Consider the following 57,671-nt stretch of genomic DNA (forward strand, 5'->3'; position numbering starts at 1 on the left):
AAACGGCGAAACCGGGGCCAATGGCGGGCTCTGCCAAGCCTTTTTCCGCAGCCTGGTAAGCCGCTCTCTGCCGGTCCCGGCGATCCCAGCATGCAGTTTGCCGGTGCGCCCTCCATGCCGAATATGCCGTCAGCGTCATATACTGCGCCCGTATCAGCCGCACTGGATCGCATTGCGCCTTCCGATCACGTCGCGCCGTCCAGTCCCATGACTGCCATTGCCGATGAACCGCCGCAGACGGTCGCAATTGTCGAGCCGGCGCACCTTTCACCGGTCGATCTGGCGGACATTCTCCGTTCGGTGCTCCCCGGTCTGTCGATGGCCGTCCGTGAGAACAGCGCGCCGCAGTCGCAAAAGATCGTGGATCGCCTCGCGCCCTCGGTCCTCGTGCTGTCGGGATCAAAGCGCGATGTTTCAATGGCGGCCCAGCTCGTGCGCTCGGTCGACAAGCCCCGGCCATCCGTCTCGATCCGCGCTGTGCTGTTCGAGGTCCGTACCAGCAAGGCCCGTGGCTCTGCGCTCTCTGTTCTCTCGGACGTACTGGGAGGGCGTCTAGGGCTCGGCATCAACTCCACTGGTGGAGGCGGCGACCACTTCGTGAAAATCGCTACAGGGGGCGTTTCCGCCGTCCTCTCGGCCGTTCGAACCGATGGACGCTTTCAGGTGGTGGCCGAACCGTCGCTTTCCGCTCTCTCTGGCGCCACCGCCTCGATCAACTCCGGGTCACAGGTCCCGACCATCGGCGAGGTCACCTATACCGAGAATGGGGCACCCATCCGCTCGGTCGTCTACCGTGACAGCGGCGTCTCCCTCACCGTCTCGCCCACCGTGCGCCGAGGTGAAATCGAACTGTCCGTGCTTCAGGAGCGCTCCACGTTCTCGCGCACCGAAACCGGCGTGAACGACACTCCGACGCTCAACAAGTCGTCGGCTTCGTCCACTGTCGCCATCGCTCCCGGCGAAACCATCGCTATCGCCGGTCTGGACGAACGATCCGACAACAGCACGCGCGACGGCTTCCTAGGCGGGCTTCTCGGATCTCGGCAGCGGGACACCGGAACCTCACAACTACTCCTGCTTGTCCAAGCCGATTTGACAGAGGGCGCAAGAAACGGTGAAGCGGCCATAAAAATCTTGGAAACTGAGGAGACTAGCCCTGACGAGGCGTAAACGTGGGTCGTCCCGATTTTTTGCCGTTTGCGGCGCAGCACCGAATACCGATGAACCAGCATCAAAGCCCAAGTGGCGCCAACATCAATACATCTGCGGTAATGGGAAGTGGGGGCGTAGGGCCAAGCCGAAGAAGTTTTTGACCGCCGAATCGGCTGAGGAATATATCGCCGTCAATGCCGCTCGTTGGGCTCGTGACGGGGTGACCCCATATGTTTCCCGCGTTCTCTGCCTCGTGCCTTATACCACATGGTGGCGACCGCTCATTGACCTTGAGTGGAATGCAGGGTTTCTCCGGGAGCATAAATGGCGGGAAATAGGGGAGTGATCGAGAAAAGCTGCCTTTCGGCACACGCCCCATTGCGGCCATTGTCTGCCGGACATAAGTTCGGGCCATGGCCGAACATGAAATAGCTTTGCAGACGCGTTTTTGGCGGCTTCAGCCTAGATGGCTCAAACTTACCATGATTTGCATCGGGCTTCCCGCGTGGTGCATTTTCGCAGTCTTTGGAATTTTTTGGGGCGAACTCAATTCGCCCGTAGTCCATGTGGCTATCGCTGTGTTCGTGAGCATCGGCTTGCTGGAATTGGCCTTCGTGGCGAAGGCACTTTGGCGTCAGGACCTGTAGGTCCGCTTTCCACCCCTTTTGGCCGCTCTTTCAGCCCGGAGCCGCGCCTGAAAGCCGACACTGCCCCCGCGTCTAGTTCGGGGGTGTTGGGGGCAGAGCCCCTGACGGATAGCCCCCTTCATACTTCTGTTCGTATTAGCCCCTCTCGGCCCTGCATCGGCCCTGAGGGGCTTTCTGCATAGCCGCCGCCCGCCAGCCGGTAGCCCATTTTGTTCTTTGTTGTTGTTCCTCGATCTATTCGGCCGAGGCGCGGCGCGTGCGCCTGGTCACGCCGCAGCGAGCGGAGCGAGCGAGGACGTGACCAAGCGCACAGAGGCGCAGCGCCCCATGTGCATGGTCCAATAACCATGCACATTTGTCTCAAAAATGAGACTCGCTCCACGCGCAACGCCCTTAAAACCGCCATTGCACCAATATGGTTCATAACGGGCAGGGCGGTCTGTACGGACAAGGGAAGGGGGCGTCTGTGCGAGCGGATAGGCGGGGGATGCGAATTTCCGCTCACGCCCCCTTGTGGTCATTCGCTAGATGTGAAATCCATCGGCATCGCCAAGCATTGCTGTGAAATGATGCGCTCCAATGTCGAGAACGGTTGCGACGATCATGACGATCGCTTTGATTGCCCAGACTGCCTGATCGACTATTCCGATCAAGGAGATAGTTACGGGTTGATCATTCACGACGGTGGAAGCTCAACGATCACAATTTCTTATTGCCCATGGTGTGGGGCTAAGTTGCCAAACGGATTGGATTAGGTCCGCAATCCACCCCTTTCGGACTCTCTCGCGGCAGGGATTGAGAAGGTTTAAAAATCTGAAACCCTCATTGTGACTCTTTCTCCCTCGTCTACACTGACGAAAGGGGATTGCGTCTGCACGGACTTTCAACCAACGTTGCTGCACAGACGGAGGGTTCGGTGCCGAGGCAGTCTAAGCTACCAATTGAGGCTTACATAGCCGAAACCGGTGGTGATCGCCGTGCGGTCTATGATCGCAAGATGCGCCGAGAGGGGAATACGCGCGTGGGAGTATGGGTGCCCGAGGGTTTGGCTTCAGAGGTTCGTAACCTTTGTTTGGGCCTTGTCCACTCGGACGATCCGCTTCGCTACCTGACTACGCTTCGCGACCTCGCGGCTTCAGTTCGCAGCGAAAATGCGCTAAAGACTGCTGCCGGTGAGAACGTTCAGCCATGATGGTAGACTTTCTCACGGTGGAAATGCCCGATCCGTTTGGTTTTAACATAAACGGCGGAGAAGTCCTTAAGGTCGGTGTGGACGGCGTCGTCGAATGGTCGACACTGTGTAAGAAAACCGTGAAGGGCTCATGGGATAGCAGCCTCACAATACGGAACGTTGCTGACTGCGGTTACGTAGGTGATGAGGATGATAATGTATCTTATGTAAAATAATAGTCGAGGTACATTGGCATATGTGCGCGCGCATCGACATGCCAAATTTCGCATAGGGAAACACGTGCCGCAGAGGAACTGCATCCGTTATCGACCTCGATAGCGCGCCAAACTTTCCCTAAGTCTCGAAGGCATTTGGTTCCCGACCAACTCCCTCGAAATCGGAGGGAAACGCAATTGGCGAATCCCGACACGCCTTTATGCCGAACTTCGTCCGGACAGCCGGCACGCTCTTCGCGGGAGGTGAACAATGCCTATTGAGGCCAAGATCTCGTCGGACCTGTCCGGCATTCGCTTCGCCCCTATCCAGACCGTAGAGAGTTCGATTTCAGTAGCCGCCGGCAGCAACGTCGCCCTGAACCTCGCGCCTGAGACAGTTGCGGGCTACAGCCGTGAAGGCACAGACTTGCTGGTGCACTTGCGAACCGGCGAAGTGCTCAGGATCGCCAACTTCTACGTGGACCCGTCGAAACTCTCGCAGCTCATGCTGGTCCAGGAAAATCATCTGGTCACTGCTGACGTAGCGCAAATATCCGGAGGTGCGCTCGCATCGCCTGCCTATGTGCCGATGGACGCCATGGCCGGGTTCACCACTTCCGCAGGGACCGAAGCCACCGGCGCGGCGGCTGCGGGCATGGCCTCCGGCGGAGGGTTGGGCGCGGGCATTATAATTCCCCTCGCGGCCCTCGGCGGAGGTGGGCTCATGGCCGTTGCCGCCGGAAGTGGAGGAGGAGGCGGCGGCGACAACGACGATGGTGGTGGTGTACCGACGACACCGCCCGACACGACGGCACCAAATGCGCCGACCAATCTGGCGATTTCCCCGGAAGGGGATAGCCTTGCAGGCCGTGCCGAGGCTGGCGCTACGGTTCTCGTCGATACCGATGGCAATGGTACTGCCAACTACACCACAACCGTGGCAACAGACGGCACCTTCACGGTTGCCCTATCACCGGCGCTCGTCAATGCGGAGATCATCAGCGTAACCGTCCGGGATGGCGTTGGAAATACCGGCCCTGCGGCAGTTGCAGTCGCTCCGGACCTAACGCCGCCAGAAGCGGCCACCCAGCTGAGCATCGCGACTGACGGCACCGGCATGACGGGCACTGGTGAGGCTGGCGCAACCGTGTCGGTCGATGTCGATGCCGACGGCAACCCCGATTACACCACAACGGTCGCGGTCGATGGAACGTTCTCGATCCTTTTCGCCAATCCCCTAAACGATGGCCAGTCTATAGCGGTCACGATCTCAGATGCCGCCGGCAACGAAAGTATCGTGGCGACCGCTCAAGCACCAGACCTGAGCCCTCCCCCGGCGACCGCTCCCAGCGTCGATCCCACCAACGGGAGCGCCCTGACAGGCGCCGCCGAGAGTGGCGTTGCCGTTATCCTGACGAATGCTGCAGGCCAAACCATAGGCCAGAGCACCATCGCGCCAGATGGAACATGGTCGTTCACTCCGCAGCCAGCCCTCCCCGACGGCACGGTAATAAATGTTTCGGCCATCAATGCGCAGGGGCAGGCAGGTCCCGCAGCAAATGTCACGGTCGATGCCGTCGCACCCGATGCTCCAACCGTGTTCCCGAGCAGCGGCGCCGGGATCGATGGCACCGCGGAAGCTGGCGCCACGGTTCTCGTCGTGGATAACAACGGTGCGCCGCTCGGCCAGACAGTTGCAGACCCGACCGGGAGCTGGTCCATCACACCTGACAGCCCGATCGCCGATGGAACCATGATCAAGGTCATCGCGCGGGACGCCTCGGGAAATGACAGCCTGCCATCCTTTATCACAGTGGATGCAGTAGCGCCTTCGCCTCCCACCGTGGCGCCGCCCAGTGCGACTGCCGTATCCGGCAATGCGGAGCCCAATTCGATCGTGACCCTCTCCGACAACCTCGGAAATCTGATCGGCGAGGTCGATGTGGATGCCAACGGCGTCTGGACCTTCGCGCCGTCGTCTCCGCTGGCGGATGGAACTACCATAGTCGCAGTCGCCAAAGATGCTGCAGGCAATATCAGCCCATCGACCAGTGCCACGGTCGATGCCACCGTTCCTGAGGCTCCCGGCATGGCGCCTTCCAGCGGCGCAATCATCTTCGGCACCGGTGAAGCCGATGCTACGGTGATCCTGACCGATGGGAATGGCAACGCAATCGGTCAGACGGTCGTGAGTCCCGATGGAACCTGGGACTTCGTACCGGCATCTCCACTGGCAGACGGCACGGTCGTCAATGCCGTGGTTCGCGATGCAGCCGGAAACCTCAGTGCCTCCGATACCATCGTCATCGACGCTTCCTCGCCCGGAGCACCTGAAATCGCGCCGACCAGCGGCGTTGAAATAACCGGCACTTCGGAAGCTGGCGCCATCATCTTCCTGGTCAACGGCAATGGCGATCCGATCGGCCAGACCGTCGCCGACGGCAATGGTGGCTGGAGCTTCACCCCCGAAATGCCTCTACCTGACGGCACGGCCGTCAGCGCCGTTGCCCAGGACGCTGCAGGCAATGCCAGCCCTCCTGCCACCACCACGGTTGACGGCATTGCGCCTAACGCACCAGACATCGACGTGACTAACGGAAACGAAGTCACCGGCACGGCGGAACCGAACTCGAGCCTCATGCTCGTCGATGGCAACGGCAATTCCATCGGTGAAACTACCGTCGATGGTGACGGGAACTGGAGCTTCACACCCGACATGCCCTTGCCTGACGGCACTGTCGTCCTCGCAACGGCCCGGGACGCGGCGGGCAACGTCAGTCCCCAATCGAATACTACGGTGGATTCCTCTGCCCCCGCGGCCCCGACCATCGATCCCACCAATGGTTCGGTGGTCACCGGTACGGCCGAGCCGAATTCGACCGTGGTGCTGATGGATGGCACCGGAAATACATTTGCCGCATTCACGCCGCAGTCGAGCGCCCGCAGCTTCACGGTATTCTCGGCCTCGTCAGCCGTTCCTGACCTTGGTTTGCCACTTGGCGAAGTCACGGCGGATGCGCAAGGGAACTGGACTTTCACTCCCCTGCTCCCCTTGCCTGACGGCACGGTGGTCGTCGCCGTATCGGTCGACGCGGCGGGTAACGTGAGTGGCCCGGTCAGCACCACCGTTGACGGCGTGCCTCCGGCCATCCCGACCATCGATCCCACGACCGGTCTGCTGCTGGAAGGCACCGCCGAACCGGGAGTGACGCTTTTCCTGAGTGACCCACTTGGCAACCCGATCGGCGAAACTTCGGCGGACGATGATGGCAACTGGGTTTTCGTACCCAACCTTGCCTTGCCGCACGATACCATCGTCGAAGTCGTTGCGGTCGATGCGGCGGGAAATACCAGCCTCCCGGCCAGCGCCACAGTCGATGCCATTGCGCCCATCGCACCGATCGTCGAGCCCAGCAGCGGCGGAATCCTCGCCGGAACAGCAGAGCCCGGAACGACCGTCATCCTCACGGACGGTTTCGGCATCCCCCTTGGTGAAGCCATAGTCGATGACAATGGTGTCTGGAGCTTCACGCCAACGATGCCCCTGCCTGACGCGACGGTAGTAGAAGCAATAGCTGTCGATGCGGCCGGCAATACAAGTCTGGCGGCCACGATCACGGTCGACGCGCTTTCCCCGGACAGCCCGGTTCTGACGCTGGTGTCAGGGGGCGAGTTGCTGCTCATATCAGCGGAGCCGGACAGCACGGTCCGGATCGTGATCGATGGCGACACCGCCAATCCGTTAGTCGTCACGGTCGATGGCAACGGCGAATTCAGCTTGCCCTTGCTCACGCCGCTGATCTCCAACGAGACGGTGAGCGCTGTCGCCATCGATGCCACAGGGAATGAAAGCGCGCCGACCATCCTGATCGCGCCGGACATAGCACCTTTGACGATTGCCGTGATCGAAGCGGACGACGGCTACATCAATGCGAACGAAGCTGCCGACGGGGTCCAGGTAGACGTGGCGCTCAGGCCTACGATGCAAGTCGGGCAACAAGTCACTGCCACGCTGAACGGCCCCGGCGGATATCAGGCCCAGACGACCCACGTTCTGTCTGCCGGTGATATATTGGCCGGCATCGTCGTTCTCACCATCGCACCCGGAGGCGGGTTCCCCGATGGTGCGTCAAGCGTGTCGGCCAGCATTGGAGGAGGAGATGAATCCTCTCCCGTCAACTTCGTGATCGATACCTCTCCTCCTGCTACACCGGTGCTGTCGCTGCTTGCCAGCGCCCTAACCATATCCGCAGATCCCGGCACGCAACTGACGGTCACGGCAATCGTGGGCGGGTTGACGACAGACACCGTCGTCACGGCGGGGAACAACGGCCTGACTTCGCTCAACCTGCTTACCGACCTTGGCGTTCGGCTCGACTGGGCGCAATTGCTGGACGCTCAGGTGTCGGTCACCGGCGTAGACCCCGCGGGTAACACAAGCAACGTCGCGACGATCGCTGTTGCACCCAACATCGAAGCTCCCCCGACTATCGGAGGCTTCGGTCTTGCCTTCAGCCTCAACCCCCTCAACCTGCAATTCGGCGTGAGCGGTACGACGGAACCGAATTCCACCGTGGTCATCCGGGTTGTCACTCCCGCTTTGAATGTCGAATTGCTGCCCCTGACGGCTGACAACAGCGGCCATTTCACACTCAATCTGCTCAGTCCCACCATCCTGACGCAGTTGGGTCTGAACGTTACCGATGTCCTCAATCTCGGCTCCCAGATATCGCTGGGGATGGTCGCGACTGACCCCCAGGGCCACGAGAGCGCCATTTACGGCCTCTCCCTCAGTCCCAATGGTCTGTCGCTCAACCTGGGGCAAGTCGATGTGAACGGTTCGCCGGGCGACGACATCATGTCTGGCACCACCGGGGCAGAGCACATCAACGGCAACAGCGGCAATGACCTTGTCCTCAATGTGGGCGCCGGTGATTCCGTGCTGACGGGGCCGGGCCATGATACCGTCGATGTGTTGGCAACCAACTTTTCGACCATCAATGGCGGTGCGGGCTTCGATACCATTCTGCTCGGCAACGGCATCGACCTCGATTACGGCGCGCCAGGCGTGGGAACCCTTGCCGGCATCGAGCGCATAGATCTCGGTTCAGGCGACAGCGGCAGTGTACTGACGCTCACGGCCTCCGAAGTCAGCGCGATTACCGATACAAGCCATGTCCTGCAGATCACCGGCGAGTCCAACGACGTTTTGAACATCACAGGCGCGGTCAATACCGGATCGACGCAGACAATCGATGGCCTCGTATATGATGTCTATGCGTTCGGGGTGAACACTGTTCTGGTCGAAGACAATACCATTCAGGTCATCGTGTGAGGGCAGCGTGGGGAAGCCGCGCGGATGTTCTGTTCATTATTGGCACGATCGCTTCATTGGTCCTCGGCTCTCCCCCCAAACCCGCGCGGGCCATGACCGTGGAGGAAGCTGTGGCCGCAGCGATTGCAAAGGACCCGACGATGTCTGCCGCCAAGTCGGAGGTAAAGGCCGCGCATACCGATGTGAGAGCGGCACGAGCGGGATATCTTCCTTCGATCTCCGCATCCGGTGGTCCGCAGGAATTGTCGCCAGACGAATGGGCCTATGAAGTGACCGCTGCGCAGATGGTCCATGACTGGGGACAGACGCGCAGCAGGATCGACAGCGCGCGTGCAACCGAGCGGCAGCGCCACGCGGAATGGTCGATCGCTCGCGACGAAGCAGCGCGCGACGTGATCGAAATCTATCTCGACGTTGTGCTGGCCCGACTGCAACGCGACGTCGATCTTGCCCAGATATCGACACTGGAAGACCTCTCGCACATGACGGCAATGCGGGCAGACAGCGGATACGCTGACCGCAGCGAGCCGGATCGGACACAGCTTGAACTGGCGCGGGCGCGTCAAAGGCTGGCCAGCGATGACGGTCAGGCCGGCAACGCCGAAGCCCAGTTCGAAACACTCGTCGGCGCACTGCCAGAACACCTGGAACAGCCCACCCCGGAGTCGATGGTCAAACGTCTTGAGGCGCAGGATATCGATGCGCTGATCGACGAGGCACCGGTCTATCTCAAGGCGCTGGAGGACACGCACTATGCCCGTGCCCAGTTCGACGATGCACGTTCTGCGATATTGCCGCGCGTGAACCTGGAAGCGACGGCCCTCAGCCGCGAGATCGGCGGCAGAATGGCCAGCGACGCGGTCGTCGCCCTGCGCCTGCGCATGACGCCGATGCAAGGGCTTTCTTCCTTCGATCGCGCCGATGCAGCACGGGAAAGAGTGAATGCCGCGCAGTTGAAAGAAGCTGCGGTGCGGCGTGATATCGCCCGCGAACTGCGAAACATGACGACGACCGCAGCTGCGCTCGAACAACAGGCGCAGGCGCTGCGCGCTCAGGTGGCCGACGCCGGCAACCTGAGCGGCCTCTATCGTGAACAATTCGAGGTCGGGCGGCGGGACATCGTCGATCTGGTCACGATACAGCGCGAACATTTCGATGCGCGGCGATCGCTCAATGAGGTCACACTACAGACGGTGAGGATCCAATACCGGATAGCCGCCCAGCTAGGGAGGCTTTCAGACCTCATCGCATTGCCCCGGGATCTGCCGTGACCAACGCGGCATCCCATCACTTCGGGCCATCAGTGCGTAGGCAGGACCCCTTGCGCGAAGGCCTCGTGCTCCTAGCGGCAATGCTGGGGCGGCACACCAGCGCGACCGAACTGGGAGACGGGATGCCGCTGGTCGACGGCGGATTGCCTCTGGACATGGTGCCTCGCGCCATGCGTCGGCTCGACATGGCCGCGCAAGTCCGGCGGTGCAATCTCGACCTGCCCGATTATCTGCTGCCGGCACTGCTGGTTCTCAATGACGGTAACAGCGTGGTCTTTTCGGCGCTGAAGGGCGACATGGCTGTGTTGCGGTTGCCCCATGCGGACGGTGGCACCCAGAGCATGCCGGTAGGCGAACTGGCGCGTCTGTATGCAGGCGTGGCGATCTTCGCCAAGCCCCGCTTCAAGTCCGAGCCCAAAGCCGGCGTTCTCACGACCACCGATGGCCGGCACTGGTTTTTCGGAGCCTTGAGGAAGTACCGCCGTGCCTATCTGGAAGTGGCGCTCGGCGCGATGATGGCCAACCTGCTTGCCATCGCAACGGCCCTTTTCGCCATGCAGGTCTATGACCGGGTCGTACCCAATTCGGCTTTCGACACCTTATGGATATTGGCGAGCGGCGTCGTCATTGCCATCGTCCTGGAGGCCGTGCTGCGGTACATGCGCGGGCACCTTCTCGACGCGATGGGCAAGAGCCTCGACCTCGGCCTGTCGACGCAGTTGTTCGCACGGGTGCTGCAGACACGGCTTTCGGCCCGGCCCGCATCGTTAGGCGCCTTCACCAGCCAAATCCGCGAGTTCGAAGGCGTTCGCGAATTTTTCACCTCGTCGAGCGCCGCTATCGTGAGCGACCTTCCCTTCACCCTCATATTTCTGGCTATCATCGCATTGATCGGCGGACCGGTCGTGCTGGTTCCGATCGCCGCGATCGTGCTGATGGTGTTCCCCAGCCTGCTCATGCAGCGTCGCCTTGCAGGCCTCTCGCGCCGAAACCTGCGCGAAGGCGCGATCAAGAACAGCATCCTGATCGAGGCAGTGGAAAACCTGGAGGCGATCAAGGCGGGGCACGGCGAAGGACGGGCCATGCAGCTTTGGGAAACGCTGACCGCACAACTGGCGGAAACCGCCCGGCACAGCCATTCCCTGTCGAGTGCGCTGACCTACGGTGCAGGGATGGTGCAACAGTTCTGTTATGTCGGCATCGTAGCGTTCGGCGTGTACCGCATCGGCGAAGGCGCGATGACCGTCGGCGCGCTGGTGGCATGCTCGCTCCTCGGGGCGAGAGCCGTTGCGCCGATGTCGCAGGCCGCGGGCATACTGGCGAGGTGGCAGCATACCCGTGTTGCCCTGGAGGGACTCGATCAACTCATGGCCGCACCGGTCGAACGGCCGAAGGATCGCGCATTCGTCCGCGTGGAACGGCTACGCGGACAGTTCGTGCTTGCTGACGCCACGGTTCGATACGACGATGGAGCCCCGGTGGTAAACGTCGGCACACTCACGATCGCCGCCGGAGAGAAGGTCGCGATACTGGGAGGGAATGGCGCCGGGAAATCCACTCTGCTGCGCCTGTTGTCCGGCCTTGGCGACGTCTCCTCGGGCACGATCATGCTCGACGGGGTGAACCTCACGCAAATCGACCCGTCCGATCGGCGATCTGCCGTCGGCTTCCTGCCACAAGACGTTGCCATAATGCAGGGAACCTTGCGCGAAAATCTCAATCTCGAAGGGCGGGCCATATCGGACGCCGAGATGTTCGCCGTACTGGATGACGTGGGGCTCGGCCGTTTCGTGCGAGCGAATGCGATGGGGCTGGACATGCCTCTGCTTGGCAGTCGCAGCCTGTCGGGCGGACAACGTCAGGCCGTGGGGCTAGCCCGGGTGATCCTGCAGGATCCGCAAATCGTACTGCTGGACGAAGCGACCGCTTCTTTCGATCAGGCGGCAGAGGACCACGTTGTCGCTCGGCTGCGGGCCTGGCTGGGCGATCGCACGCTTGTCCTGACGACGCACAAGCGCTCGATGCTGGCGCTGGTCGAACGTGTCATCGTCATGCGCGATGGCGCGGTTGTGATGGACGGACCGGTCGGCAACGTCGTCTCCGGCAATCAGGTAAAGGCGCCCGAACCTGGGGCGGCAGGGGCGGCACATGGCGGTTGATGGCTTCTCCGCGCAAGGGTTGCATCGCGAACTCGGCGATCCTTTCCGAACCGGCACGCATCCCCTGTTTCGTCCGCTTTTGTGGACGGTGATGGCGAGTATCGTCATTGCGATCCTCTGGGCGGCCTTCGCGCGCGTCGATGAAGTCACACGCGGCGAAGGGCGAGTGGTGCCAGTCAGTCGCATGCAGAAGATCCAGAGCCTGGAGGGTGGCATCCTGGCGGATCTTCTGGTCAGCGAGGGCGATATCGTCGTGCGCGGACAGCCTCTTGTCCGCCTCGATCCTACGCATTTCCGGACTTCCTACGAGGAATCCGCCAATCAGGCAGCCGTTCTGAAGGCCGCCTTAGCCCGACTGCAGGCAGAGGTCCTGGGCAGGAGTTCGATCAACTTTCCTCGCGAGATCGCCCCCGATAGCGCTCTGGCACGGTCAGAGCGCGAATTGTTCGGTTCCCGACGCGGCAAGATGGAGGAAGGGCGACGAACCTTGCAGCAGCAGATCAGCATAGCCCGAGGCCAACTGGCCATCGTGCAACCGCTGACCGCGCGAAAGGTCGTCAGCGAGATGGAAGCGCTCAAGCTGCGGCAGGATATCGCAACCTATACGGGCAAGCTGGTCGAACTTGAAAATACTTATGCTCAGGAGGCCTATACCGAACTGGCGAACAAACAGGCCGAACTGAGCGCCATCACTCCCATCGTCCAGCAGCGTGACGACCAGTTGCGGCGCACCGAAATTCGCTCACCCGTGCGCGGGCGCATCAATACCGTGCTCATCAATACGCGCGGAGGTGTCGTTCAACCCGGGGAGCCGATCATGGAGGTTACTCCCATCGAAGATCGGCTGCTCATCGAAGCGCGCGTGCGTCCGCGCGACGTGGCGTTTCTCGTCCCCGGCATGCCGGCGAAGGTCAAGATCACCGCTTATGACTATACCGTCTATGGCGACCTTAACGGGCGGGTCGAGCGGATCAGCGCCGATACGATCGAGGAGGAAACCATACGAGGTAAGGAGGCCTACTATCAGGTGTTCGTCCGAACCGATGGCGCCCATCTCATGCGGGACGGCAGGGCGCTGCCTATCATCCCCGGGATGGTGGCCGAGGTCGACATACTCAATGGAAAGCGCAGTGTTCTCAATTATCTGCTGCACCCTCTTCTGAAAGCGCGTTTGCATTGATCGTCAGGCGGCCGAGCGCTGTTCCTGCGATTCCCCCGCCTCTTCGGCGTGGCCGCTGATCTCCGCGCCCGCGTCACTGGCGAAACGCAGGTTCCAGAACGTAGCGGTAAGCGAGATCGCGGTAACGACCCAGAACGCCACCGAGAAATCCCGCAAGGTCGGTGCCGAATTGCCGTTAGCGAGCATGGCGAGGTGCAGCGCCATCGCCGCGACGCAGATGCCCAGAGACAACATCAGCTGCTGGAACGTCGAATAGAATGCGGTTGCCCGGCTCATGTGCTGCTTGTCGACGCCGTCGTAGGCAATCGTGTTGTATGCCGTGAACTGGAAGGACATGAAGAAGCCGCACAGAATCAGCACAGCGAACATGGCCCAGGTCGGCCAGGCAGGGCCGAACAGCCCGCAGATAGCATAGCCTCCGGTAGCGATGATGCCATTCCAGATCAGTGCGCGACGAAAGCCGAAACGGCGTAGCACCCGCTGCGCAAAGCTCTTCATGGCCAGTGAGCCGATGGCCGTGGCGACGGTGATCGTGCCGCTCTTGGCCGCCGTGAAGCCGAGCCCCACCTGCATCATCAGCGGCAACAGGAAGGGTTGAGCGCCTTGCGTGATGCGCGTGATCGACCCCGCGATGACGGACAGCCGAAACGTCGGATCCCGCAGCAGACCGAGATCGAGGATGGCGCCTTCACGGTTGCGGGCGTGGCGGACGTAGAGAATGCCTGAGATCAGTCCCACGCCGACCAGGGCTGCCGCCATCGCGCCCTCGCCCGGACGGCTGACCATCTCGAAACCGAACAACAGACAGCCCAGCGACAGGCCGCTCAGGATGAAGCCGGGCGTGTCGAAACGGCCGGGATCATCCTCGCGGATGTTGGCGATATAGCGGCCGACGAGCCAGAAGCCCAGGACGCCCATCGGCAGGTTGATGTAGAATATCCAGCGCCAGTCCAGATAGGTCACGATGAACCCGCCCAGCGGCGGCCCCAGTATCGGGCCGATCAGGGCGGGCACCAGCAGCCAGGACATCGCATTGACCATGTCGCGCTTGGCAACCGATCGCAGGAGCACCAATCGCCCGACCGGGATCATCATCGCCCCGCCCATGCCTTGCAGGAAGCGCGACGCGACAATCATCTCCAGCGAGCGCGATTGTCCGCAAGCCAGGCTGCCCAGCACGAACAGCAGGATGGCACTGCGAAAGATCGTCCGAGAGCCGAAGCGGTCCGCCAGCGATCCGGATGCCGGAATGAAGATCGCGAGTGCGAGCAGATAGGACGTCAGCGCGACGCTCATTTCCTGCGGACGAACGGCGAAGTCTTTCGCCATCGTCGGCAGCGCCGTGGCGAGCACGGTCGCATCGACGAATTCCATGAACAGTGCCGAAGCGATGATAAGCGCTATGAAACGGTAGTTTGCGCCCGACTCCGCAGGTCCTTCATCACGTGTCTTCACCAGCGCGCCCGCGGCGGGAACGATCCCGTCGCGCACTTCGGCATTGACCGAGGCGATACCGCGCCGCCGCGGCCTCAGCATGGGACCAGGGGGCAGCGGGCGAGAAGATACATGTTCAGCTTTCCGGGTTACGGACGAATGGGGCTCTCCCGTCCAAGGGCCGTCCATCGTAACGCGGGCGTACCGGAGTTGCCTATATAGGTGCGGCGCGGCATATTGGAACCCCCGGTGTTCCGGAATGAACCGCAGGCAGCCGTATCAGGACATCGTTGGCGGTTTCAGCGTCGGCTATTTCAGAAACGGGTCATCCGGCAGAGGAATGAACTCCTGATCGTCCGCGTCCGGAAGTTTCATGCGACCGGCCTTCCAATCCTCCGCCGCTTGCCGGAGGCGGTCTTTGGAAGATGAAACGAAGTTCCAGTAGAGGAAACGTTCGCCAAGCGGCTCGCCGCCCAGCACCATTACCGTCGATCCGGTCGCGGCGACGACGCTGGATACGTCGGCACCCAGGATCAGCATCTGGCCGGCCTCGTACCGGGTGCCATCGACTTCGACCGTTCCGGTGGCGACATAGACCGCCCGCTCGGCATGACCCGAAGGGACTTCCGCCCTCGCCCCGGCATCGAGATCGAGATGCGCGTAGAACAGTGGCGAATGCGTTCGAGCCGCCGCAGTCAGACCATAAGCGCTGCCGGCGATGAGCTGGCCGCGTACCCCCGCCTCGCTCCATTGCGGAAGGTCGTCACCGGCATGGTGCGAGAATGAGGGAGCGACCTCCTCGTCGCCTTCCGGCAAGGCCACCCATGCCTGGATGCCGTGCAGATGGTCGCCGATGGCGCGCGCCTTTTCGAAGCGTTCACTATGCGTGATCCCGCTGCCTGCGGTCATCCAGTTCACTTCCTGCGGGCGGATCGCCTGATGCGAACCGACGCTGTCGCGGTGAACGATCTCTCCGGAGAACAGGTACGTCACCGTCGACAGGCCGATATGCGGGTGCGGCCGCACGTCCAGGCTGCGGTCCGCGCCGGCCGCTACGTCGAGCGGACCCATATGGTCGAAGAACACGAACGGGCCGACCATGCGCCGCTTGGCGAAAGGCAGCACCCGTCCCACGTCCAGACCGCCGCCGAGGCTGCGCCGCCGTTGCTCGATCACCATCTCGATCATGTCGTCTCGCCCGTTCGTTTCCTTGCCCGGCCAGCTATGCGGGATTGCCCAAGGTCGTGCAACTTGCGAAGCGAAGCGCTAGGCAGCGGTCATGACTGTCACGTCCATCGCCGAGCGCATCGGCATCATCGGAACCGGGCGCGTCGCGCGCGCCTTTGCCCTGGGGCTGCGCGACCGTTCGCGCCAGCCCTTGCTGATATGGGGGCGCACGCCTGCCCGCGTCATCGATGTAGTGCGGGAAGTCGGGAGATGCGCTGCCGCCGAAGACCTGCAGGCTCTGGCCACGAGCTGCGACGCCATCGTCATCGCCGTTGCTGACGACGCGATCGCACCGCTGGCGGCCGAGCTGGTGCAATGCCCCCTGCCCGCAGCGTCTTTCATCTGCCACCTCAGCGGCGGCAGCGGGACGGCTCCCCTGTCCTGCCTGGAGACCATCGGCGCCCGGACTGCGGCGGTCCACCCCGCGATGACATTTACCGGCGACCCGCATACCGAGGTCGCGCGCATGGCACAGGCTCACTTCGCGGTGACGGGATCCATTCCGGCTGCCACTGCCGCCGGAATGGCCCTCGTCCGCGCTCTTGACGGGAATGGCATCGAGGTCGCCGAGGAGCACCGACCGCTGTACCATGCCGCCTTGTGCCATGCGGCCAACCATCTGGTCACTCTCGTCGCCGGCTCCGCCGATGCCCTGCGGCGGACCGGCATCGACGAGCCTGGTGCGTTTCTTGCTCCGCTTGCCCGTGCGGCGCTGGAGAACAGTCTGGGCAATGGCATGGCGGCGCTCTCCGGCCCCGTCCTGCGAGGCGATGCCGGAACCATCGCCAGCCATTTTCGCGCCATCGCCGCGGAGGATCCCGCGTTGATGGCGCCCTACCGAGCCATGGCTCTGGCAACGCTTGATGCCCTTGGCGAACGGCGCCCGCCTGCGAGCGAGGAACTGGAGAAGCTCCTCGCGCCCGGCAGGGTTAAGCCCCGCTAGAAAAACGGGCTTCGGACAAATCGAGTTCGCGCGTGAGTTTGCGAGCCGTCTCGCTGCTGATGCTTCTGGCGCGCAGCATCCGCGACAGCGCCGCCCGCTCTGCGCGGACCCCGACGAGGCGGAAATCGCGGAGCAGCTTGTCTCCGGTCTTCGCCTCGGCCGACTGGCGCTCGCTCAGGCCTTCGATACGTTCGCGGTAGAGGGTCATCACCTGGCCGCCGGCGTCGGCGAAGATATCGGCCTCGCCATGACTTTCGGCGAGAGCGTGCTGATGCCGCTCGATGGCCTGTATCGCGGCTTCTGCGACCGCGATCCTGGTGGAGTCCTCCTCCGTCTGACGGGCTGGTTCGGGGGGCATGGCAAGGCCCTTCAGCAGAAACGGCAGGGCAATGCTTGCCAGAACCAGCGAGACCACGATCACGCCGGCTGCGAGGAAGATCGCGAGATCGCGGGTCGGGAACGGCGTCCCGTCGTTCAGCGTCAGAGGCAGGGTCAACACGCCGGCGAGCGTGATGGCACCGCGCACGCCCGCTACCGAGGTCGCCGCGATCAGCCGCCAGTCGGGCGTCTGCACGCCGACGCCACGCTTGGCCTTGCGCAGGATCGTCAGCTTGAGCGATGCCCACACCCATACGAAGCGCAGGGTCGCAAGGCCTGCGACGATCGCAAGCGTGTAGATCGCAAGCCACCACGCCTCGCTATGCCCGGTCACCGCGACGGTCTGGCGGGCACCGGCGAGGATGCCCGGCATCTGCTCGCCCAGCAGCACGAAGATGATGCCGTTCAAAGTGAACTGGATCATGTCCCACACCGAATTGCGGCGCATGCGGGTCACCGCGAGTGCCTGCCGCGAAATCTCCGCATAGGTCATCGTCACGCCCGCGCTGACTGCCGCGAGAATGCCGGAAGCATGGAAATGCTCGGCCAGCAGGTAGGAGCCGAAGGGGATCAGCAGGCTGACGAGGATCTGGGAGCCCGTGTCCTCTCCCCAGCGCTTCGTCACCCAGGCCTTCACGCGGGTGACCACCAGCGTCACCACGACGCCGATGACAAGCCCGCCGCCTGCCACCCACAGGAAGTTCAGCGCCGCGCTGCCCGCCGAGAAGGTACCGGTCAGCGCCGCGGCTACCGCGAAGCGCAGGCACACGAGGCCGGAAGCGTCGTTGAGCAGGGATTCACCCTCAAGGATGTGCATCATGCGCTTGGGGATCGGCACGCGGGCAGCGATGGCCGAAACAGCGATAGGATCGGTCGGCGAGACGACGGCGGCGAGCGCAAAGGCCACCGCGAGCGGCATCGCCGGGATCATCCAGTGGATCAGGAAGCCCATCCCGATCACGGTCATGAGCACGAGGCCGAGCGCAAGCTCAACCACGGTCGAGGCGTCCTTGAACAGTTCGTCCTTGGGGATGCGCCAGCCGTCAAGGAACAACAGCGGAGGCAGAAACAGGAAAAGAAACAGTTCCGGATCAAGTTCGACCCGATGCGAAGTGGACATTCCGATCACGCCGCCCAGCACGATCTGCACCAGCGGCGTGGGTATCGAGAACGGCATCATCCTCGCAACGGCGCCGCTGACGACGACCGCCAGCAGCAGGAAAAGTACGATCGAAACTGTCTCCAAAACCTCACTCCATATGACTACCCGTGCAGTCTAGGAGGCAGAATGCCGGAGGGGCAACCCGCTAATTGCAAAAAAGGCAATTAATTCGAGCCGATCCGTAGGCTCAGGCCCACGATCGCCAAACAATTTGATGTTGGTCCTGGCATCACTTCGATAGCGGCCAAGGAAGCGCTGCGATCGGCTGCCTGCAGCGTGGGCCCGTAGAGGTAATAGGCCGGAGACGGCGCACACGCCTCATCCTCCTGAAATATCCTGCCGAGGGTTTTCGTCTTACCCTGCGTATGCCAACGCAAGGATGGTCGGAGTAACGAGCATGGATTTGGACATTGCGCTGAAGCGCCTGAAGGAATTGCCGGTCGATCCGCAATTGATCGGGATGGAAGACGCCGTCCTCGCCGCCGTCAACGCTGCTGCCGATGGTGACGCTGCGCTTTCGCGCGGGACCGTCGGTATCGCCGCTTGCCTGGCGCTGGCCATCGGTGTGCTCGGATCGGCCATCCCGGGAGGTGCGGAAACATCGGCCTCGGCCGCGCCTATCGCCACAGTTCCAGCACTGGCTCCCTCGTCGCTGCTCGGTGGAAGCGAATGAGCCGGATACAGGGATATCTGCTGGTGGCCGGAATCGCATTTCTCGCCGCGTTGGCGGGTGTGCTGGTTGGCCGAACCTATATACCCCAGTCCTCGCCGGTGGAAACCGAACTTCATGCATTCCTGCATCACGACCTTGGCCTCGACGAGGCGCAACATGCGAGGATGGAGGAGATCGAACAGCGTTTTATGGTGCGCAAGCAGGCACTTGAACTGGAAATGCGCGCCGACAACGCACGCCTTGCCGACGCCATAGAGACCGAGCATGGCTATGGCCCCGCCGTCGCGACCGCAGTCGATCGCTCGCACAAGGCGATGGGGCAATTGCAGAAGGAGACGCTGGAGCATGTGTTTGCCATGCGGGCAATCCTGAAACCGGGGCAGGTCGCCAAGTTCGATGCCGCCGTGGTCAAGGCGCTCACGGCAAAGGAACGGTGAGCCTCGATCTGTCCGACTGCTCCGACGGTGAACTGGCGGCGCTGGCGCTGGCCGGACGACAGGCGGCCTATTCCATGCTGATGCAGCGTCATCGCGACGTCGTATACCGGATCCTGCGCGGACTGGTGGGCGATGGCGATGCCGCTCTGGAACTGACGCAGCAAGCCTTCATCGCCGCTTTTGGCGCTCTCAAGCGCTTTGACGGCGATCGGCCGTTCCAGGCCTGGATTGCACGGATAGCGGTCAACAAGGCGCGCGACTGGGCGCGGCGACGCAAGGTACGCCGCTTCTTTACTTTCGCCCGGCCGATCGATGAAGCCCTGACGATTGCAGATCCGGCTGCCGGAAGCGACCTGATGCTGGCCGATCGGGCCGAGTTGCAGCGTGCGATGACCGCCATCGCGCAACTTTCACCGGGCCTGAAGGACGTGCTCGTCCTGCGCACGATCGAAGGGATGAGCCAGGCCGAAACCGCAGAGATCCTGGGAATCAGCGCAAAGGCGGTCGAGACACGGCTCTATCGCGCCCGCATGAAATTGCATGAAATGTTGAGGGATTGAGCGCGATCCCGCGTATCTGCTTCAGACAGCCAAGAGGGATAGCGATTTCATGCACTTATCGACTGTGAAGCGCCGCATGTTCCTCAGGGGGCTTGGCTCGGCGGGTGGCGCCGCGGCATTCGCAGCGTGGATGCCGGCCTGGGCGCAGCCGGTTTCCAAGGGCATCGGCACTGACCGGCCGATGGTGACCGGCACCGACATCACCCTGCGCATCGCGCGTGAAACGATGACGATCGATGGCCGCAGCAGCGCTGCGATAGGCGTAAACGGCACGATTCCGGCGCCATTGATCCGCCTGCGCGAAGGGCAGAAGGTACGGCTCGACGTCGTCAACGATCTGGAGGTGGACACTTCGCTGCATTGGCACGGGCTGCTGGTGCCTGCGCAGTTCGACGGCGTGCCCGGAGTTTCCTTCCCCGGCATCAAGGCGCGATCGCGCTTTCTGTACGAGTTCCAAGTGGCACAGAACGGCACTTACTGGTACCATAGCCACTCCGGCTTCCAGGAACAGCTGGGGCTCTACGGCCCGATCGTGATCGACTCTGCCGAGCCCGATCCGGTCGCCTTTGATCGCGAGCATGTGATCGTTCTCTCCGATCAAAGCCACCTATCCCCCGAAGCGATCTTCCGTCGGCTGAAGGTGAACCCCGGCCATTTCAACTTCCAGCGCCAGACCCTCGCCGGCCTTGCCGCTGGACGCGACCAGACCTTGAAGGACAGGCTCGCATGGGGTGCCATGCGCATGGATCCGGCGGATATTTCAGACGTGACCGGAGCCGCCTACACCTATCTCGTCAACGGCTACGGCCCGCAGGACAACTGGACCGCGCTATTCACGCCGGGAGAGAGCGTGCGCCTGCGCATCATCAACGCCTCTTCGATGACGACATTCAACGTGCGCATTCTAGACCTCACTATCGTCCAGGCCGACGGACAGAACGTCCGCCCGGTCACGGTGGACGAATTCCAGATCGGCGTAGCCGAAACCTATGACCTGATCGTCAAGCCGCAGGACGACCGGGCCTACACCCTCGTCGGCGAAGCGGTGGACCGTTCGGGCATGGCCCGCGCGACGTTGTCGCCTCGTCCGGGAATGCACGCCCCGGTCCCTGCGCTGCGCAAGCGTCCACTTGCGACGATGAAGGACATGGGGATGGATATGGGAGGCGGGAAAGACACGGGCCGCAGGATCGATCCCACCGTCGAACAGAACACGTCGGCAAAACTGGCGACGGACAGCGAGGTGCCTGCAGCGCCCTCCATGGACCACAGCGCGATGAATCACGATCCCGCGCAGCATACAACCATGGATCACGGCATGGCCGGCATGTCGATGCGCGATTTCTCCAATGCCCCGCAGGTCACGCGCAATCCCGGGGTGCAGATGATCTCGCCGATGCCGGTGGACCGCACCGGAGAACCGGGCCAGGGCCTGACGGACGTGGGGCACAAGGTGCTGGTCTACCGCGACCTCATGGCGCTGGAACGCAATCCGGACGTGCGCGCACCCTCGCGCAGCATCGATGTCCATCTCACCGGCAACATGGAGCGATTCATGTGGTCTCTCGATGGCGACAAGATGTCCGACATCCATGAACCCATCCCGTTCACCGAGGGCGAGCGGGTCCGGGTCAACCTCATCAATGATTCGATGATGGCTCACCCGATCCACATCCACGGCCATTTCTTCGAACTGGTGACCGGCCACGGCGACCATTCCCCGCGCAAGCACACCGTCATCGTCCAGCCCGGCGGCAAGGTCAGCTGGGATTTCACGGCGGATGCCATCGGCGACTGGGCTTTCCATTGCCATATGCTGTATCACATGGCGGCCGGGATGATGCGCGTCGTCAGCGTCCGCCCGAAGGCAGACGCCGCATGATGCGCCTTGCCCCGATCGCCACCGTGCTGCTCTCGTTCCTGGTCGCTCCTGCCCATGCACAGGACCATTCGATGCACGGAATGAAGAAACCCGCCGTTCCCGGAGAGACATCCGCATCGACACCGGCTGCCGGTCACCAGCACCATGAGATGCGCGGCATGGGTCATGGTTCCATGCCTGGAATGGATATGCCGGACGGGCACGCCGATCACCAGATGGCTACCGGCACCAACCTTCCCGCAGGGCAGGCCCCTGCACCACCCTCTCCGGCGGACCACTACGCCGACCACCAGTTCCCGCCCGCGGAGATGGCTCGTGCCCGCAAGGCAATGATGAGGGAGAGCGGGGGACAGGCATTCGCCACCGTGATGTTCAACCTGGCCGAGTACCAGTCACGCGAGGGCCGCGATGGCTATCACTGGGACGGCGAGGCCTGGCTGGGCGGCGACATCAACCGCCTGACCCTCAAGACCGAGGGCGAAGGCGTGATACGGCAAGGTGTGGAGGCGGCCGAAATTCAGGCCCTCTACAGCCGCGCCATCGGTCCGTACTTCAACCTGCAGGCAGGCATCCGCCACGATGTTCGGCCCGGTCCATCGCGAACATATGCCGCAGTCGGCTTCGAGGGACTCGCCCCCTACTGGTTCGAAGTCGAAGGCGCGGCCTTCCTTTCGGACAAGGGCGATCTGCTCGGTCGGATTGAGGGCTATTACGACCAGCGCCTGACGCAGCGCCTTGTGTTGCAGCCTCGCGCCGAACTCAACGTATCGGCGCAGGACGTGCCGGACGACCGCGTCGGCGCAGGCTTGTCGAGCGCCGAACTGGGTCTGCGCCTGCGCTATGAGATCACGCGCCGGTTCGCACCCTACATCGGCCTTTCCCATGAGGCGAAGACCGGTCGCTCGGCGCGGTATGCGCGCGCTGCCGGGGAAGATCCTGCGACGACCAGTCTCGTCGCAGGCGTGCGTGTCTGGCTCTAGGGTTGCCGCGCCTGCGCACTTCCAGTCGTCAGACCGGCGAGGTCTCGACGGCTGGCTCATGCCCGGTCAGGCTCTTGCGGAATGCCGACGCGACCAGATAGGGCTCAAGAATGCGCCCGACGATGTAAAGCACCGCGAAGATGCCGGCGAAAACGAAACCCGGATTGCGCGATTCCTTGAGTATCCAGGCGATGCCGAGAAACAGGAACGGCAGGCAGAAACAGAACTGCAGCGTCGGACTGCTGAGGTCGTAGCGCAGTTCCCGGCTGTCGCCGTCACGTTCGAGCCATAGGGTGCCGCAATTGAAGATGGCCATCCGATCCTGCGCGATCGGGTCCTTCTTGCTGAAAGTCAGTGCATCGCCCTCGATCCTGCATGAGGTCCCATCGGTCCGGAACAGGTGATCGAGGCGGGCGAAGACGTCTCGGGGCGACTGCGCGGCATCGAGCAACAGCGATCCACGAACGCGCCAGATTCGGTCGATGAAGGGAAGGTTCACGCGCAGTTCTCCAGAAGCCCGGGCTTATTCGGCAGGGACGGCGGCCGGCTGAAAACGCGCCTGAATGGCCGACCTCGTCGTCTTCCAGGCTTCGGTGAAGGGATAGGTCATCTGCTCCAGGATCGACATGCGGCGCCCGCCCTCCATGCCGAGCAGTTCCGCCTCGCCGTCGACGCACGTGCCGAACAGGCGGTCGATGAAGATGTAGGTGCTGGCGTAATTGCTGCGACTGGCCTCGAAATCCTGCGAATGGTGAACGCTGTGGTGTTCGGTCGTGTTGAACAGGAAGCGCCACAGGCGCGGAGTGTTGAAGCGCACGTTTATGTGCTGGTAGGTGCCGACCGCCATGCCGATCGCACCGGCCAGCAGGACCGCGCGTGGCAGGAAATCGAAGAAACCGCCGATGCCGAGGCCGATCAGGAACAGCTCGACCGGATTACCGACGGCGCCCTTGTTGATGTTCAGCTGCGTGATGTAGTGATGGACCGAGTGAGTAAGCCAGAGCGGATACCAGTTGTGCATCCCGCGATGCATCCAGTATTGCCCGAAATCAAAGATGAACGAGATCAGGAACGCCTGAACAAGCAGCGGCATGTCCTTGAACCAGGTCATTTTTTCCCAATCGAAGAAATGCTGGATTCCCTCGATCATGGCGTCGTCGCCGAAATGCTTGCCCGCATATTTGACCAGCGTGTAGCTGATGCCGACATAGAACAGGTCTGTAACCAATTCCTTCCAAGTGAGACGCCAGCTATCGTGGCGCGGGTTCACCCATTCCAGAAAGTACAGAAGCGCCTTGAAGGCTATCCCTATACCGATTGCCGTCGATGCCTTGGCGATGGAGTCCGGAGCGTAGAGCCAGAAGGCGACCAGAGCGATCAACACCGCAGGCTGAAACCAGGTGAAGACGAACTGCTTCACGGGGCCGCCTTCCACGCGCGGAATGTTTTCCCAGCCCACCGTGACCGGGGACTGCGTGCCGATCAGCCTCGTACCTACGCGAACTCCGTCCATACCCACCCGCTTTCGTAATACCCGATCACCCATCTCGGTAATACTAAATGCAGATATGGTAATATCAAAGTTTCACGTCTGTCCATGCCCTCTTTGTGCAGCGCAAAAAATTGTGCCTGAGGAGCTAAAAATGGCGCGTGCCTACACCTTGGCGGCAGGCACTGCGCAAAGCCCCTTGTCGATGAGCTGCCGCGCCGCCCGGAACAGGAGTGGCTCATGCCCCGCCGCGCTGATCAGCTGGATGCCGAGGGGCATCGCGAAGTCGCCCGCCAGCGGCAGTACCAGCGCAGGCAGCCCCATAAGGCTGATCGGCTGCGTATAGATGCCAAGGTGGCTGCGTGCAGGGATCGTCCTGCCCTCGAAAGTCATCACCGGATTGGCGATGGTCGGCGCGAAGCCGGGCGCGGCCGGAGTGAAAAGGACGTCTGCCAGCTCGAACTGGCGGCGCAAGCGCGCCTGGATCCAGCTGCGAAAGCGCTGTGCGGCGAGATAGTCGTCGCTCGGCAGCAGCAGGCCCGCCAGCATACGGTCCCGCACCGGCGGCTCGAACTGCATCGGGTCGGTCTCCAGCGCGGGACGATGCAGACTGGCCCCTTCCGCCGCAATGATGACCGAGGCTGCGGCACGGGCGATCTCCGAATGCGGCAACTCGAAGCTGATGCGGCCGAGCCGGTTCCAGAAGGCATCGAGCGGACCGCGCATCTCCTCGGAGATGTTGTTATCGAACCAGCTCATCAGGCGGCCGAAGGAAATCTCGCCGCGCAGCGGCTCCTGCCGCTCGGGCGCACCTTCGCGCAAAATCGTGCGGACCAGCGCCACGTCGTCGAGATCGCGGCCGAGCACGCCGACCACATCGAGGCTCTCGACGAAGGGATACATGCCCTCGCGCGGAAGATCCCCGTAGGTGGGCTTAAGGCCGATCACGCCGGTCAGGCCCGCAGGGACGCGCAACGATCCATTGGTGTCGAAAGCAAGGCTGAGCGGCACCACGCCGGTCGCGACCGCCACGGCCGAACCACCTGCCGCCCCACCCGCGACGCGCGTGGGATCGTGCGGATTGCGGGTTGTCCCGTACTCCGCATTCATGGTGACGAAGCCATAGCCGAATTCGTCCATGTTCTGCATACCGACGAGCACCGCACCCGCCGCTTCGAGCAGCGCGATGGCCCTGGCGTCGCGGCTCGCGAAGGCGGCATTGCGGCGGGTCCGCGAACCGGCCGTGGTGATCTCCCCGGCGACGTCGAACAGGTCCGCTGCGCCGAACGGCACGCCTGCCAAGGGGCCGGGATCGAGCCCCGCCTCCACCAGCTTGTCGACCGCTGCCGCCCGCGCCAATGCGCGGCGTCGCAGCAGGCGCGTGAAGCCGCTGCGCTCGCCGCCGAGTTGCCCGGCCTTGTCGAACGCCTTCGTGGCGAGTTGCACGGCGGTGATTTCGCCGCCGCGTACTTTCGCGGCCATGGCGATGGCTGACAAGATGTCGGAAGACATGCTCACGCCTCGAACCGCATGGCGCTGGCGCTGCGCGGATCAAGCGCGAAAGCGCGCAGGGTTGCGACGTGATCCTGCAGCACAATCAGGTTGGACAGCACGCCGGGGACACACTCCCCGGGCGCGGCGATGCCCGCCTCGGCCATGCGCGTGCGGACGCTGCCCTCGCTCGGACGTGCCGCTTTCCCGCTCGTTTCGGCCACCGGCATGTTCTCCCTCGCTCGCCATCGATCGAGGGGGCACCCTTACAGTCTTGCCGTCGAGCGGCAAGGGGCCTTTACCCGAAGCGATAGGCCGATATGTCCGCCATCATGACGTTGTCGCCGAACACCTTGTGCCCGGCCGAGGCCCCACCCGCACCGGCAGCCACCATCAGCGGCAGCAGATGCTCTTCGCGCGGGTGCGAAAGGCGACCTGCGGGAGCCTCGTCCCAGTGCGATAGCAGCATCTCGCGCTCGGCCGGGGCAGCTTCCACCGCACCCGTCAGCCACTGATCGAAGACCGCCGAGGGCCGCGTCGCGGCGGGCGTGCGGAAGCCGCGCATGTTGTGATAGCTCATGCCCGATCCGACGATCAGCACGCCCTCCTGGCGCAGCGGTTCCAGTGCCCTGCCCGCTGCGATGTGCTCGGCCGGATCGAGGTCCGCCTTGAGCGAAAGCGGCACGACGGGGATCGTCGCGTCCGGATCGATCAGCAGGAGCGGCACGAAGACACCGTGATCGAACCCGCGGGCGGGGTCCTTGCGCGCAGGCAGCCCGGCGCCCTTCAGTAGTTCCACGACCCGCTCCGCCAGCGCGGGGGACCCCGGGGCGGGATACTTTAATTCGTAAGTATGCGGCGGGAAGCCGTAGTAATCGTAGATCATCCCCGGCTCGACGGCGGTGGAAGCAGTGAACGCCGGCTCCTCCCAGTGGCCCGAAATGACGACGATGCCCTTGGGCGTTTCCGGCAGCGTGGACACCAGCGCGCGCAGCCATGCCTCGGTCTTGTCCCAGGTATCGGCGGGGCCGCCCATAACCGACCAGTCCATGAAGAAGCACGGTCCTCCGCCATGCGGGATGAAGTAAGTGGGCATCTGCGTTGCGGAAACGGTCATGTCGGCGGTCGGAGCATTCATCTTGGCGGATCGTCCCAAATGGCATTCGCTGCTTGCAAAATCGGATCGAGAGCGGCCTTGTGCAAGGACCCATAGTTGACGAAGCGCGAAGGAATTGTTGCGGCGCACCTATTAGCGCTTGGGATCGGAGCCCAGCAGGCATTTACTCGGGAAACCGGAAACGGAGACCTGTCCATGCCGACCGCTTCTACCCGACTTGCGATCGCCGCCACCACCGGCAACCTCGTTTGCCTCACTGCCGCTATCAGCGCCACTTTCGGGACATTCCTGGTGCCCATCTCGGAAGACCTCGGCTGGTCCCGTGCGGCGGTGTCCGGGGTGCTGGGTCTAATCGCTGTCATTGCGGCGGCAAGCTACCCGCTGATCGGCCGCACCATTGACCGGGTCGGCGCGCGGCCGCTGATCCTCGGCGGCAATGTCGCCCTTGCCCTGCTCGTCGCCAGCCTGTCCCGGACGACCGGCAATATCTGGCTGTTCTATCTCCAGTACGGGCTGATCGGTCTTGCCGGGGCGACGTGCGCGTCGCCGATGATCGCCAAGATCGTGTCGAACTGGTTCGACGCGCGGCGCGGGTTGATGCTCGGAGTGACGGCCGGGATCGGCAACGGCGTCGGTGCGACCTTGATGCCGGTGGTGGCGGGTATCCTCCTGCCGCAGATCGGCTGGCGCGCGACATATGGCGCGATCGGGGCGGTCGTGTTCCTCGTCGGCTTTCCCGTCATGTGGTTCTGGCTCCACGACACGCCCCGCCACGTCTCCCGCACACCGAACGAACCGGAGCGCGTATTCGAAGGCATGACCTTGCGCGAAGCGGCGGCCACCCGTCGTTTCTGGCTGCTGTTGATCGCGGTTGCGAGCGGCGCAGGCGGCATGACGGCGGTATTCACCCACGTCGTGCCGATGATGACGGACCGTGGCTTCGGCCTCCGCGAAGCGACCGGCGTAGTGGCGACCTTCGCGCTCGTCACGGCGGCCTGGCAGGTCGTGACCGGCGGCATGCTGGACAAGCTGCGCACGCCGTTGCTGATCGTGCCGATGTATGCCGCCGCGATGGGGGGCCTTGCGCTACTGCAGTTCGGCCAGGGCAGCCTCTCCGCTACCGCCGCGGGCGTGCTGCTGGGCATCGGCATGGGTGCGGAATACGCGGCCCTGCCGTATTTCTGCTCGCGCTACTTCGGGCTCAGGCATTTCGGATCGATCAACGCGGTGCTCTACGCCGCCGTCATTCTGGCGCAGGGCCTTACCCCCGCCGCCATGGACCTCAGCTACGGCGCGACCGGTTCCTACGACCAGGCGTCTCTGGCGATCATCGCCGTACTGGGAGGGGGCATGTCGTTGCTGTTCTGGCTCCCCGGCATCGGCGCCGACGGCCGGACCCGGGTTCGGTCGGCCGAGGATGCCTCGGCAGGCGATCTGGCCCCGGCGGTGTGCTGACGTTTCAGGGATGCCCGCTGAGGGTCCGTACCCGATCGATGGAAGACAGGCTCTCCCCCACCCATCGGTCGAATGCATCGCGAAGGGTATCGGATAGTTCCACGTAGTCTCCGGGACGTTCGGACAAGGTGACGAAGCCCCGCTCCGCCGCGCCCTTGAGCACGTTACGCACGTGTGTGCGCGACATGCCGCCCTGCCCGCCCGCATGTGAGTAGAAGCCCGGCGCCGTGCGGTGCTCCGGATTGCCCCGCACCGACTGCATCAGGATCATGAGCACGCGGAACCCGACTGATTCCTGGACGAAATAGTCCATCGGCGGATTGGCGCTCATGATCTCGTTGGCGATGTCGAGCGTCCTAAGCCCGGCGATGCGGAAGGCCTTCTGGTAGCTCTTCCGTCGCTCCAGCACCGGCCGGTAGTCGACATCCGGGCGCAGCAGTGCGAGCGGTGCATGGAAGACCGCCAGCCATTCGCAATCGGCAGCGACCCCGCGCTCGGTGGCGCGCAGGAGGCGGGCGCGGCGATCCTGCGGATCGGGCACCGTCTCCAGCAGCAGGTCCCGCCGCAAGTTGGCCACGAGGTCGGCGATCCGCCTGCCGGGCGCGATGCCCATGTTCGGCAGAACCTCGTTCAGCACCTGCATCGATACGCCGCCCGCAGGGTCCTCCGGATCACGCAGGGCGTCCAGCGAGGTGATGAGCATGAACGTGACGCCCCGCTCGTACTCGATCAGCGTGCGCAGCCTGCGGTCGTCGATGTACATCCCCGCCAACCCGTCGATGAGCAGCGCCTTGGCATTCTCGAAACGGGAATGTCCGCGTACCTGCTCCACCGAGATATGCGTATCTCCGGTACTTTCGGCCCTCCAGTTCCTGTCCATCAGTCCCTCATCGCCGCAACAGCCCCCACGGAGCCGCAGCGAGACTCCGTTGACCGTAAGCTAGTGGATTTTACGGATTTTCGTAGTCGTTCCAGTAGCGACGGCGAAAAAATGACCCGGTGACCGAAAATGGCCCCGGGTCAGGTATGAAAGGCGGATATAGTTCCGTCCTTCGGGTCGCACCGGTCGGATACACGGCGGGGATCGGAAGGCAACGGAACAATTCCGTAGTATTTTCAGAGCCCTTGGCGACGTAGCTTCAGGGGTCGATAACGGCGCCCTTGCCCGGGAAGATACGCCGCTCGATCCGCGCGTGGACGCCCAGCGTGCCGTCCACCACTTGCGTCACGCCGAAGTCGGTCGCCACGCTCATCAGCGAATAGGCGTCCTCCTTGCTCAGTCCCTGCTGTTCGTGGAGCAGGTGCAGCATGTCCATCGAGCAGTTCTTCATCGCCTGATCGAGATCCTCACCGAAGCCGTGGACGATCCAGTTCTCGGGCGTTTCCAGCAGCGGCGAGGGGAAGGAGAAGTCCTTGCGCAGGATGATCTGGAACAGGCAGTCGAGCGAAGCCTCGATCGCGGTGCCGCTGATCTCGCCGTCGCCCTGGCTGACGTGGGGGTCGCCGATCGAGAACAGCCCGCCCTTGACCTGACACTTGTAGAACATCGTGGAGCCCGCGCCGATGCGCCAGTTGTCGATGTTGCCGCCATGCAGCCCCGGCGGGATAGTGGAGACCGGCGCGTCCACTGCCGGCGCCACGCCCGCCGTGCCCAGATGCGGGCGGGCGGGGATGGTGATGCCGGGCAGCGCCGGGTGACGGTCGCACACCGGACAGTTGGTGATGGTGCCGGGGACGAGGTATTCGCCCGGGAAGTCGTAGGCATAAAGGGCGTGAGCGGTCTGGGTGCCGGGGTCCAGTTCGTAGATCGTCACGCGCTCCTTCCTGCCGAACTCCTCGTAGAGGTGCCCCCAGTTCGCCGCGAGGTTGGAGCCGTAGTTGTTGCGCGGCGTCATCTGCAGGTAGCGCACCTCGATCATGTCGCCCGGCTCGGCGTCCTCGATGTAGATCGGGCCGGTCATGATGTGGACGCCGGGGGCGCGGCTGGCGGGATCGACCTCGCGGAAGATGCGCTCCACGCCTTCGTCGAACATCAGCTCCGGCGCGTCGCCCGCATGGTGGGTAATCGCTTCGGCCTGCACCAGATCGCCACTCTTGATCCTGAGCGCCGGCTTGATCTCGGGCGAGAAGTAACCCCAGTGGATCGTCTCCGGCGTGGCCTTGAGATGCCAGATCGCCGAGGGCCGCGTGTCCGCCTTCGCCGATGTCAGAGTGGTGACCGAAGCCATGCAGTGTCCTTTGTAGAGTGGAGGATCGACCGCTTCACTCTCTTTCGGGGGACGAAAAGGGTCTTGGCCGTCAGCGCACTGGTAGTTGGCGCAAGACGCGGCTCGTCGTCCTCGTCAACAAACCGGACGCCTGCCGCCAAGAGCCGCGCGCGCATCTGGCGCAGACCTTGGGCACACGAGAAGGAAGCCCTTATCCATGCCCAACACGCTCATCTTCGTCGATCTGCCCGCCGACGATCCGGCCGCTGCGGCACGCTTCTACGCCGAAGTCTTCGGCTGGCGCGACGATCACAAGCCCGAGGGCGTCTATCACCGCATGGTGCCGGGCGGCATGTTCCCCAATCCCGATGGCACCGACAGCCAGATCGGCAACCTGCACCTGGGCATCTTCGATCCCGCCAACGCCCGCCCGCACCCCGACGCGCAAGGCATCGCCCCGCGCGAAATCGCCAAGGAGGGCCGGAAACCGCGCATCTGGGTGCTCATCAGCGACGACGACACCCCCGAGCGCATCCTTTCCGCCGCCGAGGAGCGCGGCGCCACGGTGCTTTGGCGCAACCACTTCTGGGGCACCTTCAACGGTCTCAACCACTGTTTCCGCGACCCGTGGGGCAACGAGATCCTGCTCTGGGGCAAGGCCGGAGATCCGCCAAGGATTCCAGACGATTACACCCGCGAGTAAGCCATCTCGCAAATGCAATATTGCCTTCGCGGGTGCCGCATGCCCAAATGCACATAGCAGCACTCACCGGCACCCAGCGTGTACATAACAGCACTCAGGATGGTCACCATGCCCGCGCCAACCATGACGGACGCCTTCATCGAATCCCTCTCCGCCTCAGCGGTGGACCTAGAGGACGCGGTGACGCTGCCGCCTTCGTGCTACACCTCGGACGCTTTCTACGAATTCGAGAAGGACGCGCTCTATTACGCCGAGTGGCAGTGCGTCGGGCGCGAGGACTGGATTCCGAAGCCGGGCGATTACTTCACCACCCGCACCATCGACGAGCCGATCATCGTCTCGCGCAACCTGCAGGGCGAAGTGCGGGCGATGTCGGCGGTGTGTCAGCACCGTGCGATGCTGGTGGCCGAAGGCAGCGGCAACGCGCGCGGGTTCCTGTGCCCCTACCACCACTGGAGCTACTCGCTCGACGGCACGCTGGTGGCGGCCCCGGCGATGAACAGGACCTGCAACTTCGACCGCAAGGCGAGCAGCCTGCCGCGCTTCGCGGTCGAGATCTGGAACGGCTTCGTCTTCATCAACTTCGACGAGAACGCCGCGCCCCTCGCCCCCCGCCTGACCGGCGTGGCCGAGGCGATCGCCGGCTACGACCTCGCCTCTGCCGAGGGTCCGAAGCCCGAGGAGGGCGCGAAGCTGCCGTGGAACTGGAAGGTGATGTTCGAGAACAACAACGACGGCTACCACGCCAGCCGCCTGCACGCCGGGCCGCTGCATGACTTCGTGCCTTCGGGCAAGGCCGAGTTCCCGCATTCCGAGCCCGAGGACGCCGGGTTCCTGCGCTTCAACGGGACACTCCACCCCGACGCCAGCTTCAACGCCACCCAGCGCGCGGTGCTGCCTATCTTCCCGGGCCTTTCGGACGAAATGCGAAACCGGATGACCTTCGCCAACGTCCCGCCCTCGCTCAGCCTCATCATGATGAGCGACATGGTGATCTACCTGATCCTGCGCCCCGACGGCCCGGAATCGCTGGAGATGGACACCGGCCTGCTGTTCGCCCCCGGCGCGATGAAGGACCCGACGTTCGACCACAAGCTCGACATGAACATGCGCGCCACCGCGCACATCATCGCGCAGGATTTCCACGTCGACGAACTGGTGCAGCAGGGCCTGCGTTCGCGCTTCGCCCCGCGTGGCCGCTACTCGTGGCAGGAAGGCGCGCAAGGCCAGTTCAACAAGTGGCTGGTCCATCGTTACCGCGCTGCACACAAGCGTCTGGCAGAACTGGAAACAGTGAGTTAGGCTGCCCCCTACAGGGTTACACAACAAGGATAATTCCGGCATGACCGGCGTGCGCTTGACCACCAATGCCTACCCGCACGACCAGCGATTGCAGGCGTGGCGTTTCGCATTGCAGCGCGTGTCGCTGGAACTCGAATCCGAGAACGAGGACATCTACGGAGACCTCGTCAGCTTCACCAGCGGGCAGAAGATCCAGTTCGTCCGCTGCACCGGCACTGCGCAGGCGATGACCCTCGACTTCCGGCAGGAGGCGCGCTGTTTCTGGCTCGTCCTCCTGCTCGAAGGCCGCATCGCAGCGTCGAGCGGAGACCGCGAGGTCGAGATCGGCGAGGGGGACATGGTCTACGGCGGCGGCGACACCCGCTGCCGGATCGCCATGGAAGGCGATTTCCGCCTGCTCATCGTCAAGGTGCCGCACAGCCTCCCGGCGCTGAAATCGCGCTCGCAGCTGCCGACCGAGATCAGCGACCTGATCGCCGACACCGCCGTCGGCCGCATGATGTCGAGCCTGCTGCGCACCGTGGCCGATACCATCCTCGACATCTCCGACGACCAGATCCGCCCGGTCGAACTGGCCCTGCCCGAGATGATCGCCGCCACCCTCCTCGACCGCGCCCCGGCCAAGCAGCTGGGCGGCGCGGCGGGCGGGCGCGCGGCGATCCTGGAGCGGGTGTTCCAGTCGATCGAGATGCGGCTCTCCGACCCCAACCTCAACACCCACCAGATCGCCGCCGAACACAACATCTCGCCGCGCTACCTGCAGAAGCTGTTCGAGAGCCACGGCGAGAGCTTCGGGCATTACGTGAAGCTGCGCCGCCTCGAACGCTGCCGTCTCGATCTCGGCAGCCCGCTCCATGCGCAGCGCTCGATCTCGGAAATCCTGTTCCAGTGGGGCTTCAACGACAGCGCCTCGTTCTCCCGCGCCTTCCGCGAACAGTACGGGATGAGCCCGCGCGAATACCGCAAGTCCCCCGAGATCGCGACAGCCGCCCCTGAAACCCCGCGCCGGGGCCGCCCCGAAAAGGCGCGCGACGTGCGCATGGACAACCGCGAACCGCCCAGCGTGCTCAGTGGCCTGCCCAGCCTCGACGACGCCGCAAGGTCGCGCCGCCACCACTTCCTGCCCGCGCGGCCCGACACGATCCACTGGGGCTATTTCAGCCGCTCGCTGCAACCCGCGCTCGAAGTCCGCTCGGGCGACTACGTGACAATCGAGACGCTCACCCACCACGCCAACGACGATGCCGAACGCATGATCGAGGGCGACGCGGGCGCGGAAGCCGTGTTCCACTGGACCGCCGACGGCAAGGCGGTGGAACGGCGCGGCGCCGGTCCGTTCGACGCCTCGGCCCTGGGTCGCGGCCCCGGCGAGGGCTTCGGCGTCCACATCTGCACCGGGCCTATAGCCGTCGAGGGCGCCCGCCCCGGCGACGTGATCGAGGTGCGTATCCTCGACATGGAGAACCGACCCAGCCAGAACCCGCTGTTCGCCGGGCGCGCCTTCGGCTCCAACGTTGCGGCCTACTGGGGCTACCACTACAACGACCTCTTGACCGACCCCAAGCAGCGCGAGGTCGTGACGATCTACGAGATCGACAACGAACCCGGCCGCGCCACCGCGCAGGCGGTCTATTCCTATCGCTGGACGCCGCAGACCGACCCTTCGGGCGTGGTCCACGAGCGCTACGACTACCCCGGCGTGCCGGTCGATCCCGAGACCATCACCAGAAACTTCGACGTGCTGCGCGACGTGACGATCCCGGTGCGCCCGCACTTCGGGGTGATCGCGCTGGCGCCTGCGCATTCGGAATTGATCGATTCGGTGCCGCCCGCCAACTTCGGCGGCAATATCGACAACTGGCGTCTCGGCGCGGGGTCCAGTTGCTTCCTGCCGGTGGGCGTGCCGGGCGGGCTGCTGTCGATGGGCGATCCCCATGCCAGCCAGGGCGACAGCGAACTGTGCGGCACCGCCATCGAATGTTCGATGACGGCGGTGATCCAGGTCATCCTCCACCCCGCCAAGACCAGCCGCAAGTACATCCGCGACATCGATTACCCGCTGATCGAGACTAGGCACGAATGGGTGATCCTGGGCTTCTCGCACCCGGAATACCTCAAGGAACTGGGCGCCAATGCGCAGAGCGAGGTCTATAAGCAGTCGTCCATCGACGCCGCCATGCGCGACGCCTTCCGCAAGGCCCGGCGGTTCCTGATGACCCTGCGCGATCTGACCGAGGACGAAGCGATCTCTCTACTCTCGGTGGGGGTGGACTTCGGGATCAGCCAGGTCGCCAACGGCAACTGGGGCGTCCATGCGGTGATCCGCAAGAGCCTGTTCGCGGCCTGACGAAGCGACCGTGCACCCTGGTTTTAGGGGCGCACGGTCGAGTGGGGGCAACGGGGGATCAGCCCCCTGGGATTCAACCGCCCGGCTTCAACCGTTGGGCGGTAAGATCTCCAGCATCGCAGTGGTGCTTCCGCTGCGCCCGACCCATGCATTGCTGCGCGCGGCATCCTCGCGCATCCTGGACATGTTCCGGCGCGCATAGTCCTCCGAATTGGCGTAGAGGACGCGCACGATGTACTTCTGTTCGTGCGTCACGCCGCGTGGCAGCGGGTGAAGCGTCGATATGCGCTGGACCGCACGGATCGTCGCACGGTCGAGATCGCTGTGCCCCGATGTCCGGTACAATTGAACATCGGCAGGCGCACCGTCTTCGCTGCAGTTGAACTTGACGGCGACAATACCTTCGCTCGCCGGAATCGTGCCGAGCGGAGTGGGATATACGACCTTGCTCTCGAATTGACGGAACACGTTTTCCGACCAGACCTTCACGCTCGGAGGCGCAATGACGGAAAGCGTATCCATATCGGTTTCGGCTCGACCGCCACTGGGCGTGACGGCCATCGCGAGCCCCAGGATGGTGGCGGCGAACATTTTCTGCCTGTGCATTTGAGTACCCTCCCGATGCGCCCACACATCAGACCTCAAACAAGCAACATATACGACGTGAGACGCAACTTTACGTATTCGGAGAAAAATCGACTCGATTATTGCGCGAACCCTGGCTGAATATTAAATCAAGATGCGCAGTTCACAGAGTCAACTAGAACACATAACGACCAGGGCAACGCTGCACCGCAGGTTGTGGAAGACTTTCATCGGTCACATGACCGTCAAAATCTCCATGGTTTCATGACCCTGACAATCGGCCCTCATATTGCCGGTGCAGAAAATTATTTTGCCGCAACAGCCGTCGTCAGGTGCTTCCAGGTGTCGAACTGCGCCTGCAGCATGGCGAACTCGTGCGTGGCATAGCCCAGCGCGTCTTCGCCCAGCAGCAGGACGAGCGGCGGCTCGGGATCGCCAATCGCCTTCAGGATCGCCTGGGCGACCTTGACCGGGTCGCTCGGCTCCTCTCCGTGATGCCCGGTCAGGACTTCGCGGGCGACGTGTGCGGTCGAGGCATAATCGGCGATGGACGGCTGCGCCCCCATCAGGCGCGCGGCGGCAAATTCGGTGCGCATTCCGCCCGGCGCCACATTGGTCACCCTGATGCCGAGCGGGTTCACCTCCTGCGCCAGCGTGCGCCCGATGCAGTCGAGGGCGAACTTGCTCGCCCCGTAGATCCCGGTGCCGTTCCAGCACGCCATGCCGCTGATCGAGCCGACGTTGACGATATGCCCCGAACGTCGCGCGCGAAAATGCGGCAGGGCGGCCTGGATCACGGCCAGCGCTCCCCAGACGTTGACCTCAAACAGCGCCCGGGCGTCCGCGATCGGCGTTTCCTCGACAGCGCCGGTATAGCCCAGCCCTGCATTGTTCACGACCACGTCGAGCCCTCCGCTATGTGCATCGGCTGCGTCGACGACGGACGTGACTGCGTCGTGGTCGGTCACGTCGAGCACCATGCCCGTGGCCCGCTCGCCCAGTGCCTCGAAAGCCGGAACGGCAGCGGGGTCTCGCACCGTACCGACGACGGTATGGCCCGCATCCAGTGCCGCGCGTGCCAGTGCCATGCCAAGTCCGGTGCTGACGCCGGTGATGAACCAGTTGCTCATGTCGATCTCCCTCACGATGCCAGGGCGACCTAGCGCCCCCGGCACGCCGCATCTATACCCCGCACGCCCGATGCCTTGATCCCGATCCGTTTGCTCCCGGCACCTCCTATACCGACAACAGCATGGGCGCAGGGTGACAAGAACCGCACGGCACCCCATTCTAGCTTCGGCCGATACTTAGGAGCAGGGGAGCCACATGATCCAGAGCCAGCCGCGTCCCGAGCGCTTCGGCCTTCCATCCGATACGGGCGGCCGCGACCTCGGTATCTTCATGCCGATGGCGAACGGCGGCTGGATCCTCTCGAAGAACGCGCCTGCCCTCGACGGCTCCTATGACTACAACCTCAAGGCCGCACGGCTGGCCGAGGAGATCGGCCTCGACTTCATCATGGCGATGGCCAAGTACCGCGGCTACGGCGGGGAGACGAGGCACTGGAATTCGTCGCTGGACTCGCCGATGATGATGGCGGGCCTGGCGCAGGCGACGAGCCGCGTGAAGGTCTGGGCAACCGTCCACACGATCCTGCAGAACCCGGCAGTAACCGCCAAGATGATCGCGACGCTCGACCAGATCAGCCATGGCCGCGCCGGGCTGAACGTGGTGACCGGATCCTACAAGGGTGAGTTCTCCCAGATGGGCGCATGGCCCGAGGGCGTCGATCATGACGAGCGCTACGCCCTTGCGACCGAGTGGATCCAGGGCATCAAGGCGCTGTGGACCCGGGATTCCGTCACGGTGGCAGGCAAGTATTTCACGCTCGAAGACTGCATGTCGAACCCCAAGCCCTCGCAGCCGCCGTTCCTGGTCTGCGCGGGCACCTCGAAAGTCGGCATCGAATTCACCGCCAACGAGATGGACGCATTGTTCCTCTCGGGCGGCAATGTCGAGGAACTGGCGAAGGCCAGCGCCGACGCCAAGGCGGGTGCCGCCGGGCATGGCGCGAAGATCCGCACCTATTCGATGATGACGGTAGTGTTTGGCGAAACCGACGAAGCCGCAGAAGAAACCGCCGCCCATTTCCGCGCCGGGTTCGACGAGGGCGCGCTCCACGGCATGATGCGCGCATACGGCTTCCTCGACGCCGAGATCGGCAAGGAGAACGCCTTCACGCAAAAGGCCCGTTCCACCTTCATGACCCCGCACGTACTGGGCACGCCGGAGACGGTGACCGCGCGGCTGTCCGAGATCTTCGAGAAGACCTCCCTCGACGGCCTGATGCTGATCTTCCCGGACTATCATGCATCGCTGCCGGTCTTCGGCGAAAAGGTGCTGCCCATTTTGCGCGAGCGCTTCCCGGCGGAGATGGAACCCGCCCATGGCTGACCTGCCGCACATCGATCCCGCCGGCATGATCGCACCGGCCCGCACAGCCCTGATCGTGGTGGACGTGCAGGTCGATTTCGCCGCTCCGGAAGGCCTGATCGGTCGCTTCGGCATCGACCTTGCCCCGGCAGAGGCCGCGATCGACCGTATCGAGGCGCTCATCGCCGCTGCCCGCGCAGCCGGAGCAACGGTAGCCTTCATGCGGGTAATGACGCGCCCCGAAACCGATTCCAAGGCGCTCAAGACCCTGATGGCCCGGCGCGGCACTCCCGGCGAGGAAGGCATCTGCCGGATCGGCAGCGGCGGCGAGGACTACTATCGCGTCGTCCCGCAACCGGATGACATCGAGATTGCCAAGCTGGTCTATTCCAGCTTCCACGGCACCGATCTGGAACAGCAACTGCGCGCACGCGGGATCGATACGCTGGTGATGACCGGCCTCACCACCGAGTGCTGCGTCGATTCCACCACGCGCGATGCCTTTCACCGCGACTTTCATACGTTCGTGGTGTCCGATGCCTGCGCCGCCTACGAACCGGACCTTCATGCTCACGCGCTCAGGGCGCTGGCCGCCAACACCTCGCTTCTGGTGACTACCGAGGCAGTCATGGCAGCGTGGAGCGCATGATCGCCCCCTCGACGATACGGGCCATGGATGCCACCTTGCTCCGCGTGGAGAGAAGTGTCGGCGCCGTGCTTGTGTCGATGCTCATGACCGTATTCAGCCGGTGGCCGGTGCCGGGAAGCACCGCCGCCTCCACCCGCTCCGCCACAGGGATCATACCAGGATGAACACCCGTCTGCTCGTCATGATCGTGCTTCAGGCGCTGTGCCTGATGTACTTCCTGCTGTCGGCGGGGACGTTCAATTCGCTGGGAATGGTGCTGCCCTCGATGGTCGAGGCGTTCGGCATGACCTGGGCGCAGGCGGGCTTCGGCTTCACCTTGCTCGGCACGGCCTGCGGGATCGTCAGCCTCGCCCCCGCACTGACCATCCGCAAGCTGGGCGTCGGTCGCACGCTGGCGGCGGGGACGGTGATCCTGTTCGTCGCCTTCTGGCTGCTCTACACCTCGACCGGCGTGATGGGCTATTACCTCGGGACGACGCTGCTGGGCATCGGCTACTGCTTCTGCGGCACGGTGCCCGCGGTCCACGTATTGTCGAGCAGCTTCCGCCGCCGCTCGACGGTGCTGGGGCTCTACTTCACCATCGGCAACCTCGGCGCGGTCGCGGGGCCGCTGCTCTGGTACGGATCGCAGAGCGCCGGGTTCGACTGGCGGTTCTACTGGCTGCTGTTCGCGGTCGCTTCCGTGATCGTGGGCGGATTCTGCACACTCACCGCCGGACGCCTGCACATCGCTGTCCCCGAGGAACAGGCCGCCGCTGCCGACAGGACCGCGCCGGAATGGACCGTGCGCCGGGCGCTCGGCACGGTGCAGTTCTGGGTGGTGGTCGGCGCCTATACGGCCTGCCTTGCCATCAACACGACCACGCACGGCTTCGCCTACCAGCACCTGATGGAGCACGGGGTGGGACAGGACCGCGCCTCGCAACTCATCAGCCTGGCGGCGCTGGTCTGCGCGATCGGCTCGGCGCTGGCGGGGATCGCGGGCGAGAAGACGAGTGCGCGGGTGCTGACGATGTTCTCGCTGGGCTGCCTGGGTGTCTCCGCCGCGACGCTGGCGATGGTGGAAGGGCCGTTCTCGCTGACGCTGTGGATGGTGACCTTCGGCGGCGGCCTGGGCTTCAGCTATGTGAGCACGGTGATGCTGCTGCAGTCATATTTCGGTCAGAGAGCCGCGCTGGAGCTTTACTCGATCATGATGGCGGTCTCGACCTCCGCCGCGATCGGCCCGGCGCTGGGCGGAGCGGTCAAGGACCAGACGGGCAGCTTTTCCGGCATCTTCATCGGGCTTGCCGTGCTTAGCGCGGTGCTGTTCTGCGCCGTGGCGATCCTGCGCAAGCCCGGCGAGCGCGGGGTCGAGGCAACGGCGGTAGCGGCGGAGTAATTCCTTCCCGAGCTTGTCTCGGGGAGGTGGCGCCGACGAAGTCGGCGACGGAGGGGGAATTGTGCGTGGCGCCTGCACCCTCCACCAAACCGCTACGCGGCCGGTCCCCCTCCCCGAGCCGGCTCAGGGAGGAATTCGGCGAGTTCCGTCCGCATCGGCATCGACGGCGCTGCGCCACGACGGGTGACGGAGAGCGATGCCGCCGCATTGGCGATCCGCAGCGCCGCCTCCAGGGTGATGCCCTGATCGACGCAGGCGGCAAGAACGCCGCAGAAGCAGTCTCCAGCGCCGCTGGTATCGACCACCCGCTCGGCCGGGATCGCCGGTACGAACGTCGCGTTGGCAGCATCGATCGCAGCCGATCCGAGTGCGCCCAGCGTCACCACGACGGTCTGGCCCGGCCGCGTCAGCAGTCTGCGTGCGACGAGCAGGTCATCGAGATTTCCGGGCTCGCGATCCAGCGCGAGGTAGTCGGCGAACTCGCTCTGGTTGAAGATCAGCATGTCGGCCATGCCGAACAGCCGCGCGCCCGCGGGGATGGCCGGGGCCGCGTTGACGATCTTGTACGTGTTCGCTGTCAGTTCGCCGGAGAACAGCGCGGCGATCGCATCAACGTCGGTTTCCAGCTGCACCAGCAGCACCCGCGTCCCGGCATCGATCGCGCCCAGCGCCACTTCGGCACGCGCGTACAGGTTGGCGCCTGCTTCGACAGCTATCATGTTGTCGCCGCCGGGCTCGATCAGGATCGTCGCCCGCCCGCTGCCCTGCCCACTGGCCCGCCCGTCGCCCCGGCCATCCAGCACTTCGACATGCGCGGTATCGATACCGTCGCGCACCAGTGCCGCCAGCAGGAACGTGCCTGCCGCATCGTCGCCGACCGCGCCCGCCATGCGGGTGACCGATCCGAACCGTGCGGCAGCCACCGCCTGGTTGAGCCCCTTGCCGCCGACCGCCTGCGCGCTCTCCTCGACCAGCAGGGTCTGCCCCCAGGCCGCCTTTGCGGGCAGGCGCAGCGCTATGTCGAGATTGAGGGAACCGAAGACCGTGACGCTCATGATAACTCCCGGAACGCTCCCCTCTTACCCCTTCAGCGTCAGAACCTGTAGCCGACAGAGAAGAGTGCCTGGCGCGGCGGAATGTAGGTGTCCGAGATCTGCCCGCTGCCGTAGGGATCGGTGAAACGGGAATTGATGCCGTTCTTGTCGAACAGGTTGGTCACCGTCGCCGAGACACTGATACCGGTATCGGCGAAGGCATAGCTCGCGAACAGGTTCACCTGCGAATAGGACGGCGTATCGTCCTGCACCGGCGTATTGAACACGCGCGACTGGAACCTGCCGCGATAGATGTACTGCGCGCGGGCGGTGAACTCGCCGGGGCCGACCTCGCCGGTCCACGAGATCGCCGCCGAACCCTGCACGGAGGGCATCTTGGGGATCTTGTTGCCGTTGATGTTCTCGCGTGCCGCCTCGCGCACGTACACCGCGTCGCCGAAATTGGCGTAGAAACCGCTGACCCCGCCAAAGCCCGCCGCGACCTGCGCCGCATCCGCCGCCGTGGCGTTGAGCGCCATGTAGTCCTCGGTGAACTTGCCGTGCAGCAGCGACAGCGAGCCTTCCAGGCGCAAGTGCTGCGTGGCGTGCCAGTCCATCTCCAGTTCGGCGCCGTAGACTTCGGCCTTGGGGGCGTTGCTGATGCCCTCGCCGAACAGCACTGCGTCTTCCTCCAGGAACTGCAGGTCCTTGTAGAAGTAGTAGAATGCCGAGGCGTTGATCTGCAGCGTGTCGCCGAAGAAGCGGTTCTTGGAACCGATCTCGATCGAATCGAGCGTCTCGGGCCTGTAGGTGGGCTTCACACCGGTATCCATGCCAAAGATGGTGTACGAACTGTTGCCGCTCGCGGCCGCACTGTTGATGCCGCCGGGCTTGAAGCCGCGGGTGTAGCTTGCATAGACCATGTTGCCGGGCGTCAGCTGGTAATCGAGCGCGAACTTGCCGGTCAGGCGTCCGGTGCTGGTGCCGACCGTCGGCGCAGGCTGGAGATAGGCGCCAGAGGTGTTCCCGCTGGTCCCACCCGACATGCTGTCGCTGACGCCGCTGTACTTGTCATGGTTGTAGCGGATGCCCGCCGTCACCGTCAGTGCATCGGTCACCTCGAGGCTGGCCTGCGCATAACCCGCATAGGCCTCGCGCGTGATGGCCGAGAGTTCGGCATAAGTGATCGCCTTCACCAGCGGATCGCTGTAGAGCGTGCCGGTGGCCAGCGGCGGGTTGAGCCCGTCACCCCCGTTGGCGCGATATTCGTTGATGTAGTTCTTGTTCTTCGAGCGCAGGTAGACGCCGCCGACGATCCAGCGGAACGGCCCCTCGTTGTCGGAGGCGATGTTGTATTCCTGCGTCCACGAACTCGTGTTCTGCTCCCAGGTGGCGATGTGGTCGTAGTCGTACAGGCCGCCGGACACCGGCAGGAACAATGCCGGGTTCAGCCCGTCGCCGTCCCACGACAGCCTGCTGTGCAGCTTCTGGTAGCTGGTGATCGAACTGAACGTCGCCCCGCCCAGGTCGAACTTGACCACACCGTAGTAGAGCTGCGTGCGGATATAGGTCTTGCCTGGGAAGTCCTGCGTCAGTTCGCGCGGGTCGGGATTGGGATCGAGCACGTTCTTCTGCGCGGTCGCATTCTGGTCGCCCTTGTACTGGATCGTCGAAAGCAGCACCGAGACACGGTCTTCCGGAGTCCACTTGACGGCCAGCTTGCCGCCCCATTCGTCGGCGTCGTCGAGTTCGTAATCGGGATCGCCGGCGACGTCGGTGGCCTTCGCGTAGCCGTCATGGCGCAGGCGCTGACCGGCTGCGCGGATCGCCAGCGTGTCGGTGACCGGCACGTTGATCGCGGCGTCGGCCTTGAGCATATCGTAGTTGCCGTAGCCGACGTTCGCAGACCCCGACAGCGCCGAGGCGTCGGGCTGCTTCGAAACGACGTTGATGGTGCCGCCGGTCGAGCCCTGCCCGTACATCGTGCCCTGCGGGCCGCGCAGTACCTCGACCTGCGCGACATCGATGAAGGCGGCATTCGCGGCGATCGAATTGAAGATGTAGACCCCGTCGACGTGGAACGAGACGCCCGGCTGGGTCGAGGGGTTCTCCGGCGTTTCCGAACCGATGCCACGGATCGAGATCATCCGCTCGCCACCACCGCTCTTGGCGACGACGAGGCCGGGCACGCTACCGTTGAGGCCGGTGATCTCGGTGATGTTCGCCTTGTTCAGCGTATCGTCAGTGACCGCGGTGACCGAGAGCGACGCCTTCTGGAGAGTGACGTTGGTGCGCTCCGCCGAGACGACGATCTCGCCGATCGGCCCCCCGCTGCCGTCAGCCGCTGCCGCTGCGGTATCGGCCGCCGCATCCGCTGCTTCGGCGCGTGCCGAAGCCGGGCAGGCCGCTGCCAGCAGCGCGAGGACGGAGACGCCGGTGGCGCCCATGAATCGAGCAGTCGTGGTCACAATAACCCCCCATCTGTGAAGGCGCACCGCATCGATGCGCGCGTTGGCACCGCCTTTCCGTTGCCGAAGATCCTCGTTCCCGAAGGGCTGTCGACCGGTGTTCCGGTTCGCCCTGCATTCGTCGCTTGCGCTTTTCCCTGAACCTTTGCCTGAGCCCCTTTCCCACTTGCGAGCGGGGCCGCACATCGAAACTTCGGCGAATCGCACCTTGACGCAAGCGCCAACTTGCTGCGTGCGCTCGCGATCAAACGGCGGGGCATCATGCGCAAAGAACCTATGCGCAAGCGAGCCCGGCAGCGATGGCCGCGATGCGGATTGCCTCCATTCCCATGAAACCCTGTGCAGTCTGGCCCGTTGCCTCCCTCAAGAGACACGGCCAGAGGGGAAGTCAATTGATGGATTACGCTTCGTGAGCGGCAGGGCGGGTTCCGGCGCAAGGATCGGCATAGCGCTGGCTGCATCGCTTCTGGCCTTCACCCAGACCGCCAACGCCCAGCCCTCCCCGGCGGACCAGTTCGGAGACCTATTCGCGGCAGTGCAGGAAGGGCATGTCTTCGCGGACGGCAAGACCTTCGCCGATGCCGTGCCGAGGCGCGCTCCGGACGCGATCATGGCGGAATACGCAGCGAAGCCGCCAAACTCCCCGACCGAACTGCGCTACTTCGTGCTCGACAACTTCACCGTCCCCGGCGTCAACGACAAGCCGCTGCCACCCTTGCGCGAACACATCAGGACATTGTGGCCCCAGCTTTCGCGGGATGCCGTCACGCCGCCGCCTGAAGGCTCGGCGATCGCGCTTCCGGCGCCTTACGTCGTCCCCGGGGGACGGTTCCGTGAGATCTACTACTGGGATTCGTATTTCACCATGCTGGGGCTTGTCGCCGATGGCCGCGACGATCTTGTCGAGGGGATGATCGACGACTTCGCCAGCCTGATCGAGCGCTTCGGGCACATCCCCAACGGCACCCGCACATACTACCTCAGTCGCTCGCAGCCGCCGTTCTTCGCGCTGATGCTGGAACTGTCGAAGCAGACCGACGGCACCATCCGCGCCCGACGCCTTGCCGCCTTGCGCAAGGAGCATGCCTACTGGATGGCGGGAGAAGCCTGTGCCCGCACCGAAATGACATGCCGGCGCGTGGTGCGGATGCCTGACGGCAGCATGCTTAATCGCTACTGGGACGACCGCGATACCCCGCGCGACGAATCCTTCGCAGAGGACCGCGCCACCGCCGCCGCCGCCACGGAGCGGCCTGCCTCCGAAGTCTACCGCGACTTGCGCGCGGCCGCCGAAAGTGGATGGGATTTCAGCTCTCGCTGGCTCACCGATCCTCGGCGCCTTGCGACCATCCGCACCACGCAAGTCGTCCCGGTCGATCTCAACGCCCTGATGTGGGCGATGGAAAGGCGCATCGAAAAGGGCTGCCGGCAGGCAGGCGACCAGCCCTGCACCCGTGAATTCTCGCGTCGGGCCGCAGCGCGCAAGTCCGCGATCGACCGCTACCTCTGGCAGCCCGCCCGGCAGCGGTTTGCGGACTGGATCGTCAGCGAGAAGAAGCCCAGCGGCGTGCAATCCTCCGCCACGCTGTTTCCGCTCTTCGTCGGCATGGCCTCTCCCGCGCAGGCCAGAGCCGTGGGGACAAGCACCCGGCGCACGCTGCTGGGCGAAGGCGGCATCCGCACGACGGTACAGCACACCGGCCAGCAGTGGGACGCGCCAAATGGATGGGCGCCGCTGCAATGGATCGCGCTGGAAGGACTGCATCGCACCGGGCAGGAGGCGCTGGCGAAGGACGTCGCCGCGCGCTGGCTCGGTACGGTGAACTGCACGTACCTGGAAACCGGCAAGATGCTGGAGAAGTACGACGTCGAGGAACGCCGCGCGGGCGGCGGCGGCGAGTATCCGCTGCAGGATGGCTTCGGCTGGACCAACGGCGTTGCGGCGGCAATTCTCGAACGCTATCCGGCACTTGTGCCTGGCACAACGCTGAGGACTTGTAGCCCGCCCTCAGACAGTGAACGGTAATAGCGGCGATTGCGCCGTTTCGGGACTCGCTGTTCTTTCGTACAGCTTGCAGATGTTATCGTTTACATATATAGACGATTCATGCGTGGCCCCGAGGGGCCTTTTTGTAGCCAGGCGGTGATCTCCTCCCTCCGCCTCCTGTGCCGGACAAGCGCAGAGCCTTCTCGGGTCGCAACCGCAGACGGTAAAAGAGAAACCCCGGGAGATTCCGCACTCCCGGGGTTTCCGATTCTCAGATCGCCATATGGGTCAGGCCATTCCCATCCGGCGGAAGTCCGGCAGCGCACCGTCGCCGCCCGCGAAATCGTCGAAGGCATGTTCGGTCACGCGGATGATATGCTTTTCGATGAAGGGCGCACCCTCCGCCGCGCCGACCTGCGGGTGCTTGAGCGCGCATTCCCATTCGAGCACGGCCCAGCCCGCAAAGTCGTACTGCGCCATCTTCGCGAAGATCGCCCCGAAATCGACCTGTCCGTCACCCAGCGAGCGAAACCGGCCCGGCCGTTCCACCCAGCCCTGATAGCCGCCATAGACGCCCGCCTTGGGCGAGGGACGGAACTCGGCATCCTTGACGTGGAAGCACTTCACCCGCTCGTGATAGACGTCGAGGAAGCCGAGGTAGTCCATCTGCTGCAGGACCATGTGGCTGGGGTCGTAGAGGATATTGGCGCGCGGGTGATTGCCGGTCGCCTCGAGGAAGCGCTCGAAGGTCACGCCGTCGTGCAGGTCCTCGCCGGGATGCAGTTCGAAGCCGATGTCCACGCCGCATTCGTCGAAGTGGTCGAGGATCGGCTGCCAGCGCCGCGCGAGTTCGGCGAATGCCTCGTCCACCAGCGCGGCGGGGCGCTGCGGCCATGCGTAGAAGTAGGGCCACGCCAGCGCGCCGGAGAAACTCGCCTGCGTCGTCAGGCCAAGGCGTTCGCTGGCCTTTGCCGCCAGATGCATCTGGTTCACCGCCCATTCCTGACGCGCGCCCGGATTGCCGCGCACCGCCTCGGGAGCGAAAGCGTCGAACGCCGCGTCGTAGGCCGGGTGGACCGCAACGAGCTGGCCCTGGATATGCGTGGACAGTTCGGTCAGCGCCAGACCGTGCTGGCCGAGGATGCCCAGCACCTCGTCGCAGTAGTCCTGGCTCTCCGCCGCCTTCTCGAGGTCGAACAGCCGCGCGTCGTTGCTCGGCACCTGCACGCCCTTGTAGCCGAGCGAGGCCGCCCAGGCGGCGATCGAATCGAGCGAATTGAACGGCTCGTCGTTACCGGCGAACTGGGCGAGGAAGATGCCCGGCCCCTTGATGGTCTTCATGTTCTGCGAACCTCTTCTCTCGTGTCAGACCGTGAAATCGACCCAGCCCCGTTCATCCCGGCTGCAAGCGACGGCAGCGGCAACGAGTGCCATACCACGCAAACCATCCTCGACGCCCGGAACGAGTGACCTCGCCTGCCCGCGCAACTGCCCACGTATCTCCAGTGCAAAATCCCGATAGAGATTGCCGAGCGATTCGAGGAGCCCTTACGGGTGGCCACATGCCTCCGTCACCGCGCAGCCATTCGAGGCGGTTCGGGTTCTCCTGGCTCCAGCGATAGGCGCCGGTCTCGCCGTAGATGCGGATAGCGAGGTCGTTGCCCTCGCCTGTCATGATCTGCGAGGCCATCAGCAAGCCCCGCTCTCGACGCGCAGGAACATCTGGCAGTCGTCGTCGAGCAGGCGGCCCGGCACTACGCTGCGCATCACGGCTGAAGGCTCCGGCCACCAGCGCGATCTCGCCGTCGAGTTCGGCCGCGATTCGGTGGACAGGCCCGATGAAGGAGTCCGGGCCACCGCCGATCAGCCCCATGCGAATGCGATCACACAGAACGTTCCTTTCCCGCTTGCCGGCCTGCGTTTGCCCGCTTAATGAAAACGATACCACTCATTGTTTAGGCGGAAATCCGCCATTTGCGCAAGCACGGCTCAGCCATCGCTTGACAACATGCGAGGATTGGGCCTTTTTAATGAAAGAAAAGGTTTACATTGAGGGCGCGCGGCGATGGCCGGGGCGCCATCGCAGGCTGAGGTGCTCATCTAAATGCTGTCGTTCGGGGTCGATCTCATCACATTCTTCCATCCCGGTTTTTGGGGCATGGCGAATGAGCAGGAGGTCGTCACCTTCGGCCGCGAGCAGCCGCGCACGTTCTGGGACCGCATGCTCGACACGCTGCAGGAAAGCGGCGTTACCGGCATCGAACTGACCTTCGACCCCTTCGGCCCGGCCAGCCTGATCGCTGCTTACGGCTCGATAGAAGCGGCCAAGGGCGAACTCGACAAACGCGGCCTCTCGATCGCCAGCGGCTTCTTCGCCGACGTCGCCATCGAGGGCGGCATGGGCGATGCGCAGACCGAAGCGCGGTGGCTCGACAGCGCTGAAGAATCCGCGAAAGCCCTTGCCGCCTGGGGCTCCGACATCATGGTCATGGGCCTGCCGATGCGTACCAGCTGGGACGCCGAGCCGCCGGTCTTCGTCGACATGGAATTCACGCGCAAGGCGGCGGACTTCTGCAACCGTCTCGGCGCGTTTACGCTGCGCCATGGGGTGCGCCTCGCGCTCCATACCGAGGCCCACTCCACCTTCTGCCAGCCCCGCGACATCGACCTGCTGCTGATGCTGACCGATCCAGTCTACGTCGGCTTCTGTCCCGACAGCGCCCATATCCTGCTTTCGGGCGGCGATCCGGTCACCGTCGTCGCGCGCCACATCGAGCGTGTCGTCACCGCGCACTGGAAGGACGCGAAGAGCGCGATGCCGATCAACATCCCGATCGATCACGGCATCCATCACGCCCACCGCGAATATTTCTGCGCCATCGGCGAAGGCACCGTGGACTTCGACGGCTGGGCGAGGCTCATGCTATCGAAGTCCGACCAGAAGTGGGCCATCCTGGAGATCGACGCCGTGCCGGATCCTCTGACCGAAACCCGCAAGTCCCTCGCCTTCGCAGGGGATGTGCTGGACCGCCTTTCCGACGAGACCGCTGCGTGAACGGCGCGCTGACCTGGCGCGAGAAGCTCAGCTACGCGCTGGGCAATTTCGGCATCAACCTGCCGTTCGGCATGACCAATGCCTACCTCCTGTACTTCTACACTGACGTCTACGGCGTCAGCGCGGGCACCGTCGCCTCGCTGTTCCTGATCGCGCGCTGCGTCGATGCGGTGTTCGACCCGCTGATGGGCCTGCTGATCGACCGTACCGAAACGCGCTGGGGCAAGCATCGACCGTTCCTCCTCTGGCTCGCCGTACCATTCGCGGTGTGCGGCGCCATCGTGTTCTGGGCACCGCCGCTGGAGGGCTGGCAGAAGATCGCCTTCATCTTCGCGACCTATACGCTGATGGGCATTCTCTATTCCGCCGTCAGCCTGCCGCTGAATTCCATGCTGCCGACGCTGACCCGCGATCCCAAGCAGCGCAACACCGTCAACGCCCTGCGCGAGTTCATCGGTTCCTCGGCCACGGTCGGCATCGGCTACGCCGCGCTGCCGCTGGTCAAGAGCTTCAGTAATGGGGACGAGGCGCACGGTTTTCTAGTCCTCGCCGCGATCACCGGCGCGATCACGCTGGTCTGCATGCTCAATGCCTTCGCCAACACGCGCGAGCGGGTCGAGGTCGATCATTCCGTCGCCAAACTCACCACCGCACAGTCGCTGCAGGCGACGAAGGGCAACTGGCCCTGGATCGCGACGATGCTGGTCAACTTCTTCTTCTGGATCGGCTTCACCGGCCACATCCAGTCCTTCGTCTACTTCGCGCAGAGCGTGCTGGGCGAGGCCGAGTTCACCTCCACCCTCATGCTGACGATGCTCGCCGTTCTGGTCGGCACCGGTCTTGCGGGCGTCTGCGCCAATGCCATCGGCAAGCGCATGACCGGCGCGATCGGGGCTGCCGTCGCCACCGTCTTCACCGCGATCATGCCGCTGTCGAACGACCACACCTGGCTGATCGCGACCAACTGCGTGGCCTACATCGGGCAGGGCCTGATCGGCGGTCTGCTGTTCTCGCTGATGGCCGACGCGGTGGACTACGGCGCGTGGAAGTCGGGCTACCGGGCGCAGGGCTTCCTGTTCGCTGCCTCCAGCTTCGGCGTGAAGCTGGGCATGAGCGTGGGCGGCGCGGCAGGCGCGTGGTTCCTCAGCCTCGCCGCCTATGACGCCAAGGCTCCCGTCACGCCCGAGGTCGTCACCGCCGTCATGGCCGGGCACGTCTGGCTGCCCGCCGCCAGCTACGTGGCGATGGGCCTCTCGCTGATCCTGTTCCGCTTCCTTCCTGCTTATAAGGCAGACCATGCGCACTGAGTTCGATTACATCATCGTCGGCGCGGGCAGCGCCGGTTGCGTCCTCGCCGAGCGCCTCAGCGCCGACGGTGCCAAACAGGTGCTCCTCCTCGAAGCCGGCGGCCGCAACGAGGAACTGATGGTCCGCATGCCGCGCGGCATGATCAAGATCTGGACCAAGCCCAAGTGGTACTGGCCCTTCCCCGCCGAGCAGCAGGGCGAGCGCCCCGCTGGCGAAACCTGGTTCTACGGCAAGGGCCTCGGCGGTTCGAGCGCGGTCAACGGCACGTGGTATTTCCGCGGCCAGCCCCGCGACTACGACGCATGGGAAGCGCAGGGCAACGCAGGCTGGAACTGGGCCGAGATCGAGCGCTGCTACGAGGAACTCGAGGACTTCCACGGCAAGGGCTACGGTCGTCGCGGCAAGCGTGGCCCGCTCGAAGTCACCGAAGTGCCGGAGGGCGACCCGGTTCTGACCGGCGCGATCCTGCAGGCCGCGCGCGAGGCGGGCATTCCCGTCCTCGACGACGTCAACGCGCCGGGCACCGAAGTCGCGGGCCGCACGCAGCAGACCGTGGACCCGCGCGGCACCCGCGTCACGGCCTATACCGCGTTTCTGAAGACCGCCGCGAAGCGCCCGAACCTCACCATCCTGACCGGCGCGCTGGTGCGCCGCGTCACGTTCGAGGGCAAGCAGGCCACCGGCGTCCTCGCCGAGGTGGAAGGCAAGGATATAGCCTTCACCTCAGGCCGCACGATCCTGACCGCAGGCGTATTGCAGAGCCCCAAGCTGCTCCAGCTTTCCGGCATCGGCCCGGCCGATGTCCTCGCGCGCCACGGCATCGATGTGGTGCATGAGAACCCGCAAGTCGGCCGCAACATGAACGAGCACATGATGGTCGCCCTGTCATGGCGGCTCAACAAGGCGCGCGGCCTCAACCACGAATTCCGGGGCTGGCGCGCCTATTGGCATGGCCTGCGCTACATCCTCACCGGCAAGGGCCTCATGGCCTCGCTGCTGCCGGAAGTCTCGGTCATGGCCTCGCTGGAGGCGGACAAGGACTGGCCCGACCTGCAGCTCGGCATCTCGCCTTATTCGATGGCAGCGTCCGAGGACGACAAGCCCGAGGCCGGTCGCGGCCAGACCGAGGCCATCCCCGGCATCACCGCCACCGCCTTCTGCCTGCGCCCGAACAGCCACGGCTACGTCGAACTGGCGAGCACCGACCCCGCGGCCCCGCCGCGCCTCGTGCCGAACTGGTTCACCGCGCCCGAGGACCGCGCCACGATCCTGCGTGCGATCCGCAAGGTGCGCGAAATCATGAGCCAGCCCGCCCTAGCCCCCTATATCGGTACCGAAACCGTGCCCGGCCCCTCGGTCCAGACCGATGACGAAATCCAGCAGGCGGCGAACTGGATGGTCTCCACCGGCCTCCACGGCACCGGCACCTGCCGCATGGGCTCGGCTGAGGACGGTGTCGTCGACGCGGGGCTGCGTGTCCACGGCGTCTCCGGCCTTTACGTGGCCGACTGCTCGGCGATGCCGACCGGTATTTCGGGCAACACCAACGGCCCGGCCATGGCCTTCGCATGGCGCGCGGCGGAGGTGATTGCGGGGGCGTGACGAAAGTTGCACCCTTCGCAACTTCGCTTGCCCCGCCCCTCGCCGCTATGTAACGTTTACATCCAATGGCGAACATCAAGGACATCGCCCGCGTCGCGGGAGTATCGGTAGCGACGGTGTCGCGCGCGCTCAGCACGCCCTCGCTGGTGCGCCCCGCGACGATCGAGCGGATCGAGGCGGCCATCGCCGACCTCAACTATGAGCCGAACCACCTTGCCGCGGGCCTGCGCCGCCAGCGCAGCGACAACGTGATCGTCGCGGTGCCCAGCATCTACAATCCGTTCACCTCAGCCTTCGTCGAGGGGATCGAGAACGTCGCGCGCGCCAACAAGATGCGCGTGCTGCTCGGCATCACCGAGGGCGACGTCGACGCGCTCAACAAGTTCACCTCGATGATCGCGGGCAAACAGGCCGACGGGCTGATCCTGCTGGAAAAGAATCTGCCCGACATCGTCCTCAATCCCCCGGCCAAGAGCAAGCTGCCGCCGATGGTCGCGGCCTGCGAGTATCCGCCCGACCTCAACCTGCCGCGCGTGCGCACCGACAACCACGAGGCCAGCGCCCTCGTCGTCGGCCATCTGGCGGAACTGGGACACCAGCACATCGCCGCGATCACCGGCCCGCTCGACCAGTTCATGTCGATGGACCGCCTCTCCGGCTACAAGCTGGGACTGCTGCGTGCGCGTATCGAGTTCGACGAGGCGCTGGTGGCGCGCGGCGATTTTTCGCTGCAGTCGGGCTACGATGCGATGGTGCGGCTGCTCGACAGCGGAGCGGAATTCACCGCCGTCGCCTGCGCCAACGACGAGATGGCGCTTGGCGCGATGAGCGCGCTGCAGCAACGCGGCATCTCGGTGCCTGACGAGATGTCGGTGGCGGGCTTCGATGACTTGCGTTTCGGTGCCTTCGCCATCCCGCCGCTGACGACGGTGCACATCCCTACTGTCGAGATCGGCGAGGCGGCGATGCGGCTGATGCTGGATTCGCTGCTGCAGCAGGACCACGAAGGACCCGCGCGCGAGGTGGTGCTGCCGCATCGCCTGATCGTCCGCCAGTCGACGGCGGCCCCAAGGAAAAAACGCAAGAAGGCCTGAATCCTCCCCGAGCCAAAGTCAGGTAGGAATTCCCAGGCAAAGCCGTCATCCCAGCGAAGGCTGGGACCGCTGGCCTGTTACGGCCAACTCGCGTCCGGACGCCCCGACGAGGGGTTGGGCGTTGCGCGGCCAGCGGTCCCAGCCTTCGCTGGGATGACGGGGTTGTGCGTGCGACGCGGGCACACAAAAATACCCGCTGGCGAGTGCGGGCCATTACGCCGGGGAATTTAACGCAACCGAGGTGAACATCGGGTCGGCGTCGGGAGCGTCCTCACCGGGACGCGGGGTTTTGTGTTCCGTGAAGCTCTGGCGAGCGGCCGGGTAACTCACGGTGCAGCCCGGCTCGACCTGTATTCCATCGGAAAGTCCCATGTGGCCGTCGTTAGGGTTCGCGTCGTTATCGGCCGACGGCTATCCGGGATGGTCGTCCCATGTCCTGCCGTGTGTCGCAGGAACGTATGGACGGCGTTTCCAGTAGCTCAGAGACAGTCCGGGTCTTCGAACGGGCGCGTGGTTTGCGTGATCACGGCTTGAAACCGCATCCCGGCCCACGGCGCCGACCCGATACACCTTTCCGGCGTGATCATCGCCGGATCGGATGCCGGGTCATATAACCTATTTGGCGATAAATGTCAACCTGCCTCATCCGATCATCGCCTCCACTTCCTCGCGGATGATCTTGCCGCTGGCGCTGCGAGGGAATGCCTCCATCGCGATGAAGCGGACGGCCTTGGGGCGCTTGTACCCCGCCAGTGCGTCCCGGCACATCTGCATCACCACCTGCTCGTCGAGCGAGGGATCGTTGCGCGCGATCACCGCCACCGGCACTTCGCCCCATTGCGGGTCCGGGCGGCGCACGACGATGGCATCGTTGACGCGCGCATCGGCAAACAGCACGCGCTCGATCTCGGCCGGATAGATGTTCTCGCCGCCCGACTTGATCAGGTACTTGGAGCGGCCGACGAAGTCGTAGCCCGAAGGCGTCCGGCGGAACAGGTCGCCCATGTGGAACCAGCCTCCGGCGAAGCACTCGGCATTGGTGGCCTCGGCGTTCCAGTAGCCGCTGAACAGCGTCGGCCCGCGCACGCAGGCCTCGCCGGTCTCGCCGTCTGGCACCTCGTTGCCGTCCGCACCCAGCAGGCGCAAGTCGCACAGCAGGCTCAGCCGCTTGGGGAAAGCCGAAGGCATCGTGCCGACCGGGATGAGATCGGCCGAAAGCGGCGGCATTCCCGTCTCGGTCGCACCGAAGGAGTTGAGGTAAGGTGCGCCCAATGCCCGGGTGATCGCCGCGATCGTGGCGGAGGGGACGAGGTCCGCCATGCAGCCCGCCGCCTTGACCCCGCGCACCCTGGCATCCCGCGCCTCGAGCCGTTCGAGCAGCGGCTCGATCGTGGCGGGCACCAGCATCAGCCAGCCTATGGGAAATTCCTCAAGCGCATCGACCAGCGCATCGGCGTCGAAACCGTCGACGATGATCCCGGTGCTCCCGCACATCAGCGTCGCCAGCAGGTGCTCGGTCCCGCCCATGTGGAACATCGGCGCCCACGAGACGTAGGCGTCGGTCATCGCCACGCCCATGTCGAGCCGCATGGCGCACATCCGCGCGACTTCGGCGCGGTGGCTGATCACGGCGGCCTTGGGCAGCCCCGTCGTGCCGCTGGTGTAGATGATGAGCAGGCCGTCTTCCGGTTCGGCCACGCTGGCGGTCTCTCCCGCCGCGCCGAGACGATCGATGGCGGCAAAGGGACGACCGTTCGCCGCCTTCTCTCCCAAGGCCAGATGGCGGGGCGAGGCGACCAGCAGCGACGGGTCCACCAGTTCGACGCAGTGGCGCATCTCGGCATCGGAGAGCCGCCAGTTGAGGCAGGCCGCGATCAGCCCCAGCTTCGCGCAGGCAAGCTGGACGGCGGTGTACTCGAAGCGGTTTTCCGACAGGATCGCCACGCGCTGCCCGCGCACGAGCCCGCGCGCGGCAAAATCGGCGGCCACCGCATCGACGCAGGCAAGCACCTCGGCATAGCCGAGGCGCATCCCGCCCTGCACGATCGCCAGCGCCTGCGGGGTCGCCCGCGCGCGCATGGCGACAAGGTCATAGACGCTGGCTGCGAAAGCCTTCTCCATCATCGCTGTCTCTCCCGTCCGTTTCTATTCTTGCCCTGAGCACGACGTTGTCGGGTGCGACCACGAGTTCGGCGTCGCAGGTGTCCTGGTCCCAGCTCCCGCGCGCCAGCACGCCGTCGCCCGCCAGCACGTTGCCCAGCAGCGCCGCCTCGATCGAGCATATCTCCCGGCCGGGCCGCGCTTCCATCACCATATTGAGCAGATAGGCGAGGTTCGTCGGCCCCGGGTTGACCGTGCGAGGGCCGAAGCCCAGCGCCTCGGCCGCGGCGGGGTCGACGTGGATCGCATTGTCGTCGCCCAGCGCCTCGCACCACAGCGCCATCGCCTCGGCAGGCACGGCGCCAAGTTCCCACTCGCTCATGCGGGTGCCTGCACGGCCGGACCGGGCGCGGGCATGATCGTGGTGAGGCTGACCCGCGCGTGCGGCCGCCCGGCGGCGCTGACCGTCATGCCCAGGGTCAGGTGGTCGGCCGCGCCGAACCTGCGGCTTGCCTTGCGCTCCAGCGAGACGACGCGGGCGGCCACGTCGTACCCGGTATCGACCGTCAGCGGCGCGTCATAGTCGATCCGGCAGCGACCCAGCACCGCCCCCTCGTCGAACGCGAGGCCGAGCGCACGGCACACGTCGCCCACCCGCGCGCCCATGCCGCCCAGCGCCGCGACAAAGGCGAAGACGGGGTGCGCCTCCTTGGCCCGGCGCTGCGGCGCGGCGCAGGACCGCCGGATCGCATCGTCGAGCCCGGCAGACAGCAGGAAGCGCCCCGGCGGTATCGCGAAATGGTCCATGCCTCTCCCGGAATGGCTGCTTGGTAAGTCCGCGCCCACGTGTTGCATGTCGCGCGATTGGGCGTAAAGCTGACCTCGGGCTTCGCCGGAGTCAACCGCAATCGAGGCCAGTAATGAGGATGGTTCAATTATCATGGCGAACCCGGTGAAGACCACGGAGGCCGAACCCCTCGCCTGGCGGCGGCGCAAGGACTACCGCCCGCAGGAAATCCTTGCCGCCGCGCGCCGGCTGATCGAGGAGGAAGGCACCACAGCCACCTCGATGGCGCGGATCGCCAAGCTGGCGGGCGTGTCCGAGGCTACGGTCTACAAATACTACGACAGCAAACAGGAACTGGTGAACCAGGTGCTGGTCGACTGGGCGACGCCTTTCGTCGAGCGCCTGATCGCAGAGCTGCGGCACATCACCGACCTGCGTTCGCAGCTGACGCTGATCGCCGCGCGCTTCATGCGCTCGATCGAGGAGACGCCGCGCTTCCACCGCGTGTTCTACCAGGAACTGCGCTGGGCGGACTATCGCGGGTCGGCGCTGCACAAGCTCAACCACGTCTTCGCGCATAGCGTGGTCGAGGCGGTGCAGCAGGCGCAGCACGAGGGCAAAGTCCGTGCCGACGTCGATCCGGTGATGATCCGCGACATGATGTTCGGCGGGCTGGAGCACGTCGCTATGCGCACCAGCTTCATCGGCCGCCCGCTCGACATCGACGCGGAGGCGAAGCGGTATGTCGACGTGCTGCTCTGCGGCGTGCTGTCCGATCCGGGCGAACCGCGCGGACCGTCGGAAACGGAGCGGCTGTCGGCGCTGATCGACCGGATGGAAGCGGCGCTGCGAGGGAAGCCGGGCAGCTAATTCTCTCACCCACTTCGTCATTGCGAGCGTAGCGAAGCAATCCAGAGCGGTTCAATGCTGCTCTGGATTGCTTCGCTGCGCTCGCAAAGAAGAACGGGGGAGAATGGCTATCGCGCCTGCACATCCGCTTTGATCCCCGCTGGATTCGCCGCAGCATAATTATAAAAGACGTTCATGAATGTCTTTTTTTATCGCCCGGATTGCGCTACCGATCAGGTTGGCGAGGCCGGAACCCACCGGCCCGCACGGCGTGGGAGAGCGCGATCCAGTGAGACGACCCGGCGCGGACGAACCGACGATGCAGGCGCTGAAAAGCGCCCAGACCCGCGCGCGGCTGATCGACGCGACGATCCGGGTGCTCGTCCGCAGCGGCTATTCGCGCACCACGACGCCCCAGGTGGCGATCGAGGCGGGGCTGTCACGCGGGGCGATGCTGCATCATTTCGACAACGGCGTCTCGCTGGTCAAGGCGACGATCATGCACCTGCACGAGCGCCGCCTGCGCGCCTTTCGCCGCGCGGCGGAGCGCAGCGCGCTCGATCACGGGGCGATGGTGCGCACGTACTGGAAGCAGATCCAGAAGCCCGCCTTCATCGCCTTTCACGAACTGGCGGTGGCGGCACGTACCAGTCCCGACCTTGCCGCCGTGCTGATGCCGCTGCAGGTGGAGTTCCGCGAGCGGTTCAACCAGCTCGCCGTCCAGCTCTATCCCGAATGGCAGGCCAGCCCCGAGAAGTTCGCGCTGGCCATGGCGATCTCGCAGGCGACGATGGAGGGCATGGCGATCAACCTGCTGACGGGCGCGATGGACGCCGATCTGGTGGAGCCGGTGCTCGAAGCGCTCGAAACCCAGCTCCACGCCCTCAGGCCGCAGGATCAGGCGGCATGACCAAGACCCCAGCGAATGCCCCGCCGCAGCAGTTCGTGGAACACCGGGTAGTTCCACGCACAGCGCTGCGGGTGCGGCCAGAACGGGCTGACCGGCAGCAGGTCGTAATGACCCCGGCAATGGCCGAGCGTGAGGTAGAGGACCCTGCCCTCGCCCACCTTGCGCTCGTAGAGCACGGGCACTTCGGCCTCGTCCCAGTCGGCATCGCGGAACTCGTCGCAGCGGCCGGTGAAGCTGGTGTGCAGCAGCACGTCGATGTCGGCGGTGCGGTGGGTCAGGTACAGCTCGTCCTCCACCCGGAAATCGCGCAGGCCCTGCGTCATCTCGTGATCGCCCCGCGTGACGAAGACCTTGAACGGCGCGATCGGCGGATGGCCGGCGAAGCGCGTACCGAGCAGGCCGGTGAAGGCGGGCACCTCGTCCGGCGTATCGACCACGCCGTCCGCGCCGAAGCGCAGCACCGCGTTGGTCCCGTGCAGCGCCAGCCAGCGCCCACCGCGCGCCAGGAACGC

General features: G+C 64.5%; 47 protein-coding genes (1 of these 47 running past the window's edge). 26 read left to right on the forward strand and 21 right to left on the reverse strand.

Annotation, left to right across the window (positions count from 1 at the left end; genetic code table 11):
* From ACODRZ_RS07275 to ACODRZ_RS07300, 6 genes are all read left to right on the forward strand, one after another.
* A partial coding sequence (locus ACODRZ_RS07275; protein WP_488972795.1) for a type II secretion system protein GspD occupies positions 1-1,170 on the forward strand: 1,170 nt, incomplete at its 5' end.
* Between the two features lie 976 nt (positions 1,171-2,146).
* Positions 2,147-2,554 (forward strand): DUF6980 family protein, encoded by a 408-nt coding sequence (locus tag ACODRZ_RS07280; protein WP_488972796.1) that lies wholly within the window; start codon positions 2,147-2,149, stop codon positions 2,552-2,554.
* 902 nt (positions 2,555-3,456) lie between these two features.
* Complete coding sequence (locus tag ACODRZ_RS07285; RefSeq protein ID WP_488972797.1) at positions 3,457-8,520, forward strand: Ig-like domain-containing protein; 5,064 nt, start codon at positions 3,457-3,459, stop codon at positions 8,518-8,520.
* A gap of 92 nt (positions 8,521-8,612) precedes the next feature.
* Positions 8,613-9,791 (forward strand): TolC family protein, encoded by a 1,179-nt coding sequence (locus ACODRZ_RS07290; RefSeq protein WP_488972798.1) that lies wholly within the window; start codon positions 8,613-8,615, stop codon positions 9,789-9,791.
* A 50-nt stretch (positions 9,792-9,841) separates the two neighbouring features.
* Positions 9,842-11,950 (forward strand): type I secretion system permease/ATPase, encoded by a 2,109-nt coding sequence (locus tag ACODRZ_RS07295; protein WP_488972799.1) that lies wholly within the window; start codon positions 9,842-9,844, stop codon positions 11,948-11,950.
* Positions 11,940-13,130, forward strand: a complete 1,191-nt coding sequence (locus tag ACODRZ_RS07300; protein ID WP_488972800.1) for a beta-barrel domain-containing protein — start codon at positions 11,940-11,942, stop codon at positions 13,128-13,130. The genes ACODRZ_RS07295 and ACODRZ_RS07300 overlap by 11 nt, the downstream gene beginning before the upstream one ends.
* A 3-nt stretch (positions 13,131-13,133) precedes the next feature.
* On the opposite strand, the gene ACODRZ_RS07305 is transcribed toward ACODRZ_RS07300, so the two are convergent.
* Positions 13,134-14,666 carry an MFS transporter gene (locus ACODRZ_RS07305; RefSeq protein ID WP_488972801.1) on the reverse strand — a complete coding sequence of 511 codons (1,533 nt, stop codon included), beginning with the start codon at positions 14,664-14,666 and terminating at the stop codon, positions 13,134-13,136.
* A gap of 207 nt (positions 14,667-14,873) precedes the next feature.
* A complete protein-coding gene (locus tag ACODRZ_RS07310) occupies positions 14,874-15,752 on the reverse strand; it encodes a pirin family protein (RefSeq protein WP_488972802.1) in 879 nt (292 codons plus the stop codon).
* A gap of 91 nt (positions 15,753-15,843) precedes the next feature.
* Between ACODRZ_RS07310 and ACODRZ_RS07315 the strand changes: the two genes are divergently transcribed.
* Positions 15,844-16,734 carry a Rossmann-like and DUF2520 domain-containing protein gene (locus tag ACODRZ_RS07315; protein WP_488972803.1) on the forward strand — a complete coding sequence of 297 codons (891 nt, stop codon included), beginning with the start codon at positions 15,844-15,846 and terminating at the stop codon, positions 16,732-16,734.
* Here the strand turns inward: ACODRZ_RS07315 and ACODRZ_RS07320 are convergent.
* Positions 16,721-18,358 (reverse strand): Na+/H+ antiporter, encoded by a 1,638-nt coding sequence (locus ACODRZ_RS07320; RefSeq protein ID WP_488972804.1) that lies wholly within the window; start codon positions 18,356-18,358, stop codon positions 16,721-16,723. The genes ACODRZ_RS07315 and ACODRZ_RS07320 overlap by 14 nt on opposite strands.
* Positions 18,359-18,671: 313 nt before the next feature.
* Here ACODRZ_RS07320 and ACODRZ_RS07325 point away from each other — a divergent pair, with 313 nt between their 5' ends.
* From ACODRZ_RS07325 to ACODRZ_RS07345, 5 genes are read left to right on the forward strand one after another with little or no spacing between them, the layout of a single operon-like run.
* Positions 18,672-18,947 carry a hypothetical protein gene (locus ACODRZ_RS07325; RefSeq protein WP_488972805.1) on the forward strand — a complete coding sequence of 92 codons (276 nt, stop codon included), beginning with the start codon at positions 18,672-18,674 and terminating at the stop codon, positions 18,945-18,947.
* Positions 18,944-19,384 (forward strand): periplasmic heavy metal sensor, encoded by a 441-nt coding sequence (locus ACODRZ_RS07330; protein ID WP_488972806.1) that lies wholly within the window; start codon positions 18,944-18,946, stop codon positions 19,382-19,384. The genes ACODRZ_RS07325 and ACODRZ_RS07330 overlap by 4 nt, the downstream gene beginning before the upstream one ends.
* Positions 19,381-19,944, forward strand: a complete 564-nt coding sequence (locus ACODRZ_RS07335) for an RNA polymerase sigma factor (RefSeq protein WP_488972807.1) — start codon at positions 19,381-19,383, stop codon at positions 19,942-19,944. The genes ACODRZ_RS07330 and ACODRZ_RS07335 overlap by 4 nt, the downstream gene beginning before the upstream one ends.
* Positions 19,945-19,993: 49 nt before the next feature.
* Positions 19,994-21,826, forward strand: a complete 1,833-nt coding sequence (locus tag ACODRZ_RS07340) for a copper resistance system multicopper oxidase (protein WP_488972808.1) — start codon at positions 19,994-19,996, stop codon at positions 21,824-21,826.
* Positions 21,823-22,806: a copper resistance protein B gene (locus ACODRZ_RS07345; RefSeq protein ID WP_488972809.1), complete on the forward strand. Its 984-nt coding sequence runs from the start codon at positions 21,823-21,825 to the stop codon at positions 22,804-22,806. The genes ACODRZ_RS07340 and ACODRZ_RS07345 overlap by 4 nt, the downstream gene beginning before the upstream one ends.
* 28 nt (positions 22,807-22,834) lie before the next feature.
* Here the strand turns inward: ACODRZ_RS07345 and ACODRZ_RS07350 are convergent, their stop codons facing one another.
* The 5 genes from ACODRZ_RS07350 to ACODRZ_RS07370 form a co-directional block, all read right to left on the reverse strand.
* Entirely contained in the window at positions 22,835-23,305 is a 471-nt protein-coding gene (locus tag ACODRZ_RS07350; RefSeq protein WP_488972810.1) for a hypothetical protein, read from the reverse strand.
* A gap of 24 nt (positions 23,306-23,329) precedes the next feature.
* Complete coding sequence (locus ACODRZ_RS07355) at positions 23,330-24,319, reverse strand: sterol desaturase family protein (protein ID WP_488972811.1); 990 nt, start codon at positions 24,317-24,319, stop codon at positions 23,330-23,332.
* A 141-nt stretch (positions 24,320-24,460) separates the two neighbouring features.
* The gene (locus ACODRZ_RS07360) at positions 24,461-25,807 is read right to left on the reverse strand and encodes an AtzE family amidohydrolase (RefSeq protein ID WP_488972812.1); all 1,347 of its coding nucleotides are present in this window, start codon (positions 25,805-25,807) and stop codon (positions 24,461-24,463) included.
* Positions 25,808-25,809: 2 nt separating this feature from the next.
* Positions 25,810-26,016, reverse strand: coding sequence for a hypothetical protein (locus ACODRZ_RS07365; protein ID WP_488972813.1), 207 nt, complete (start codon positions 26,014-26,016; stop codon positions 25,810-25,812).
* A 68-nt stretch (positions 26,017-26,084) separates the two neighbouring features.
* Complete coding sequence (locus ACODRZ_RS07370; RefSeq protein WP_488972814.1) at positions 26,085-26,924, reverse strand: DODA-type extradiol aromatic ring-opening family dioxygenase; 840 nt, start codon at positions 26,922-26,924, stop codon at positions 26,085-26,087.
* 174 nt (positions 26,925-27,098) lie between these two features.
* Here ACODRZ_RS07370 and ACODRZ_RS07375 point away from each other — a divergent pair, with 174 nt between their 5' ends.
* Complete coding sequence (locus tag ACODRZ_RS07375; protein ID WP_488972815.1) at positions 27,099-28,358, forward strand: MFS transporter; 1,260 nt, start codon at positions 27,099-27,101, stop codon at positions 28,356-28,358.
* Positions 28,359-28,362: 4 nt separating this feature from the next.
* On the opposite strand, the gene ACODRZ_RS07380 is transcribed toward ACODRZ_RS07375, so the two are convergent.
* Together ACODRZ_RS07380 and ACODRZ_RS07385 are read right to left on the reverse strand one after the other, a co-directional pair.
* Positions 28,363-29,238 (reverse strand): hypothetical protein, encoded by an 876-nt coding sequence (locus ACODRZ_RS07380; protein WP_488972816.1) that lies wholly within the window; start codon positions 29,236-29,238, stop codon positions 28,363-28,365.
* 259 nt (positions 29,239-29,497) lie between these two features.
* Positions 29,498-30,586 (reverse strand): acetamidase/formamidase family protein, encoded by a 1,089-nt coding sequence (locus ACODRZ_RS07385; RefSeq protein WP_488972817.1) that lies wholly within the window; start codon positions 30,584-30,586, stop codon positions 29,498-29,500.
* A 196-nt stretch (positions 30,587-30,782) separates the two neighbouring features.
* On the opposite strand from ACODRZ_RS07385, the gene ACODRZ_RS07390 reads away from it, so the two are divergent.
* The 3 genes from ACODRZ_RS07390 (at position 30,783) to ACODRZ_RS07400 (ending at position 34,917) form a co-directional block, all read left to right on the forward strand.
* Positions 30,783-31,268 (forward strand): VOC family protein, encoded by a 486-nt coding sequence (locus ACODRZ_RS07390; protein ID WP_488972818.1) that lies wholly within the window; start codon positions 30,783-30,785, stop codon positions 31,266-31,268.
* A 108-nt stretch (positions 31,269-31,376) separates the two neighbouring features.
* The gene (locus ACODRZ_RS07395) at positions 31,377-32,570 is read left to right on the forward strand and encodes an aromatic ring-hydroxylating oxygenase subunit alpha (RefSeq protein WP_488972819.1); all 1,194 of its coding nucleotides are present in this window, start codon (positions 31,377-31,379) and stop codon (positions 32,568-32,570) included.
* A gap of 40 nt (positions 32,571-32,610) precedes the next feature.
* A complete protein-coding gene (locus tag ACODRZ_RS07400) occupies positions 32,611-34,917 on the forward strand; it encodes an acetamidase/formamidase family protein (RefSeq protein ID WP_488986192.1) in 2,307 nt (768 codons plus the stop codon).
* A gap of 87 nt (positions 34,918-35,004) precedes the next feature.
* Here the strand turns inward: ACODRZ_RS07400 and ACODRZ_RS07405 are convergent, their stop codons facing one another.
* The gene (locus ACODRZ_RS07405) at positions 35,005-35,523 is read right to left on the reverse strand and encodes a TonB family protein (protein WP_488972966.1); all 519 of its coding nucleotides are present in this window, start codon (positions 35,521-35,523) and stop codon (positions 35,005-35,007) included.
* Positions 35,524-35,807: 284 nt separating this feature from the next.
* Positions 35,808-36,632: an oxidoreductase gene (locus tag ACODRZ_RS07410; RefSeq protein WP_488972967.1), complete on the reverse strand. Its 825-nt coding sequence runs from the start codon at positions 36,630-36,632 to the stop codon at positions 35,808-35,810.
* Between the two features lie 196 nt (positions 36,633-36,828).
* Between ACODRZ_RS07410 and ACODRZ_RS07415 the strand changes: the two genes are divergently transcribed.
* Entirely contained in the window at positions 36,829-37,956 is a 1,128-nt protein-coding gene (locus ACODRZ_RS07415; protein WP_488972968.1) for an LLM class flavin-dependent oxidoreductase, read from the forward strand.
* A complete protein-coding gene (locus tag ACODRZ_RS07420; protein WP_488972969.1) occupies positions 37,949-38,584 on the forward strand; it encodes a cysteine hydrolase family protein in 636 nt (211 codons plus the stop codon). Before ACODRZ_RS07415 ends, ACODRZ_RS07420 begins: the two co-directional genes overlap by 8 nt.
* Here the strand turns inward: ACODRZ_RS07420 and ACODRZ_RS07425 are convergent.
* Positions 38,562-38,738, reverse strand: coding sequence for a hypothetical protein (locus ACODRZ_RS07425; RefSeq protein ID WP_488972970.1), 177 nt, complete (start codon positions 38,736-38,738; stop codon positions 38,562-38,564). The two genes, ACODRZ_RS07420 and ACODRZ_RS07425, sit on opposite strands and share 23 nt — an antisense overlap.
* A gap of 6 nt (positions 38,739-38,744) precedes the next feature.
* Here ACODRZ_RS07425 and ACODRZ_RS07430 point away from each other — a divergent pair, with 6 nt between their 5' ends.
* Entirely contained in the window at positions 38,745-39,965 is a 1,221-nt protein-coding gene (locus ACODRZ_RS07430; protein ID WP_488972971.1) for an MFS transporter, read from the forward strand.
* A 92-nt stretch (positions 39,966-40,057) separates the two neighbouring features.
* Here the strand turns inward: ACODRZ_RS07430 and ACODRZ_RS07435 are convergent, their stop codons facing one another.
* Positions 40,058-41,020 (reverse strand): ribokinase, encoded by a 963-nt coding sequence (locus ACODRZ_RS07435; protein ID WP_488972972.1) that lies wholly within the window; start codon positions 41,018-41,020, stop codon positions 40,058-40,060.
* A 38-nt stretch (positions 41,021-41,058) separates the two neighbouring features.
* On the reverse strand, positions 41,059-43,467 hold the full coding sequence (locus tag ACODRZ_RS07440) for a TonB-dependent receptor (RefSeq protein ID WP_488972973.1): 2,409 nt from the start codon (positions 43,465-43,467) through the stop codon (positions 41,059-41,061).
* Positions 43,468-43,876: 409 nt separating this feature from the next.
* On the opposite strand from ACODRZ_RS07440, the gene treF reads away from it, so the two are divergent.
* Positions 43,877-45,493, forward strand: coding sequence for an alpha,alpha-trehalase TreF (gene treF, locus ACODRZ_RS07445; protein ID WP_488972974.1), 1,617 nt, complete (start codon positions 43,877-43,879; stop codon positions 45,491-45,493).
* A gap of 249 nt (positions 45,494-45,742) precedes the next feature.
* Here the strand turns inward: treF and ACODRZ_RS07450 are convergent, their stop codons facing one another.
* Positions 45,743-46,795, reverse strand: coding sequence for a sugar phosphate isomerase/epimerase family protein (locus ACODRZ_RS07450; protein ID WP_488972975.1), 1,053 nt, complete (start codon positions 46,793-46,795; stop codon positions 45,743-45,745).
* Positions 46,796-47,143: 348 nt separating this feature from the next.
* On the reverse strand, positions 47,144-47,311 hold the full coding sequence (locus tag ACODRZ_RS07455) for a hypothetical protein (RefSeq protein WP_488972976.1): 168 nt from the start codon (positions 47,309-47,311) through the stop codon (positions 47,144-47,146).
* Positions 47,312-47,558: 247 nt separating this feature from the next.
* Between ACODRZ_RS07455 and ACODRZ_RS07460 the strand changes: the two genes are divergently transcribed.
* From ACODRZ_RS07460 to ACODRZ_RS07475, 4 genes are all read left to right on the forward strand, one after another.
* Entirely contained in the window at positions 47,559-48,509 is a 951-nt protein-coding gene (locus tag ACODRZ_RS07460) for a sugar phosphate isomerase/epimerase family protein (protein WP_488972977.1), read from the forward strand.
* Positions 48,506-49,816 carry an MFS transporter gene (locus ACODRZ_RS07465; RefSeq protein ID WP_488972978.1) on the forward strand — a complete coding sequence of 437 codons (1,311 nt, stop codon included), beginning with the start codon at positions 48,506-48,508 and terminating at the stop codon, positions 49,814-49,816. The genes ACODRZ_RS07460 and ACODRZ_RS07465 overlap by 4 nt, the downstream gene beginning before the upstream one ends.
* Positions 49,806-51,419, forward strand: a complete 1,614-nt coding sequence (locus ACODRZ_RS07470; protein ID WP_488972979.1) for a GMC family oxidoreductase — start codon at positions 49,806-49,808, stop codon at positions 51,417-51,419. Before ACODRZ_RS07465 ends, ACODRZ_RS07470 begins: the two co-directional genes overlap by 11 nt.
* A 65-nt stretch (positions 51,420-51,484) precedes the next feature.
* Positions 51,485-52,513: a LacI family DNA-binding transcriptional regulator gene (locus ACODRZ_RS07475; protein WP_488972980.1), complete on the forward strand. Its 1,029-nt coding sequence runs from the start codon at positions 51,485-51,487 to the stop codon at positions 52,511-52,513.
* Between the two features lie 642 nt (positions 52,514-53,155).
* Here ACODRZ_RS07475 and ACODRZ_RS07480 read toward each other — a convergent pair.
* The 3 genes from ACODRZ_RS07480 to ACODRZ_RS07490 are packed head-to-tail and all read right to left on the reverse strand — an operon-like array spanning position 53,156 to position 55,420.
* Entirely contained in the window at positions 53,156-54,637 is a 1,482-nt protein-coding gene (locus ACODRZ_RS07480; protein WP_488969239.1) for a class I adenylate-forming enzyme family protein, read from the reverse strand.
* Entirely contained in the window at positions 54,603-54,995 is a 393-nt protein-coding gene (locus ACODRZ_RS07485; RefSeq protein WP_488969240.1) for a MaoC family dehydratase, read from the reverse strand. Before ACODRZ_RS07485 ends, ACODRZ_RS07480 begins: the two co-directional genes overlap by 35 nt.
* Positions 54,992-55,420, reverse strand: coding sequence for a hypothetical protein (locus tag ACODRZ_RS07490; protein WP_008829114.1), 429 nt, complete (start codon positions 55,418-55,420; stop codon positions 54,992-54,994). The genes ACODRZ_RS07485 and ACODRZ_RS07490 overlap by 4 nt, the downstream gene beginning before the upstream one ends.
* A 133-nt stretch (positions 55,421-55,553) precedes the next feature.
* On the opposite strand from ACODRZ_RS07490, the gene ACODRZ_RS07495 reads away from it, so the two are divergent.
* Positions 55,554-56,270 (forward strand): TetR/AcrR family transcriptional regulator, encoded by a 717-nt coding sequence (locus ACODRZ_RS07495; protein WP_488969241.1) that lies wholly within the window; start codon positions 55,554-55,556, stop codon positions 56,268-56,270.
* 268 nt (positions 56,271-56,538) lie between these two features.
* The gene (locus ACODRZ_RS07500; protein ID WP_488969242.1) at positions 56,539-57,159 is read left to right on the forward strand and encodes a TetR/AcrR family transcriptional regulator; all 621 of its coding nucleotides are present in this window, start codon (positions 56,539-56,541) and stop codon (positions 57,157-57,159) included.
* On the opposite strand, the gene ACODRZ_RS07505 is transcribed toward ACODRZ_RS07500, so the two are convergent.
* On the reverse strand, positions 57,147-57,671 hold the 3' portion of the coding sequence (locus ACODRZ_RS07505) for a ThuA domain-containing protein (RefSeq protein ID WP_488969243.1). Its footprint extends 210 nt past the window's final position; only the last 525 of its 735 coding nucleotides appear in the window; the start codon falls outside the window, past its right edge — the gene reads right to left on this strand; its stop codon occupies positions 57,147-57,149. The two genes, ACODRZ_RS07500 and ACODRZ_RS07505, sit on opposite strands and share 13 nt — an antisense overlap.

The organism is Novosphingobium sp. FG90, assembly GCF_057808725.1.

What these genes read in the sequence shown, in the direction of transcription:
- ACODRZ_RS07280 (WP_488972796.1), top strand. Translation starts at nt 2,147, where the DNA reads ATGCACATTTGTCTCAAAAATGAGACTCGCTCCACGCGCAACGCCCTT.
- ACODRZ_RS07285 (WP_488972797.1), top strand. Translation starts at nt 3,457, where the DNA reads ATGCCTATTGAGGCCAAGATCTCGTCGGACCTGTCCGGCATTCGCTTC.
- ACODRZ_RS07290 (WP_488972798.1), top strand. Translation starts at nt 8,613, where the DNA reads ATGACCGTGGAGGAAGCTGTGGCCGCAGCGATTGCAAAGGACCCGACG.
- ACODRZ_RS07300 (WP_488972800.1), top strand. Translation starts at nt 11,940, where the DNA reads ATGGCGGTTGATGGCTTCTCCGCGCAAGGGTTGCATCGCGAACTCGGC.
- ACODRZ_RS07305 (WP_488972801.1), bottom strand. Translation starts at nt 14,666, where the DNA reads ATGCTGAGGCCGCGGCGGCGCGGTATCGCCTCGGTCAATGCCGAAGTG.
- ACODRZ_RS07310 (WP_488972802.1), bottom strand. Translation starts at nt 15,752, where the DNA reads ATGATCGAGATGGTGATCGAGCAACGGCGGCGCAGCCTCGGCGGCGGT.
- ACODRZ_RS07315 (WP_488972803.1), top strand. Translation starts at nt 15,844, where the DNA reads ATGACTGTCACGTCCATCGCCGAGCGCATCGGCATCATCGGAACCGGG.
- ACODRZ_RS07325 (WP_488972805.1), top strand. Translation starts at nt 18,672, where the DNA reads ATGGATTTGGACATTGCGCTGAAGCGCCTGAAGGAATTGCCGGTCGAT.
- ACODRZ_RS07330 (WP_488972806.1), top strand. Translation starts at nt 18,944, where the DNA reads ATGAGCCGGATACAGGGATATCTGCTGGTGGCCGGAATCGCATTTCTC.
- ACODRZ_RS07340 (WP_488972808.1), top strand. Translation starts at nt 19,994, where the DNA reads ATGCACTTATCGACTGTGAAGCGCCGCATGTTCCTCAGGGGGCTTGGC.
- ACODRZ_RS07345 (WP_488972809.1), top strand. Translation starts at nt 21,823, where the DNA reads ATGATGCGCCTTGCCCCGATCGCCACCGTGCTGCTCTCGTTCCTGGTC.
- ACODRZ_RS07355 (WP_488972811.1), bottom strand. Translation starts at nt 24,319, where the DNA reads ATGGACGGAGTTCGCGTAGGTACGAGGCTGATCGGCACGCAGTCCCCG.
- ACODRZ_RS07360 (WP_488972812.1), bottom strand. Translation starts at nt 25,807, where the DNA reads ATGTCTTCCGACATCTTGTCAGCCATCGCCATGGCCGCGAAAGTACGC.
- ACODRZ_RS07365 (WP_488972813.1), bottom strand. Translation starts at nt 26,016, where the DNA reads ATGCCGGTGGCCGAAACGAGCGGGAAAGCGGCACGTCCGAGCGAGGGC.
- ACODRZ_RS07370 (WP_488972814.1), bottom strand. Translation starts at nt 26,924, where the DNA reads ATGAATGCTCCGACCGCCGACATGACCGTTTCCGCAACGCAGATGCCC.
- ACODRZ_RS07375 (WP_488972815.1), top strand. Translation starts at nt 27,099, where the DNA reads ATGCCGACCGCTTCTACCCGACTTGCGATCGCCGCCACCACCGGCAAC.
- ACODRZ_RS07380 (WP_488972816.1), bottom strand. Translation starts at nt 29,238, where the DNA reads ATGGACAGGAACTGGAGGGCCGAAAGTACCGGAGATACGCATATCTCG.
- ACODRZ_RS07385 (WP_488972817.1), bottom strand. Translation starts at nt 30,586, where the DNA reads ATGGCTTCGGTCACCACTCTGACATCGGCGAAGGCGGACACGCGGCCC.
- ACODRZ_RS07390 (WP_488972818.1), top strand. Translation starts at nt 30,783, where the DNA reads ATGCCCAACACGCTCATCTTCGTCGATCTGCCCGCCGACGATCCGGCC.
- ACODRZ_RS07395 (WP_488972819.1), top strand. Translation starts at nt 31,377, where the DNA reads ATGCCCGCGCCAACCATGACGGACGCCTTCATCGAATCCCTCTCCGCC.
- ACODRZ_RS07400 (WP_488986192.1), top strand. Translation starts at nt 32,611, where the DNA reads ATGACCGGCGTGCGCTTGACCACCAATGCCTACCCGCACGACCAGCGA.
- ACODRZ_RS07405 (WP_488972966.1), bottom strand. Translation starts at nt 35,523, where the DNA reads ATGCACAGGCAGAAAATGTTCGCCGCCACCATCCTGGGGCTCGCGATG.
- ACODRZ_RS07410 (WP_488972967.1), bottom strand. Translation starts at nt 36,632, where the DNA reads ATGAGCAACTGGTTCATCACCGGCGTCAGCACCGGACTTGGCATGGCA.
- ACODRZ_RS07415 (WP_488972968.1), top strand. Translation starts at nt 36,829, where the DNA reads ATGATCCAGAGCCAGCCGCGTCCCGAGCGCTTCGGCCTTCCATCCGAT.
- ACODRZ_RS07420 (WP_488972969.1), top strand. Translation starts at nt 37,949, where the DNA reads ATGGCTGACCTGCCGCACATCGATCCCGCCGGCATGATCGCACCGGCC.
- ACODRZ_RS07425 (WP_488972970.1), bottom strand. Translation starts at nt 38,738, where the DNA reads ATGATCCCTGTGGCGGAGCGGGTGGAGGCGGCGGTGCTTCCCGGCACC.
- ACODRZ_RS07430 (WP_488972971.1), top strand. Translation starts at nt 38,745, where the DNA reads ATGAACACCCGTCTGCTCGTCATGATCGTGCTTCAGGCGCTGTGCCTG.
- ACODRZ_RS07435 (WP_488972972.1), bottom strand. Translation starts at nt 41,020, where the DNA reads ATGAGCGTCACGGTCTTCGGTTCCCTCAATCTCGACATAGCGCTGCGC.
- ACODRZ_RS07450 (WP_488972975.1), bottom strand. Translation starts at nt 46,795, where the DNA reads ATGAAGACCATCAAGGGGCCGGGCATCTTCCTCGCCCAGTTCGCCGGT.
- ACODRZ_RS07460 (WP_488972977.1), top strand. Translation starts at nt 47,559, where the DNA reads ATGCTGTCGTTCGGGGTCGATCTCATCACATTCTTCCATCCCGGTTTT.
- ACODRZ_RS07470 (WP_488972979.1), top strand. Translation starts at nt 49,806, where the DNA reads ATGCGCACTGAGTTCGATTACATCATCGTCGGCGCGGGCAGCGCCGGT.
- ACODRZ_RS07475 (WP_488972980.1), top strand. Translation starts at nt 51,485, where the DNA reads ATGGCGAACATCAAGGACATCGCCCGCGTCGCGGGAGTATCGGTAGCG.
- ACODRZ_RS07480 (WP_488969239.1), bottom strand. Translation starts at nt 54,637, where the DNA reads ATGATGGAGAAGGCTTTCGCAGCCAGCGTCTATGACCTTGTCGCCATG.
- ACODRZ_RS07485 (WP_488969240.1), bottom strand. Translation starts at nt 54,995, where the DNA reads ATGAGCGAGTGGGAACTTGGCGCCGTGCCTGCCGAGGCGATGGCGCTG.
- ACODRZ_RS07490 (WP_008829114.1), bottom strand. Translation starts at nt 55,420, where the DNA reads ATGGACCATTTCGCGATACCGCCGGGGCGCTTCCTGCTGTCTGCCGGG.
- ACODRZ_RS07495 (WP_488969241.1), top strand. Translation starts at nt 55,554, where the DNA reads ATGGCGAACCCGGTGAAGACCACGGAGGCCGAACCCCTCGCCTGGCGG.